At 52.9% G+C, this 57,671-nt stretch carries 49 protein-coding genes, 8 tRNA genes and 3 rRNA genes (1 of these 60 running past the window's edge); 22 read left to right on the top strand and 38 right to left on the bottom strand.

What is annotated here, in order from left to right:
- Nucleotides 1-107: 107 nt before the first annotated feature.
- The 16 genes from ACRQU7_RS02825 to ACRQU7_RS02750 all read right to left on the bottom strand — a co-directional run bounded on the left by ACRQU7_RS02825 (nt 108) and on the right by ACRQU7_RS02750 (nt 16,323).
- Nucleotides 108-183, bottom strand: a tRNA-Asn gene (locus tag ACRQU7_RS02825).
- A 7-nt stretch (nt 184-190) separates the two neighbouring features.
- Nucleotides 191-307 (bottom strand): 5S ribosomal RNA (gene rrf / locus ACRQU7_RS02820).
- Nucleotides 308-526: 219 nt separating this feature from the next.
- A tRNA-Glu gene (locus ACRQU7_RS02815) sits at nt 527-601 on the bottom strand.
- Nucleotides 602-662: 61 nt separating this feature from the next.
- Nucleotides 663-738: transfer RNA gene (locus ACRQU7_RS02810), tRNA-Lys, on the bottom strand.
- 132 nt (nt 739-870) lie between these two features.
- Nucleotides 871-3,702, bottom strand: a 23S ribosomal RNA gene (locus tag ACRQU7_RS02805).
- Between the two features lie 333 nt (nt 3,703-4,035).
- Nucleotides 4,036-4,112: transfer RNA gene (locus ACRQU7_RS02800), tRNA-Ile, on the bottom strand.
- 128 nt (nt 4,113-4,240) lie between these two features.
- Nucleotides 4,241-4,316: transfer RNA gene (locus ACRQU7_RS02795), tRNA-Ala, on the bottom strand.
- Nucleotides 4,317-4,568: 252 nt separating this feature from the next.
- Nucleotides 4,569-6,130 (bottom strand): 16S ribosomal RNA (locus ACRQU7_RS02790).
- The 16S, 23S and 5S rRNA genes sit together here with 5 tRNA genes alongside, the layout of an rRNA operon.
- Nucleotides 6,131-6,304: 174 nt before the next feature.
- Nucleotides 6,305-6,487 carry a hypothetical protein gene (locus ACRQU7_RS02785; RefSeq protein WP_444643515.1) on the bottom strand — a complete coding sequence of 61 codons (183 nt, stop codon included), beginning with the start codon at nt 6,485-6,487 and terminating at the stop codon, nt 6,305-6,307.
- A gap of 23 nt (nt 6,488-6,510) precedes the next feature.
- Nucleotides 6,511-7,326: a dihydropteroate synthase gene (gene folP / locus ACRQU7_RS02780; RefSeq protein ID WP_444643513.1), complete on the bottom strand. Its 816-nt coding sequence runs from the start codon at nt 7,324-7,326 to the stop codon at nt 6,511-6,513.
- 70 nt (nt 7,327-7,396) lie between these two features.
- Nucleotides 7,397-8,773 carry a transglutaminase domain-containing protein gene (locus ACRQU7_RS02775; RefSeq protein ID WP_444643511.1) on the bottom strand — a complete coding sequence of 459 codons (1,377 nt, stop codon included), beginning with the start codon at nt 8,771-8,773 and terminating at the stop codon, nt 7,397-7,399.
- A 120-nt stretch (nt 8,774-8,893) separates the two neighbouring features.
- Nucleotides 8,894-10,423, bottom strand: coding sequence for a transglutaminase domain-containing protein (locus tag ACRQU7_RS02770; RefSeq protein ID WP_444643509.1), 1,530 nt, complete (start codon nt 10,421-10,423; stop codon nt 8,894-8,896).
- 99 nt (nt 10,424-10,522) lie between these two features.
- A complete protein-coding gene (locus tag ACRQU7_RS02765; protein ID WP_444643507.1) occupies nt 10,523-12,640 on the bottom strand; it encodes a hypothetical protein in 2,118 nt (705 codons plus the stop codon).
- A 35-nt stretch (nt 12,641-12,675) separates the two neighbouring features.
- Nucleotides 12,676-14,826, bottom strand: coding sequence for an efflux RND transporter permease subunit (locus tag ACRQU7_RS02760; RefSeq protein ID WP_444643506.1), 2,151 nt, complete (start codon nt 14,824-14,826; stop codon nt 12,676-12,678).
- A 71-nt stretch (nt 14,827-14,897) separates the two neighbouring features.
- Entirely contained in the window at nt 14,898-15,491 is a 594-nt protein-coding gene (locus tag ACRQU7_RS02755; protein WP_444643504.1) for a TetR/AcrR family transcriptional regulator, read from the bottom strand.
- 229 nt (nt 15,492-15,720) lie between these two features.
- The gene (locus tag ACRQU7_RS02750; RefSeq protein WP_444643502.1) at nt 15,721-16,323 is read right to left on the bottom strand and encodes a hypothetical protein; all 603 of its coding nucleotides are present in this window, start codon (nt 16,321-16,323) and stop codon (nt 15,721-15,723) included.
- Nucleotides 16,324-16,465: 142 nt separating this feature from the next.
- Between ACRQU7_RS02750 and ACRQU7_RS02745 the strand changes: the two genes are divergently transcribed.
- Nucleotides 16,466-17,362, top strand: a complete 897-nt coding sequence (locus ACRQU7_RS02745; RefSeq protein ID WP_444643500.1) for a helix-turn-helix domain-containing protein — start codon at nt 16,466-16,468, stop codon at nt 17,360-17,362.
- Nucleotides 17,363-17,440: 78 nt separating this feature from the next.
- Nucleotides 17,441-18,313 carry a WD40/YVTN/BNR-like repeat-containing protein gene (locus ACRQU7_RS02740; RefSeq protein WP_444643498.1) on the top strand — a complete coding sequence of 291 codons (873 nt, stop codon included), beginning with the start codon at nt 17,441-17,443 and terminating at the stop codon, nt 18,311-18,313.
- A gap of 289 nt (nt 18,314-18,602) precedes the next feature.
- Here ACRQU7_RS02740 and ACRQU7_RS02735 read toward each other — a convergent pair.
- The 4 genes from ACRQU7_RS02735 to ACRQU7_RS02720 all read right to left on the bottom strand — a co-directional run bounded on the left by ACRQU7_RS02735 (nt 18,603) and on the right by ACRQU7_RS02720 (nt 19,998).
- Nucleotides 18,603-18,688 (bottom strand) — tRNA-Tyr (locus tag ACRQU7_RS02735).
- A 34-nt stretch (nt 18,689-18,722) separates the two neighbouring features.
- A tRNA-Thr gene (locus tag ACRQU7_RS02730) sits at nt 18,723-18,798 on the bottom strand.
- A gap of 154 nt (nt 18,799-18,952) precedes the next feature.
- Nucleotides 18,953-19,029 (bottom strand) — tRNA-Pro (locus ACRQU7_RS02725).
- Between the two features lie 252 nt (nt 19,030-19,281).
- The gene (locus ACRQU7_RS02720; protein ID WP_444643496.1) at nt 19,282-19,998 is read right to left on the bottom strand and encodes a GntR family transcriptional regulator; all 717 of its coding nucleotides are present in this window, start codon (nt 19,996-19,998) and stop codon (nt 19,282-19,284) included.
- Between the two features lie 231 nt (nt 19,999-20,229).
- Between ACRQU7_RS02720 and agaB the strand changes: the two genes are divergently transcribed.
- The 7 genes from agaB to ACRQU7_RS02685 all read left to right on the top strand — a co-directional run bounded on the left by agaB (nt 20,230) and on the right by ACRQU7_RS02685 (nt 26,063).
- A complete protein-coding gene (agaB, locus tag ACRQU7_RS02715) occupies nt 20,230-20,709 on the top strand; it encodes a PTS galactosamine transporter subunit IIB (RefSeq protein WP_038321955.1) in 480 nt (159 codons plus the stop codon).
- Between the two features lie 95 nt (nt 20,710-20,804).
- Nucleotides 20,805-21,608, top strand: coding sequence for a PTS galactosamine transporter subunit IIC (gene agaC / locus ACRQU7_RS02710; RefSeq protein WP_038321956.1), 804 nt, complete (start codon nt 20,805-20,807; stop codon nt 21,606-21,608).
- On the top strand, nt 21,595-22,413 hold the full coding sequence (agaD, locus tag ACRQU7_RS02705) for a PTS galactosamine transporter subunit IID (protein ID WP_038321957.1): 819 nt from the start codon (nt 21,595-21,597) through the stop codon (nt 22,411-22,413). The genes agaC and agaD overlap by 14 nt, the downstream gene beginning before the upstream one ends.
- 131 nt (nt 22,414-22,544) lie before the next feature.
- Nucleotides 22,545-23,330: a glucosamine-6-phosphate deaminase gene (locus tag ACRQU7_RS02700; protein WP_444643493.1), complete on the top strand. Its 786-nt coding sequence runs from the start codon at nt 22,545-22,547 to the stop codon at nt 23,328-23,330.
- Between the two features lie 134 nt (nt 23,331-23,464).
- Nucleotides 23,465-23,890: a PTS fructose transporter subunit IIA gene (locus ACRQU7_RS02695; protein ID WP_444643491.1), complete on the top strand. Its 426-nt coding sequence runs from the start codon at nt 23,465-23,467 to the stop codon at nt 23,888-23,890.
- Between the two features lie 39 nt (nt 23,891-23,929).
- The gene (gene ptsP, locus ACRQU7_RS02690) at nt 23,930-25,654 is read left to right on the top strand and encodes a phosphoenolpyruvate--protein phosphotransferase (protein ID WP_444643489.1); all 1,725 of its coding nucleotides are present in this window, start codon (nt 23,930-23,932) and stop codon (nt 25,652-25,654) included.
- A gap of 139 nt (nt 25,655-25,793) precedes the next feature.
- Nucleotides 25,794-26,063: an HPr family phosphocarrier protein gene (locus ACRQU7_RS02685; RefSeq protein ID WP_038321960.1), complete on the top strand. Its 270-nt coding sequence runs from the start codon at nt 25,794-25,796 to the stop codon at nt 26,061-26,063.
- Between the two features lie 6 nt (nt 26,064-26,069).
- Here ACRQU7_RS02685 and pfkB read toward each other — a convergent pair whose 3' ends face one another.
- Together pfkB and ACRQU7_RS02675 are read right to left on the bottom strand one after the other, a co-directional pair.
- A complete protein-coding gene (pfkB, locus tag ACRQU7_RS02680) occupies nt 26,070-26,999 on the bottom strand; it encodes a 1-phosphofructokinase (protein ID WP_444643487.1) in 930 nt (309 codons plus the stop codon).
- 19 nt (nt 27,000-27,018) lie between these two features.
- Nucleotides 27,019-27,735, bottom strand: coding sequence for a GntR family transcriptional regulator (locus ACRQU7_RS02675; RefSeq protein ID WP_444643485.1), 717 nt, complete (start codon nt 27,733-27,735; stop codon nt 27,019-27,021).
- Between the two features lie 99 nt (nt 27,736-27,834).
- Between ACRQU7_RS02675 and ACRQU7_RS02670 the strand changes: the two genes are divergently transcribed.
- From ACRQU7_RS02670 to ACRQU7_RS02650, 5 genes are all read left to right on the top strand, one after another.
- Complete coding sequence (locus ACRQU7_RS02670) at nt 27,835-28,797, top strand: N-acetylglucosamine kinase (protein ID WP_444643483.1); 963 nt, start codon at nt 27,835-27,837, stop codon at nt 28,795-28,797.
- A gap of 10 nt (nt 28,798-28,807) precedes the next feature.
- A complete protein-coding gene (locus tag ACRQU7_RS02665) occupies nt 28,808-29,848 on the top strand; it encodes an SIS domain-containing protein (protein WP_444643481.1) in 1,041 nt (346 codons plus the stop codon).
- Between the two features lie 17 nt (nt 29,849-29,865).
- Entirely contained in the window at nt 29,866-30,711 is an 846-nt protein-coding gene (locus ACRQU7_RS02660; RefSeq protein ID WP_444643478.1) for a class II fructose-bisphosphate aldolase, read from the top strand.
- A 300-nt stretch (nt 30,712-31,011) separates the two neighbouring features.
- Nucleotides 31,012-32,118, top strand: coding sequence for a PfkB family carbohydrate kinase (locus tag ACRQU7_RS02655; protein ID WP_444643476.1), 1,107 nt, complete (start codon nt 31,012-31,014; stop codon nt 32,116-32,118).
- Entirely contained in the window at nt 32,099-33,016 is a 918-nt protein-coding gene (locus tag ACRQU7_RS02650) for a pseudouridine-5'-phosphate glycosidase (RefSeq protein ID WP_444643474.1), read from the top strand. Before ACRQU7_RS02655 ends, ACRQU7_RS02650 begins: the two co-directional genes overlap by 20 nt.
- Nucleotides 33,017-33,206: 190 nt before the next feature.
- On the opposite strand, the gene ACRQU7_RS02645 is transcribed toward ACRQU7_RS02650, so the two are convergent.
- The 4 genes from ACRQU7_RS02645 to ACRQU7_RS02630 all read right to left on the bottom strand — a co-directional run bounded on the left by ACRQU7_RS02645 (nt 33,207) and on the right by ACRQU7_RS02630 (nt 37,202).
- Entirely contained in the window at nt 33,207-34,688 is a 1,482-nt protein-coding gene (locus tag ACRQU7_RS02645; protein ID WP_444643472.1) for a rhamnulokinase, read from the bottom strand.
- Between the two features lie 20 nt (nt 34,689-34,708).
- A complete protein-coding gene (locus ACRQU7_RS02640; protein ID WP_444643470.1) occupies nt 34,709-35,488 on the bottom strand; it encodes a DeoR/GlpR family DNA-binding transcription regulator in 780 nt (259 codons plus the stop codon).
- Between the two features lie 162 nt (nt 35,489-35,650).
- Nucleotides 35,651-36,256 carry a class II aldolase/adducin family protein gene (locus tag ACRQU7_RS02635; protein ID WP_141827039.1) on the bottom strand — a complete coding sequence of 202 codons (606 nt, stop codon included), beginning with the start codon at nt 36,254-36,256 and terminating at the stop codon, nt 35,651-35,653.
- Nucleotides 36,257-36,269: 13 nt separating this feature from the next.
- A complete protein-coding gene (locus ACRQU7_RS02630) occupies nt 36,270-37,202 on the bottom strand; it encodes a 1-phosphofructokinase family hexose kinase (protein ID WP_444643468.1) in 933 nt (310 codons plus the stop codon).
- Between the two features lie 410 nt (nt 37,203-37,612).
- Between ACRQU7_RS02630 and ACRQU7_RS02625 the strand changes: the two genes are divergently transcribed.
- From ACRQU7_RS02625 to ACRQU7_RS02590, 8 genes are all read left to right on the top strand, one after another.
- Complete coding sequence (locus ACRQU7_RS02625) at nt 37,613-39,118, top strand: sugar ABC transporter ATP-binding protein (RefSeq protein ID WP_444643466.1); 1,506 nt, start codon at nt 37,613-37,615, stop codon at nt 39,116-39,118.
- A gap of 16 nt (nt 39,119-39,134) precedes the next feature.
- The gene (locus ACRQU7_RS02620) at nt 39,135-40,073 is read left to right on the top strand and encodes an ABC transporter permease (RefSeq protein WP_081928129.1); all 939 of its coding nucleotides are present in this window, start codon (nt 39,135-39,137) and stop codon (nt 40,071-40,073) included.
- A 63-nt stretch (nt 40,074-40,136) separates the two neighbouring features.
- Entirely contained in the window at nt 40,137-41,123 is a 987-nt protein-coding gene (locus ACRQU7_RS02615; RefSeq protein ID WP_444643464.1) for a substrate-binding domain-containing protein, read from the top strand.
- Nucleotides 41,124-41,197: 74 nt separating this feature from the next.
- Nucleotides 41,198-42,031, top strand: coding sequence for a PHP domain-containing protein (locus tag ACRQU7_RS02610; protein WP_444643462.1), 834 nt, complete (start codon nt 41,198-41,200; stop codon nt 42,029-42,031).
- A gap of 24 nt (nt 42,032-42,055) precedes the next feature.
- Nucleotides 42,056-42,706 carry a ribulose-phosphate 3-epimerase gene (rpe, locus tag ACRQU7_RS02605; protein WP_444643460.1) on the top strand — a complete coding sequence of 217 codons (651 nt, stop codon included), beginning with the start codon at nt 42,056-42,058 and terminating at the stop codon, nt 42,704-42,706.
- A 211-nt stretch (nt 42,707-42,917) separates the two neighbouring features.
- Nucleotides 42,918-43,649: a flavodoxin family protein gene (locus ACRQU7_RS02600; RefSeq protein ID WP_444643458.1), complete on the top strand. Its 732-nt coding sequence runs from the start codon at nt 42,918-42,920 to the stop codon at nt 43,647-43,649.
- 54 nt (nt 43,650-43,703) lie between these two features.
- Entirely contained in the window at nt 43,704-44,141 is a 438-nt protein-coding gene (locus ACRQU7_RS02595) for a GtrA family protein (protein WP_444645489.1), read from the top strand.
- Between the two features lie 41 nt (nt 44,142-44,182).
- Entirely contained in the window at nt 44,183-45,556 is a 1,374-nt protein-coding gene (locus ACRQU7_RS02590; protein ID WP_444643456.1) for a glycine--tRNA ligase, read from the top strand.
- A 123-nt stretch (nt 45,557-45,679) separates the two neighbouring features.
- Here ACRQU7_RS02590 and rpiB read toward each other — a convergent pair whose 3' ends face one another.
- From rpiB to ACRQU7_RS02530, 12 genes are all read right to left on the bottom strand, one after another.
- A complete protein-coding gene (gene rpiB / locus ACRQU7_RS02585) occupies nt 45,680-46,147 on the bottom strand; it encodes a ribose 5-phosphate isomerase B (RefSeq protein ID WP_444643454.1) in 468 nt (155 codons plus the stop codon).
- Between the two features lie 115 nt (nt 46,148-46,262).
- A complete protein-coding gene (gene alsK, locus ACRQU7_RS02580) occupies nt 46,263-47,195 on the bottom strand; it encodes an allose kinase (RefSeq protein ID WP_444643452.1) in 933 nt (310 codons plus the stop codon).
- A gap of 15 nt (nt 47,196-47,210) precedes the next feature.
- Nucleotides 47,211-47,894, bottom strand: coding sequence for a D-allulose 6-phosphate 3-epimerase (gene alsE, locus ACRQU7_RS02575; protein WP_444643450.1), 684 nt, complete (start codon nt 47,892-47,894; stop codon nt 47,211-47,213).
- Nucleotides 47,895-47,940: 46 nt separating this feature from the next.
- The gene (gene alsC, locus ACRQU7_RS02570; RefSeq protein WP_096832451.1) at nt 47,941-48,915 is read right to left on the bottom strand and encodes a D-allose ABC transporter permease; all 975 of its coding nucleotides are present in this window, start codon (nt 48,913-48,915) and stop codon (nt 47,941-47,943) included.
- Nucleotides 48,916-48,932: 17 nt separating this feature from the next.
- Nucleotides 48,933-50,459, bottom strand: a complete 1,527-nt coding sequence (locus ACRQU7_RS02565; protein ID WP_444643447.1) for a sugar ABC transporter ATP-binding protein — start codon at nt 50,457-50,459, stop codon at nt 48,933-48,935.
- Nucleotides 50,460-50,622: 163 nt separating this feature from the next.
- Entirely contained in the window at nt 50,623-51,654 is a 1,032-nt protein-coding gene (gene alsB, locus ACRQU7_RS02560; protein WP_444643445.1) for a D-allose transporter substrate-binding protein, read from the bottom strand.
- Nucleotides 51,655-52,169: 515 nt separating this feature from the next.
- Nucleotides 52,170-53,255: a LacI family DNA-binding transcriptional regulator gene (locus tag ACRQU7_RS02555; RefSeq protein ID WP_444643443.1), complete on the bottom strand. Its 1,086-nt coding sequence runs from the start codon at nt 53,253-53,255 to the stop codon at nt 52,170-52,172.
- Nucleotides 53,256-53,543: 288 nt separating this feature from the next.
- Nucleotides 53,544-54,557, bottom strand: coding sequence for a DUF4349 domain-containing protein (locus ACRQU7_RS02550; RefSeq protein WP_444643441.1), 1,014 nt, complete (start codon nt 54,555-54,557; stop codon nt 53,544-53,546).
- Between the two features lie 133 nt (nt 54,558-54,690).
- A complete protein-coding gene (locus ACRQU7_RS02545; RefSeq protein WP_444643439.1) occupies nt 54,691-56,166 on the bottom strand; it encodes a PdaC/SigV domain-containing protein in 1,476 nt (491 codons plus the stop codon).
- Nucleotides 56,167-56,326: 160 nt separating this feature from the next.
- Entirely contained in the window at nt 56,327-57,049 is a 723-nt protein-coding gene (gene ymfI / locus ACRQU7_RS02540) for an elongation factor P 5-aminopentanone reductase (RefSeq protein WP_141827026.1), read from the bottom strand.
- On the bottom strand, nt 57,046-57,420 hold the full coding sequence (locus ACRQU7_RS02535; protein WP_444643437.1) for an MmcQ/YjbR family DNA-binding protein: 375 nt from the start codon (nt 57,418-57,420) through the stop codon (nt 57,046-57,048). The genes ymfI and ACRQU7_RS02535 overlap by 4 nt, the downstream gene beginning before the upstream one ends.
- Nucleotides 57,421-57,449: 29 nt before the next feature.
- Nucleotides 57,450-57,671 carry the 3' end of a 16S rRNA (uracil(1498)-N(3))-methyltransferase gene (locus ACRQU7_RS02530; RefSeq protein ID WP_444643435.1) on the bottom strand. The gene runs 501 nt beyond the window's last position, so 222 of the gene's 723 nt are visible here — the last part of the coding sequence; its start codon lies off the right edge, out of view; it ends in the stop codon at nt 57,450-57,452.

Below are 57,671 nucleotides of genomic sequence, written 5' to 3'. Positions count from 1 at the left end.
CAAGGTCCAAAACAATCCGGCCTGCATTTTCCGACGCCCTGATTGAATCTTTCAGGATATACGGGTAAAACACAAAGACCACCAATCCTGCGACTGATGGTCTTCTCTGGCTCCCCAAGTTGGACTCGAACCAACGACCCTGCGGTTAACAGCCGCATGCTCTACCGGCTGAGCTATTGAGGAATATTTGTGTTGGCACCTTCCTATTGTCCCGGGCCGTTACCAGCCAAGTATCTTCGGCACCAGTGAGCTTAACTTCCGTGTTCGGGATGGGAACGGGTGGACCCTCACCGTCATCAGTACCAACTAAACTTATTGAATTGTAATTCTCCGACTCGGCGGAAACAAAAACGAATTGCTGCAGAACAGAAAATGGTGACCCGTGGGAGGACTTTGCAGTCGGCATATGCCTGCGACGATTACCTCAGACAGCCACTTCGAATCTCTGTCTTTGCTTTCCTGTGGAAGACCGGAGTTCGATTCTCCGACTCGGCGGAAACAAAACTGAATGCCATAGAACAGAAAATGGTGACCCGTGGGAGAATCGAACTCCCGTTATCGGCGTGAGAGGCCGGTGTCTTAACCGCTTGACCAACGGGCCATATCTTTCATACAGTCAGATGCAGAGGCCAGAGGCTCCAGCCCCCGTTCCGACTTCTTAATGGTGCACCATCAGGGACTCGAACCCGGGACACCCTGATTAAGAGTCAGGTGCTCTACCAACTGAGCTAATGGTGCATATGGCAGGTTGAGCCTGCACGCTCCGGATTTTCATCCGCTGCTCTTTGCATTTCACAGGTACATTTGTACACTGAAAACTGAATAAAGGGAAGGAAGCAGAAGTGAGAAATGAGGGTTGCCAAGAAAAATATGGTCAAGCCCTCGGCCTATTAGTACTGCCAAGCTGAATACGTTACCGTACTTACACACGCAGCCTATCAACCTTGTAGTCTTCAAGGGGCCTTACTAGCTTACGCTATGGGATATCTAATCTTGGAGTCGGCTTCACGCTTAGATGCTTTCAGCGTTTATCCGATCCGCACATAGTTGCCCAGCTGTGCCATTGGCATGACAACTGGTGCGCCAGCGGTGCGTCCATCCCGGTCCTCTCGTACTAAGGACAGCTCTCCTCAAATATCCTGCGCCCACGACAGATAGGGACCGAACTGTCTCACGACGTTCTGAACCCAGCTCGCGTACCACTTTAATCGGCGAACAGCCGAACCCTTGGGACCGAATACAGCCCCAGGATGTGATGAGCCGACATCGAGGTGCCAAACCTCCCCGTCGATGTGGACTCTTGGGGGAGATCAGCCTGTTATCCCCAGGGTAGCTTTTATCCGTTGAGCGACGGCAATTCCACTCTCATACCGCCGGATCACTAACTCCAACTTTCGTTACTGCTCGGGCCGTCACCCTCGCAGTTAGGCCAGCTTACGCGTTTACACTCAAAGGCACGGTTTCCGTCCGTGCTGAGCTGACCTTTGAGCGCCTCCGTTACTCTTTTGGAGGCGACCGCCCCAGTCAAACTGCCCGTCTAACAATGTCCCCCGGCCGGATTCACGGCCGCAGGTTAGAATTTCAGCAACTTAAGAGTGGTATCCCAACAGCGACTCCACAAAGGCTGGCGCCCTTGCTTCGCAGTCTCCCACCTATCCTGTACATAAATTACCGAAACCCAATATTAAACTGCAGTAAAGCTCCATGGGGTCTTTCCGTCTTGTCGCGGGTAACCGGCATCTTCACCGGTACTACAATTTCGCCGGGCGGGTAATTGAGACAGTGCCCAGATCGTTACACCATTCGTGCGGGTCGGAACTTACCCGACAAGGAATTTCGCTACCTTAGGACCGTTATAGTTACGGCCGCCGTTTACTGGGGCTTCAATTCAATGCTTGCACATCTCCTCTTAACCTTCCAGCACCGGGCAGGTGTCAGCCCCTATACTTCATCTTGCGATTTGGCAGAGACCTGTGTTTTTGCTAAACAGTCGCCTGGGCCTATTCTCTGCGGCCACATTGCTGTGGCACCCCTTTTCCCTAAGTTACGGGGTCAATTTGCCGAGTTCCTTAACTACCCTTCTCCCGTTGGCCTTGGAATTCTCTTCCTATCTACCTGTGTCGGTTTGCGGTACGGGCGCCGAAGATATACATAAGACTTTTCTCGCCCTGCGCTAAGCATACTTCCCTACTCTAATTTCGGTCCCTTACGCCCGGGTCAACCATCGCCCGGGTTATGCCCTTTGCAGGTGTCCTCTTACTTAAATCTTTTGGCGGCTACGGAATTTCCACCGTATGTGCATCGGCTACGCCTCTCGGCCTCACCTTAGCTCCCGGCTTACTTGGAGCGGACGAACCTTCCTCCAAAAACCTTAGACTTTCGGCCAATATGATTCTCACACATTTCTCGCTACTCATTCCGGCATTCTCACTTGAATAAAGTCCACCAGCGCTTCCGCTCTGACTTCACCCCTTATTCAACGCTCTCCTACCATTCCTTACGGAATCCCAAGCTTCGGTATATGATTTAGCCCCGTTAAATTTTCGGCGCAGGGTCACTCGACCAGTGAGCTATTACGCACTCTTTTAATGAGTGGCTGCTTCTAAGCCAACATCCTGGTTGTCTGTGCAACCCCACATCCTTTTCCACTTAACCATATTTTGGGACCTTAGCTGTGGGTCTGGGCTGTTTCCCTTTTGACAACGAAACTTATCTCACGCTGTCTGACTCCCGTACATCAATTATCCGGCATTCTGAGTTTGATAGGTTTCAGTAGCCTTTCGGCCCCTAGACCATTCAGTGCTTTACCTCCGGTAATCTAATACGAGGCTAGCCCTAAAGCTATTTCGGAGAGAACCAGCTATCTCCGGGTTCGATTGGAATTTCTCCGCTACCCACACCTCATCCGCTACTATTTCAACAGGAGTCGGTTCGGTCCTCCATGGGGTTTTACCCCCACTTCAACCTGGACATGGGTAGGTCACCCGGTTTCGGGTCGAATACAACTGACTTCATACGCCCTGTTCAGACTCGGTTTCCCTGCGGCTCCATCCCTTAAGGACTTAACCTTGCCAGTTACATTCACTCGCCGGACCATTCTACAAAAGGTACCCGATCACCCTTTGACGGGCTCTCGGTGCTTGTAAGCACAAGGTTTCAGGTTCTTTTTCACTCCCCTTCCGGGGTCCTTTTCACCTTTCCTTCACAGTACTGTTCACTATCGGTCACTGGGTAGTATTTAGGCTTGGAGGGTGGTCCCCCCATATTCCCACCGGGTTTCACGTGTCCGGCGGTACTCTGGATACAGCTAGGCGCTTTCCTTTTTCGCATACGTGACTCTCACACTGTTTCGTTGGCCTTCCCATGCCATTCTGCTAAATTCCTGCGTCCACATTGCTGTCCGAACCCCGGGAGTATTGCTACCCCCGGTTTGGCCTCTTCCGCGTTCGCTCGCCACTACTAGCGGAATCTCATTTGATGTCTTTTCCTCGCCCTACTTAGATGTTTCAGTTCAGGCGGTTCCCCTCATACACCTATGAATTCAGTGTATGATAACTGGACATGACTCCAGTTGGATTGCTCCATTCGGATATCTATGGATCAATGCCCACTTACGGCTCCCCATAGCTTTTCGCAGTTAGTCGCGTCCTTCATCGGCTCCCAGTGCCAAGGCATTCCCCTTGCGCTCTTTGTAGCTTGACCATGTGTTTTTTCTTGGTTCTTCTTTAAAAATTTGAAATTGTAGATTTTAAATCTAAAAATAACAAGTTATTTCTCGCTTAATATCTGCTTCTTCTTTATTCAGTTTTCAATGTACACGGCCGCAGGCCGTTTCATCGCGGGACAGCTCCCAGATCAAAAGACCCGTTCTGTCGCGGATTCTACCTTCTGCCGACCTTTTCCACACGATACCCTTTCCTCCACAGAAGTGAATTCAAACTACCGTATGTATTTTTGAGGACTTCCTCCGTTACGCGGGCACTCCGCTTCCTCTTTCAAGTTTGCTTTGTGCGCGGCAAAAACGGACTGTGTCCGTGGTGGGCTTAAGTGGACTCGAACCACCGACCTCACGCTTATCAGGCGTGCGCTCTAACCGGCTGAGCTATAAGCCCATATTCCGGCGTTCAGGTTGTCACCCTTAGCCACATTTTGTTTTGGCTCGTCTTCGCTTCTTTCCGCGTGCACTCATTTCACGTTTCCGTCAAATCTTACCCGCGAATTGTCTGCGGCGACTCGCCGCTGGTGGAGATTAACGGGATCGAACCGTTGACCTCCTGCTTGCAAAGCAGGCGCTCTCCCAGCTGAGCTAAACCCCCATATAAAGGTAGCTTCACTCAGGTGTTCTACCCTTGTTTCCACTTCTCTGAAAGCTCTCTTGCAGTTCTGTGCCGGGAGCCGGTTGTTACCGTCCCGCCACACCGGGGCAATTTCCTGCTGCATTCCTGCGGCGGGCCATTGTCACCGGGCACTGCCCGGGGCCTTCAAAATTAAACAACGATTCGAATTTCGTCTTCCGTAACCGACCTAGGATGTTAGACCAGCCTATTCAGCTGCTCATGTCTCCATAGAAAGGAGGTGATCCAGCCGCACCTTCCGATACGGCTACCTTGTTACGACTTCACCCCAGTCGCCAATCCTACCTTCGGCAGCGCCTCCCTTGCGGTTAGGCTACTGACTTCGGGTATTACCGGCTCCCATGGTGTGACGGGCGGTGTGTACAAGGCCCGGGAACGTATTCACCGCGGCATGATGATCCGCGATTACTAGCAATTCCAACTTCACGCAGGCGGGTTGCAGCCTGCGATCCGAACTGAGACTGTTTTTTAGGTTTTGCTCCACCTCGCGGTCTTGCTTCCCTTTGTTAACAGCCATTGTAGTACGTGTGTAGCCCAGGTCATAAAGGGCATGATGATTTGACGTCGTCCCCACCTTCCTCCGTTTTGTCAACGGCAGTCTGATTAGAGTGCTCTTGCGTAGCAACTAATCACAGGGGTTGCGCTCGTTGCGGGACTTAACCCAACATCTCACGACACGAGCTGACGACAACCATGCACCACCTGTCTCAACTTTCCCCGAAGGGCACCTGATGCATCTCTGCTTCGTTAGTTGGATGTCAAGACCTGGTAAGGTTCTTCGCGTTGCTTCGAATTAAACCACATACTCCACTGCTTGTGCGGGCCCCCGTCAATTCCTTTGAGTTTCAACCTTGCGGCCGTACTCCCCAGGTGGATTACTTATTGTGTTAACTCCGGCACGGAAGGGGTCAGACCCCCCACACCTAGTAATCATCGTTTACGGCATGGACTACCAGGGTATCTAATCCTGTTTGCTACCCATGCTTTCGTGCCTCAGCGTCAGTTAAAGCCCAGTAAGCCGCCTTCGCCACTGGTGTTCCTCCCGATCTCTACGCATTTCACCGCTACACCGGGAATTCCGCCTACCTCTACTTCACTCAAGCTCCACAGTTTCAAACGCAGTCTATGGGTTAAGCCCATATATTTCACGCCTGACTTGCAGAGCCGCCTACGCACCCTTTACACCCAGTAAATCCGGACAACGCTTGCTCCCTACGTATTACCGCGGCTGCTGGCACGTAGTTAGCCGGAGCTTCCTCCTTGGCTACCGTCATTTGTTTCGTCACCAAGGACAGAGGTTTACAATCCGAAAACCGTCTTCCCTCACGCGGCGTTGCTGCATCAGAGTTTCCTCCATTGTGCAATATCCCCCACTGCTGCCTCCCGTAGGAGTCTGGGCCGTGTCTCAGTCCCAATGTGGCCGTTCAACCTCTCAGTCCGGCTACCGATCGTCGCCTTGGTGGGCCTTTATCTCACCAACTAGCTAATCGGACGCGAGTCCATCTTTCAGCGGATTGCTCCTTTGATATTCAGACCATGCAGCCCAAATATGTCATGCGGTATTAGCGTCCGTTTCCAGACGTTATCCCCCTCTGAAAGGCAGGTTACTCACGCGTTACTCACCCGTCCGCCACTAAATTAAGCTCAACACCCACCACTCGGTAAGGCGTCTCCACCAAACTAAGTGTTCGGTGTTAAACTTAATTCCGTTCGACTTGCATGTGTTAGGCACGCCGCCAGCGTTCGTCCTGAGCCAGGATCAAACTCTCTAAAATATTGTATATAATCGCCCGAAGGCGTTTATATCGTAATACTCAGAGTTTTTGAAGAGCTCTAAATACGATACACTAACGTGTATTTTCGTTGTCTTTTAAAGTGACAACCAACTTCGTCCGAAAGTACATTCTATACTCTCAAGTTCATTACGGGTTCCTTAATTCTATCGTTGTTTAATTTTCAAGGTCCTGGTCGAAAACTCCGCTTCCGCTCTGTGTTTGTGCCGCTTCAGTTTCGTTTTCGTTTTTTGCGTCTTTCGTAAGGCGCTTGACTATAATACCAAATACATCCCTGTAAGTCAACCCTTTTTCTGAAGTTTTTTTAACTTTTTTTAAAAAGGGTTCTCCCCAGCCCATTTTGCCTTATAATCCGACGCCTTTCAGCCGCGGGCCCGCCGAATCGCAAACGCGATTTTCGCGGCCTGCACCGCCTGTGCGACATCGTGGGCGCGAACCATATCCGCACCGTCCGCCACGGCGATACCGTGGGCGGCCAGCGTTCCGGCAAGGCGCTGCTCGTAGGGCGGGCTGCCGCACTCGGCGCCGATCACCCGCTTGCGCGAAGCCGCGATCAGCAGAGCGCAGCCGTCCACATGAAGCCGGCCCGCGTTTCCCAGCAGACGCAGATCCTGCTCCTGAGTCTTTCCAAAGCCGATACCGGGATCAAAGCAGACGCGCTCTTTGCAAATACCCGCATTTGTTAGGATATCCAATTTTTCCATAAAATATTGATTGACATCCTGAATAATCTCTTCTTTTGTTTCGCGGTGATGCATGACAATACAGCCGCAGTCGGAACGCGCCGCCGCCGCGACCATTTCCGCGTTATCGAAGCCGTTCAGATCCCTGAGAACGGACACCCCGTATTTCAGTACCTCCGCCGCCACCTGCGGATAGAACGTATCCACGGAAAGAGGCACGGCAAGACGGCCGTTCAGCTGCATCAGCACCGGCAGAAGCCTTTCCAGCTCTTCCGCCGGAGAAAGCACCGTGCTGCCCGCGCGTGCGGACTGCGCCCCGATATCAATGATATCGGCGCCCTGCTCCTGCATTTCCAGCGCCCGGCCCGCCGCTTTTTCGGGTGTGAGGAAGCGGCTCCGGTCGGACAGGGAATCCGGCGTAACATTCAATATTCCGATTACATAAGCTTTTTCGCCCAGAGAAAAACGATATTTTCCCGCACAAAACAGATTCATCCGCATATGCCTCCTTTTCCCGCATACCGTAATTCACGGTTCCATTTTCCTACGTTTTTCTTTTCCTTAATTAATGATATTCCAGAATGACCGTCAGCCCGCGGCAATTGTCCGCCTGGACATACTGGATTTTATCCTCGTTGATCCGGCTCCCCGCTTTCAGGGAACGGTTTGCCGTTTGAATATAATGAAAAAGCTGATACTTCGGCGCGCCGATCATCTGCGCCACCGTATTCTCATAATTTAATTTCTCATCAATGTAAAATTCGACCGTACGGCTTTTGGATTTTGCCGCTGCGGCGACCGCAGCCGCGGCCTTTTTGTTGTTTTCGGAAGCAAACCCGCTGACAGGGATTCCCCTGGCCCGGAAATAGTTCGCCTTCATGGAGGTGCAGGCGGGCAGGGACAGGTTGTAATCGGCGGAAGAGCCGTCCTCGTTTTTTACTTTTTCCCCTTTTAACAGAAGAATATTCTCGCTGATGCTGTGGTCCGCACGGATGATACTGTCCGATACATTAAAATAATGATAATTCAGAAGGTCGCTGTCGCCCCAGGTGGGATCGAGATGATACCAGTCGCCGTCAATGCTGATGACGTTCCACATGTGCGGCTCGCCGTTCCCCTCTCCGCTGACCGTACGGCAGTCAATCCCGCAGTAAGAGGCCAGCAGCTGCATGACCCGTGCATAACCCTCGCAGACCGCCGTGCCGTCGACCAGCGCGCCGGTCACCTCGTGGGCGGCCAAGCGGGTCTGATCGGTCACCGCGGCGTTGTCGTAAGTACACCTTTTTGCGATCGCCTGAAAAAGATAGAGCTCCCGGTCCAGCTCGCTCAGCCCTTTGGGCATCCCGCCGATGACCGAAGCAACCTCCGCGTTCAGCTTTTTGACCAGTTCGCTGCACTTTGAGGGAGGCAGATACGCGAACAGCTGTACCGAGGTGCTTCCGAACTGATAGGTATAAGAATACTGGTTGGTAAGCCAGAAAATCTGCGGATTGTCACATCGCAGGGCAAGCACCGCCGCACGGATCTGCCTTTCGGAAAGCTCCGCATTTTTCACCGTCGCCTCATCGGCGGGATAATATCCGTCCTCGTTTGCCTCCTGCTCGATGGCATATGCCGATTTCAGAAGTCCCTGATAAAGCGCGCGGCTGCCGCTGTCCGTCAGGCTGTCCAGCCCCGCCGTCTGGTGAAAAATGGGATAATTCGCGGACGCGGGCGCAGCGTCCTGTAAAACGGAAGAAGCCTTTTTATCCGAATTTTCCGTATCCCCGGCGCCCCCATCCGGCTCTCTGGAAGCGGAAGCCTCCAGAGCGTTCTGTAAAAAGCCCGTAAACGGATCGCCCCATGCAAGCCCCAGCCTGTCGTGATACAGGACCAAAAATCCGAACATCCCGATCAAGCCGGTCAAAAGCAGCGTCATGACTGCGGTCAGAAATTTTTTCATGGGCTCCTCCGGACGTTGGTAGAATTAGTATGATTATTATAGCACGCCCAAAAATAAAATCAATTGACAAATAAAGGGCCCGCAAGACAACCTTGCGGACCCTCTGCCCTTTGTGCTTTTTTATTTATATTTCAGGAAAAGGGTAATGCCCCGGTTCACTTTATCGCCGAGATACTGCAAATTATCCGTGTCAATCCGGCTCCCGGCCGCCTGTTTGCTGTTCACCGCATTGACGCACTTCAGAAGCTCATACGGCGAACTGGTCGTCATCCCGGCCATCACGGTTTCAAAGTCAACGCTTTCATCAATATAAAAGGAAACGGACGAACTCTTCGACTGTACGGCAGAAGTCAGCGCGGCTGTCACGGTACTGTCCTCCAAGCTGCTGCTCACCTTCGCGGCCTTCGCCCTGAAATAGTTGGCGGCGGTCGCGGTGCAGACCGGAACAGTCAGGTTGCATTTTGCGGCTTCGCCGCCCACCGTACCGTCGATCTGGTCGTCCGTCAGGGTGGACGCACTCGGGAAAATGGTACGGCTCTGGGCGATCGCAGTATCGTTCAGGTTGAAATAGTTATATACTTCCGTATCGCTGTCGCCCCACGTCGTATCCAGATGATACCAGCTGCCGTCTATTTTGATGACGTTCCACATGTGGTTGACCCCGCTGCTCTGTCCGCTCAGCAGCATGCACTGCAGGCCGGCATAGCTGGAAAGAAGCTGCATAGCTCTGGAATATCCTTCACAGACCGCGGTTCCGTCAATCAGCACGCCGTAGGAGGAAAACGCCTGCCAGATGCTGGAGTCGGAGACGGCGGCATTATTATAGGTACAGTTCTGCGCTATATAATGAAAAAGGTACAATTCACGGTCAAGCTCGCTTAACCCCGCCGGCATTGCGCTGATGACCGCGCTCACTTTCTGGTTCATCTTCTGGATCATCGCGGTGCAGTTGGGTTGTGACACGACGGAATAAAGCTGGATATAGGTGCTGTCATTGGAGTACGCATAGGAATATGCGTTTGCAAGCCAAAAGACCTGGGGATTGTCGTTGAGGAACGCAAGCAGGATCACGCGAAGCTGCGCCTCGGAAAGGCGGCTGCCGGATACGACGATCTTCTGGGTAGGATAGTAGCCCTCGGAAGTGGTTGCGGCCGATATCTTGTAGGCGCTTTCAAAAATCTGTTTATATACGGCGCGGCTGGCGAGGTCGGGCAGGTAATTGTAGCCCTCACGCTGATCCACGTAGGTATAGCCCGATTGGGCTGCAAAGCTTTTGGGTACGCTGAACTGTACGCCGTTGTCCGCCAGCGCGTCGCCGGAAGTCTTTTTGAGCGTCTGTCCGTCCGACGCTGCCTGTGTTTTCGGCGCCGCCGTTGTTGTTTTCTGGCTTTGCTTTGTTTCAGAAGAAGTCTTCGCCCCGGAGGCAGCGGCGGAATCCGTTTTTTTCGCGCTCTGCCCCGAAGTTTCCGCTGAACCCGACGGATTTATCTGGGGAGCGGGATTGTTCGTTACCGCGGAAGATTCCGTGCGTAAGGATGAATCGGGAACGGCGGCTGTTAGTGCACACCCGGCGAGAGGCAACGCCAAAATGACCGCGGCCAGAAACCCAGCGAGGACTGTATGTAAGCGGCTGTGTTTTATAAAATTCATATTTCCAATCCCTTCCAAATAAATCTTTGTGCTTATTATAGCATGTCTTTGTGATATTTTTGTGAAAATATTTAGAAAAAACTGGAAGAATTTTTTTATTTATGAAAATACGGAGGTGATCGCCGACCACAGCTTTGTAAATACGCTGCGGATCCGGTCAAGAACACTCGAACCGTTTTCCTGCTGCTCCAGGTCCTTTTCCCCCTGATTCCCATCATCCTTGCTGATTTCCTCCGTCCGCAGGACGATCTGGATGCTGGACGGGGACGCGTTTTTCAAAGACGTGAACGAAATCGGCTCTGCCTTCGCATCAAGATTCAGAAAATTGTTCTCATCCTCGAACTTGTTGAGCTCCTTGTCGACGGCGCTCTTAATCGTCTGATTCGCGTTTTTGACGGTGGAGGTATCGTCGATCTGGCCTAAAGCCTTCTGCAATACCGAAATCAGTCCGTTCAGGGTCTGGCGGGTACCGTCGTCCAGCTTGTTCCCGCTGGTTTTCGCAACGGTTTCCAGAGAGGTCAGGAACGCCTGCGCGCTGGAAATGGTGCGGGCCAGGCTGCCGACCAGACTTTCCATATCTTTCAGCGCACCGACCGTATCGTCCTTGTACTGGTTCATGGTGCCGTTCAGCGCCGCAATATTGTCGGTGACGCTCTGCGAAATATTGAGGAGATCTTTCAGATTGCCGCCGGCCTGATTCGCGTGGCGCAGCAGGTCGTCCGCCGAGTCCGCCCCGTCGTCGAGCACGTCCAGATAGGAATCCACTACGCCGACGGTTTTCGCCCCGGTATCAAACAGGGAATCCGTCTGCCCGAGCACCGTTTTCAGCGCTGTTTCCAGCGTTGCGGAGGATTTTTGAGTGGCCTGCAGACTGGCTCCCACCGCCTGAAGGCTTTTTATTAATTCCTGAGTGGAAGGATCCGTCGGATGGGCTTGTGCCACCGCCGCCGCGGCAGCTTGAAGCGCCCCCATATCCGTAGCCAGCTGCGCGGAACGGTCGTCTATTTGTGAAAGCAGTGCGGCAAGCTGTTTGGCCGTCGTTTTGGCCGTGCCGAGCTGCGTATTCAGGTCCTTAGCCAGTGCGGCGCGCTGACCGGACGCGTCGTCCGCGTCGTCAAGAACATCCCGCAGGTCGTTCACGTCGCTGCGCACCTTGCTGATGGTAGCGGACAGCGAAGCCATTGTGGAACCGACGATGGTCACGTTCTGCGACATGGTGTTCAGGGTGGTGCTCACGTCCTCCACCAGTTGCTGGCTTTTCTGCAGATGGGGAACCAGCGCCGAGGTCTGGGACGCCGTTTGGGACAAATCCGCAAGCGCTTTGTCCGCGTTGCTGTACACGCCGCCCTTCGAAGAGCTGACGGTCTGTCGCGCGCCGTCCAGCGCGGCAAGGCCGGACTGGGTCTGCTTGAGTCCGCCGGACATGCTTTCCAGCGTGCCCAGAATTTCATTCGCACTGTCGCTGATGGCGTCCATGGAGCCCTTGATGGTATCCTTATCTTCTTTCAGGTCCTTGATATCCTGCATCTGCTCCAGCGTACCGGGCACCATCATCATGACAACCCCGATCGATTCAAAGCTGTTTGTGCCGATGCGGATAACGTCCGTCGTCTCTTCCCCCGGCAGTCCGGCAAACAGGATCGCCTTATAATCGCCCAGAGACTGGACCTGCGCCCCGGGGGCCTCCACACTCAGCGTGTCCTTCATCTTTACGACCGTCCCGACCTGCAGCAGAAGGTTGTTGCGGTAATACTCCGGCGCGCTTTTGTCGGGCGTCGTTTTGATATCGATCTCCACCAGCCCGGAAGCCCCGGCCAGTTTGTCCGCCGCTGTGGGAACGCCGTTCAGCTTGTAGGAAACGTCAAAATTCCACGGAAGCGTGACCGTCCCATTTTTCGGCGTACATTCATAATAGAAACGGCCCGTGCTCTGGGGAAGCTTCCAGCTGACCGAATCCCCGGAGACGGTGGGCTGTGCCTCATTGGTCATATTGGTGACCTTTTCGTAAGAGCCGTAGTCCGTAAACTGGCCGACGCCGTTCAGGTCGCAGCCCTTGACAATGTTGACCTTCTGCGGTTTGCCGTAATAATCCAGATTGACGTAGACCGCCTCGTCCGTGGAGACGGACGGCGCCGCGGCCCGTGCGGTGGTGGACAGCGACGGGACCAGCACCGCCGCCGCGAGGATTCCGGCCAAAGCCCTCTGTATTTTTTTCATAGGAAGATTCCTCCTTGATTGCATGTTCTTGCCTGTCAGGCAGCGGGGTTCGCGCGGCCCCTGTGAAGCGCGGGCAGCCTTTTCCGCGCCTTTTCGCGCAGGTCCCGCATCCGCTGGGTATGGCGTGTAATGGGTTTGTCAAAAAAGTACAGCAGCGCCGGCAGCGCGAAAATCACCATCGAAAGGCTGAGCAGAGCGCCCCTGCCGATCAAATGCCCCATATCCGCTATGGCGCTGATAGAGGAAGTGAAGTACAGGATGTAACCGACGCCCGCCAGAATGGTGGCGGAGGTGAGGAGCGGCGGGGTCGTCATGGCGACCGCCTCGATCGTCGCGGCCTTGCTGTCCAGATGCTCCCGGCTTTCCAGATAATTGTTCGTCATCAGGATGGCGTAATCCACCGTGGCGCCCAGCTGGATACAGCTTACAATAATATAGCCCATGAAAATCAGCTGGTTTCCCACCAGATATGGGAAAAGCATATTGATAAAAATGGCGACTTCGATCGGGATCAGGATCAGGATAGGAATCAACAGGGACCGGAAGGTGATCATGACGACCAGAGCTACGCTGAGCAGCGACAGCATATCGACAAAGTCGTAATCGCTGGTGATCGTCGTCTTGATATCCTGCGTGAACGGAGTGGTTCCGACCACATAGGAGCTTTCCGGATAATATTTTTTCACAATGGACTGGATTTCGTCCGAGCACTGGAAGGCGAGCTTGCTTTCATCCTTCGTTTTTATGTAGATCAGAATGCGCGAATATTTGTCCGTGTGAAGCTTTCCCGTCACGCTCTGGGGAAGGATGCTTTCCGGGATGCCCTCGGGCAGAGTGTTCGCAAGGGAGGTCACGCTCTTGGTGTAGCTCAGGTCCTCCAGCTTCTGCGAAAGTTTCCGTTCCTTTGCCACGCTGGTGTTGGGAACAATGGCGAGCAGCATATTGCTGCGGCCGAACTTCGCGTCGATCGCCTGTTCATCCTCGTACACCTTCGTCCCCTCACCGGCGCCGACGGCCTGACTGCCGTACACAAAATCCGTCATTCCTTTTCCTATATAAGCCGGGGCGGCGACAATCAGCACCACGGCCAAAACCGCGTACCGGCTTTTAAACACCCCGCGGGCGAATTTTTCAAAAGAGGGCAGGAACGGCCGGTGGGCGGTTTTTTCGATCAGACCGGCCCAGCGGATGATCAGGGACGGCATCAAAAACAGCACGGTCAGCACGCTGATGAGAATTCCCTTTGCCAGAACGATTCCCATGTCGAACCCGATGGAAAACTTCATTAAAGCCAGCGCGATAAAGCCGAAGAAGGTCGCGACGCCGCAGGCCAGAATGGATTTGGCGGAGTGCCGGATCGCGTTGGCGATGGCGGTCGTCAGGTCCAGCCCCTTTTCCCGTTCCGCCGTAAACGAATGGATCAGGAAGATGGAATAGTCCATGGCCACCGCCAGCTGCAGGACGGAGGAGACGCTGGAGGTCAGGAACGAGACCTCGCCCAAGAAAATATTCGTCCCCTGATTGATGATGATCGCGATTCCCATAATCAGAAGAAACAGCACGGGTTCAAACCATGACGTGGTGGTCAGGCAGAGAAACAGGATAATCATGGCGACGCAGATGACCGTCGCCCTTGCCATTTCCTTTTTCAGGTTCTCGCTCAAAGACTTATTCTGAACGGCCGCCCCGACAAAATGTCCCTTATCGCCCGTGATTTCCTGAATGCGGTCGATGGCCTGCGAGGTGCGCGTGCTGGTATCGCTTTCGTCAAAGGTAATGTCCATCACGGAATAGCCGTCTTTATAATAGTCCTCAATATCCTTGTATCTGATAAACTGGTCGGCCTGATAAACGTCGGTCCCCGTGTCCGTCCACATCACCATGTCGACGCCGTCCACGGCCTCGATTTTATCCTTGTACGCCTTGGCCTGATACAGCGAGACATCGTCGATCATCACCCGCGCCGTGCCGGGGTAGCCGAATTCCTTTTTCATGACGCTGATTCCCTGCTTGGCGGGAGTGGTCTCCGGCAGATACTTCGTCAGGTCGTAATTGATGTCGACAAACGAGTTAAAGAAAACACTGGCCACAACCAGGACGATAAAGACGATTTCGATTTGTTTTCTGCGATTGATAATCAGGTCTACTACAGAATGTGAGCCCTCCCGGGTTCCTGGCAATTTCATTCCCGATGCTCCCTTATTTGTTGTATTTTTATTAAAAGCGCTTTCAATGGGTTTGTTTCGCCTACGGGCGTTCAGGCCAGTATTTCCCGGATCGACCGGTACAGTTCGCCTTTCACGCTGTCGATCGGATAGGGCATTTCCAGAACAATGGAGTTGTAGCAGACGGCCCCGACCATGGAAACAACAATGTACAGGCGCTGCCTGGCGATCTCGCTGTCGCCCCCCGCGGTAATGAAGTGCTGAATAAAGATCCGCTTCGCCCCTTCCATTTCGTCATAGGTCAAAGCCTTTTCATACAAATCCCAGGACAGATTTTTATAGATGAGGGACAGCAGCTTTTTGTTTTTCTTGAAAAACTCAACTAAATAATCCACGAAAAAGATCACGCTCGGAAGAAAATCCATTTCTCTGACCTTCTGACGCTCCGCAACCGCTTTCATCGCTTCGTCAAATACCGCCGCGCTTTTCTTTAAAATGATTTTATCGACCAGATCATATTTATCCTTGCAGTACAGATAGAACGTTCCTTTTGCAACGCCCGCTTTTTTTACAATATCGTCTATAATCGTGTTATGCACGCCGTTTGAAGTAAACAGCTCGTAAGCGGCGTCATAGAGCTTTGTCATTTTCAGCTTTTTGTTTTCCAGAATCTTTGTCGTCTTCAATTTTCGTCATCCCCTCGCCCTTTTTCTGTTAAATCATGGAAAATGACTATTAGTCAATATCCGTATTATAATCTTGCCCCTCCCGTCTGTCAAGAAAGGAAGTATACAAATACGGTATAGATTCCTCTGATGAAATTGTGTAAATTTTGCCTGCCCGAGGACAAAAAAACACCCAGACAATCCGCCCGGGTGTTTTAACCGCTTAACCGCAGTAACATTTATAATACTGTTATAATACTGTAAACCCGAACTGTTCGCTGAAAACCTTTTTCAGCTGCCGGGCAAAGTCCCCTTTTCCCATCACACCGGTCTCCTGATAGCCCTGATTCCGGAATTTCCGCGTCAGCTGCTCCGGATGTTCCGTATACAGGGGCCGGTTCAGTGTCCGCTTTGACGCCGCGCAATCGCCGCCGCTGTAAAAAAGCCGTTCCACACTGCAGAAAACCCGTCCTTCCTGCATTTTACAGACAATCAGCGTTATCGGGAACAAATCGCCGCTTTCCGGACCGCCGCATTCCTGCAGCCGTTCAAAAATCAGATCGACCGGTACGCTGTAGGAAGAGCTTCCGTTGGCGGCGGAAAGAAAATTCTTCATCATGCCGTTCAAATGCTGCGCGTCACACGGGAAATTTCCCCGCATGCGCTCTCTGGCCTTTAGGATTCGGTACTCCGGATTGAAAACGCGCAGTGCCGCAAGCTCCGGAACAAGATCGGCGGAAACGTCTCCGTCGTAGGTGCAGTCCGTAAACAGCCTGCACAGCGAGCGCCCCCTCGCCGCACGTCTGCTGTAGTCTCCGCAATAGGAATCACAGGCGAATTCTGCCGTGCTCATCGTTTCCCTCCCCTTTCCTTCCACAACTGTCAGAAAATTCTTGAACCTTCTTCTGATAACCAGTATAATGATAATATCTTCTATTATCTATCGAAATTTTGCCTATTCTTATAACAATATTATAATCATGGAGGACAGCGCCATGAAAAAATTAATCCTTCGTAAAAACCTCTCCGAGGAGTCCCCGCACGGGGATTACGGGTTCCCGTTTTTCCTCAGCCACGAGATTCTCTCCGAATATGAGCACGCGAGCTTTGAGGTCCACTGGCACCCCGATCTGGAATTTACCGTTGTTCTGGAAGGGGCGATGGAATATCAGGCAAACGATACCGTCTACATTCTTACGGAGGGCTGCGGGATGTTTGTCAACGCAAACGTCCTGCACACCGCAAAATCGTACGAAGGGCAGGACTGCTCGTATCTGGTCATTACATTTAACCCCGTGCTGGTCTTCGGGCATGAAAACAGCACGATTGAAAACGCCTATGTGCTGCCGGTCATCCAGTCGCAGAACTGCCCTTCCCTCTACCTGAGTCAGGAGGTTCCCCCGCAGAGGCGGATGATGCAGCTTATCAGGGAAATCAACCGGGCGTACACGGAAAACGGCCTTTGCCGGGAACTGCAGATCAAGGGCAGGCTGTGCGAACTGTGGACTCTGCTTTTCCGGGAGCTGCAGGGCGTGCTTGCTGAAAAGGACAGCGCCGGTTCCAAAGATATCCTTTATTTAAAGCAGGCGTTAAACTATATTCACAGCCATTACTCTGAAAGGCTTACGCTGGAAGGGCTGGCCGCCTCCTGCAACATCAGCAAAAGCGGATACTGCCGTTTTTTCAAAAAGACCATGCGCCAGACCCCTTTTGAATACCTTTTGAAATACCGGATTGAAAAAAGCATTCCGCTCCTTTTGAGCGGGGAGTATAACGTCACCGAAATCTCCGAAAAGGTCGGCTTCTCCGGCGCGAGCTACTATTCGGAAAATTTCAGAAAATACATGAACTGTTCCCCGACGGAATACCGGAAAATGCACGCATCTTCATAAAAGCCACGCATTGGCAGCCCATTCACAATTTGATATCAGCGGACGCGAATATCCAAAATAAGAAGGAAGGAAAATTTAATGGGCATGGTTAAAAAGCCGCAGGGTCTTAGCGGCCTTGTCACTGTGTTTATCATCATCGGCATTGCGGGGGTATTTCTTACCTACAGGGCGGGAGGTCAAAACACGCAGCAGACAATCGACAACATTGCCCTTTTGCATGCAAACAGCTCCTATATGCTGAAAGACGGAAAATTCGTCATTAGGGACGGTAAGGGGGTGACCTGCACCGTACCGCTTGAATCCGGCACGGGCGATTCGGCTTCCTACTTCAGCGATAAGGCGGTCTACATATCCGACGAAGTGACCGCCGTTGCGTATGGTGGAACCGAAGCGGACAGCAGTGTAAAGGTCCTTGTCAGCGACGACAAGGGAAAGACCTGGAGCAGCTCCCGGGTGGCGGAAGCCGGGGCGGATCATGCCGGAACCAAATTTCTCGGATTTCTTTCAAAAAAAGACGGATGGCTGGTCACTACTGGAGATGTCGCGTCGGGATCCCAGAAAAACCGCGTTTTTCTGACGGCGGACGGAGGAAAAAGCTGGTCTGAAATCGGCAATACAAGCGAAGCTTACCCGCATGTTGTGACCGGAGCGGGCTTTGCAAGTCCAACGACGGGCTTTCTGTCCTTCCGCTATGACAGCGATGCGGACCCGGTCGTGTACCGAACGCAGGACAAGGGGAAAACCTGGGTGAAATGCGCCGTCGGGCTGCCGCCGGAGCTGAAAAACGTCAATTCCTATCCTACGGCTCTGTCCCCTGTTTTTCACGGCGCGTCCGGCGTTTTGCCCGTTGCCATGACGGACAATGATACCGGAGCGCAAACGCAGATTCGTTATGTTACGGATGATTCCGGCAAAACATGGATGTTTGACAAAAAGAGTCTCCCTCAATAAATATGAGCGCCTCAACATAAAAAACGGCCTCACTCCGTTTGAAATCCGAAGTAAGGCCGCTAAAGCCGTGTTATTCTACGACAGGGTTTTTATTTCTTTCTCTGTTCAACGAGGCACAGTCCAAAACTTTTGTTTTGCGGCGGTCCCTTCTTTGCAGACCAAAGCTTGGGTCGCGACACCGGCCTGTTTCTATCATCAATCGACAATCGAAAGCGTCCCGCAGATAAAAGCGGGCTTTACAGCTCCAGACAGTAAAAAACAGGCAAGCCTTAAAGGCTTGCCTGTTTTTTGGTGGGAGAGGATGGATTCGGACCATCGAAGCTATAAAGCAACAGATTTACAGTCTGCCCCCTTTGGCCACTCGGGAACTCTCCCATATTCTATTGATAAGTTTGCACTTATTTGCAAATGGAGCTGGCAGACGGACTTGAACCCCCGACCTGCTGATTACAAATCAGCTGCTCTACCAACTGAGCTACGCCAGCATTTTCAGCACTCGATTAATATATCATTTTACGGTTTATTTGTCAAGCAATTCGATGAAATTTCTGTCTCTCCCGGCTGTATCGCCAGATTCCGCCAATGAACCACTTACGACGAAAAAATGGCGCCCAACTCCACGAGCTGGGTCCCATTTTTTGGTCGAGGTGACAGGGTTCGAACCTGCGGCATCTTGGTCCCAAACCAAGCACTCTACCAAGCTGAGTTACACCTCGTCGCTGACGATATGCACGGTGAAATTCCCTGCACCGTGCGGCTAAAAGCTTTCACTATCAATGGCAGTCAACCTGCGCCCGCGTCATCGGGCAGCCCTATTATTATATGTAATATGAGGGTCATTGTCAAGTGAATTTATAAAATTAGCAGTTTTCTGGCAGACTATAACCGGATGACTTTCCATTTAAATTTCCGCCTGTCCGCCGGCTTCACGCGCAGCAAAGCCGGCCGCGACCGCCGAAAAACGAAAGTCACTTCCGGTTATTCAGTTCAATTTTAAAAACGTATTTGTCCCCCCGCACCACGGAGGAAGTATATTCCACCAGACCGTCTCCCTCGTAGCTGAAGCGCTCCAGCAGGATACAGGGGATTCTGGGGGATATCTTCAGCAGCTCGCACTGTTCGGAGTCCGGAAGAATGGGAATAAAGGTTTCGGTCGCCCGGTCCACCTTCAGCCCATACTTGGCGCTGAGGTAATCATAAAGCGACCGGCTTTCCACCGCATCCACGTCGATGTGCACGAACCGGTTTTTCGGCAGATAGGTGGTTTCAATGACCAGCGGATAGTCGCGGGCCGAGCAAAGCCGCACCAGCCTGTGGTAAGCTTCCCTTCTCTCCGCCCTGAGCTTCAGGGCAAGGCTTCGGCTGAGGGTGATCGTTTCATAGCTTAAAACATGGCTGTGAAAGGAGATATTCTTGTTTTTCAGGTCATCGGTAAAGGTATAAAACTGGGAGAGGTTTTGCTCAAATACCTTCGGCTTTACAAAAGTACCGATGCCATGGATGGTATAGACCATTTGCTCCTCTTCCAGTAAAGCCAGCGCCTGCCTTACGGTCGACCGGCTGACTTTATACATCTGGCACATGTCGCGCTCCGATGGAAGCAGGCCGTTTTCGGGGTATTCGTGGCTGTTGATGTACTGCAGGATATGGTCGTGCAGTTCCTGATACAATGGCAGATTCGGCATTGCATATACTCCTTTCCCGTCTTTTCGACAGCAAATAAACTATCGTCAATTTAAACAAAAACCATGCTATTATTCTATCATAAAAAAACCTATTGTACTAGTGGTATCGATCGAAATTCGGAACCTGTTTTTGAACTGGTTGAAAAAAAGTCATAATTATTGTATTTCTGTTCATGATATGTTAAAACTTATCTAACAAATCTGAAACAATTGAACGAGGGGTGATTTTAAGTGGGAAATCCAAACATACTCTTGACGAGAATCGACAACCGCCTGGTCCACGGCCAAGTGGGGGTCACCTGGACGGCGACGCTGGGTGCAAATCTGCTTTTAGTCGCGGATGACGACGTGGCTCACGATGAAATACAGCAGCAGCTTATGGCAATGACTGCTGAATCTTCCAGTGCAGGAATCCGTTTCTTCACTTTGCAAAAGACCATCGACATCATCGGCAAAGCAGCTCCAAGCCAGAAAATCTTCATTATCTGCAGGACTCCGGCGGCTGTGCGTACTCTGCTGGAAGGCGGCGTGCCTATTAAGGAAGTCAACGTGGGAAACATGCATTTTACCAGCGGCAAGCGTCAGCTGAGCAAAAAAGTCTATGTCAATGACAAGGACATGGAGGATTTGCAGGCGATTCAGGCGATGAATGTAGATCTCTATATTCAGGATGTCCCGGGGGACATCAAAGAGCACATACCCAAGAAATAATCCATTGGAGAGGAAGGGGGGAACATCACCGGCATTATCGGCAGCTTTTACCGTATGGCGAAACTTCTGGAACAAAAATAAAGGGGGAAAAACTAATGGCAATTACTTTAGCTCAAGGCATTGCGCTCGCTATTATGGCAATTATAGTCGGCGTTGACTTCTGGCTTGAGGCTTTGTTTATTTTCCGGCCAATCATCGTCTGTACTCTGACGGGTATCATTTTAGGCAACGTTCCGCTGGGCCTTATGGCGGGCGGACTGACGGAGCTGGCCTTCGCGGGTCTTACGCCCGCCGGCGGCACACAGCCGCCGAACCCTGTTCTGGCCGGCGTTATGACCACGGTCATCGCCTACACCACGGGAAAGGATCCTGCAACGGCAATCGGCCTTGCCCTTCCGTTCAGCTTCCTGATGCAGTATATCATTCTGTTCTACTACTCCAGCTTCTCTCTGTTTATGAAAAGAGCCGACAAATACGCGGAAGAAGCGGACGGCAAGAGCCTTGCCCGCCTGAACATTCTCACAACGGGAATCGTAGCCGTTACCTACGGCATTGTCGTCTTCCTCTGCGCCTATGTCGCACAGGACGCGATGCAGGCTCTGGTAAAGGCGATGCCCGAATGGCTGACCCACGGCTTTGAGATCGCTGGCGGCATCCTTCCGGCAGTCGGCTTTGGCATGCTTCTGAAGGTCATGCTGAAGGGCGAATTCGTTCCATACCTTATTTTAGGCTTTGTCATCGCAAGCTTTATTCCTTTTTCCAATCTGCTGCCGGTCGCCGTCGTCGGCATGGCCATGGCGCTGATTGTGTTTAACAATGAAAGAAACAACAGAAAAACCGCGGTTGCAACCGGTGTTGCATCTGAAGGAGAAGGAGATGACGGCAATGAAGGAATCTGAGAAGAACACGGCTCCTGAGAAAGTATTGACCAGAAAAGACATCACCAGACTCGGCTGGCGCTCTTCCCTGCTGCAGGCCAGCTTCAACTATGAAAGAATGCAGAGCGGCGGCTTTTTGCTGGCGCAGATGGAATGTCTGAAGAAAATCTACAAGAACGACAAGCAGGGCCTGTCCGAAGCAATGACGGATAACCTTGAGTTCATCAACACACATCCGAACCTTGTCGGCTTCCTGATGGGCCTGTTGATCTCCCTGGAAGAAGCGAAGGAAAACAGAGGCACCATCAAAGGCTTGAAGGTCGCTCTGTTCGCACCGCTTGCCGGTATCGGCGACGCGATCTTCTGGTTCACCCTTCTGCCCATCATCGCCGGTATTACCGCTTCCATGGCAATGAGCGGAAGCATCGTCGGCCCGCTGCTGTTTTTCGCGGTTTACCTGACCATCTTTATTCTCCGTCTTGCGTGGACCCATGCAGGCTACAATCTCGGTCTGAAAGCGGTGGATACGCTACGGGAATACTCGGGAATTATTTCAAAGGCTGCCACAATTCTTGGCGTAACAGTAATCGGCGGACTGATTGCATCCTATGTGCATATTTCTCTGCTGCCGGAAATTGTGGTAAACGCGTCAAAAACCGTTTCAATTCAGAAAGATTTTCTTGATAAGATCTTCCCAAACATACTGCCCTTCGCCTATACCCTGCTGATGTTTTTCTTCCTGAGGAAGAAGAAAATGAGCCCGGTCGTGCTGATTGCGGTTACTTTCGGTCTTGCGATTCTTCTTTCCTTCCTGGGTATCCTTTAATTTCTAAAAGTGTCGGGGGTACAGTTCTCTGTACCCCATTTCACTATCATGGTTTGTCGAAGCTGTTACCGGAGCCGCCCGATCCCCGCTCACGGACAGAGCTTAATGACTTCCTATTGGAGGATTCAGCAATGAATTTACAGGAAAACAGGGAAGGGATCCCTTCCCTTCATAATGAAAATACGGGAACCCCTCCAAAAACAATCATTTGTGATGACTTTGAGGCAATGTCGCAGCGCTGCGCGGACTTTCTTTGTGAGGCCGTGAGAGCGAAACCGGATTTACTGCTGTGCCTGGCCGCGGGAAACACCGCGATCCGCACCTATCAGATTCTGAAGGAGCGCGCGGGTTCCGGTGAAGCGGACTTCAGCAAGGCGGAGTTTGTGGAGCTGGACGAGTGGCTGGATTTGGAGGACGAATCGGAAAACTGCACTTCATTTATGTTCCGGAATTTTTACGGGCCGCTTCATATTGAAAAGTCGAAGATTCGTTTATTTGATATTCACGCGAAAGACATGGAAGAAGAATGTAAAAAAATCGATCGGTTTATTTTTGAACGCAGCAGAATTGATTTTATGCTTTTGGGATTGGGAATGAACGGCCATCTGGCCCTGAACGAGCCCGGGTCTTCCTTTGAGAGCTGCGCCAAAGTCGTCACCCTCGACCCTGTCACCCAAAAGGTAGGACAAAAATATTTTTCAAAGCCTGTTCCGCTGTCCAGAGGGGTCACTCTGGGAATCCGCCACATTCTGGACGCAAAGCAGGTCGTTCTGCAGGCGGGCGGAAAAGCCAAGGCGGAGATCGTAAAAAAGGTTTGCCTGACCAAACCCACGCCCATGCTGCCGGGCACGGTCCTGCAGCTTACGAAAAACGGGGTCGTGGTTCTGGACCGGGACGCCGCTTCGGAAATCCTGTAGGCGGACTTTCCTTACATTAGAAGAAACCAGGCAGTTTTCAGGAATCCCATAGCAGCCCCGTTCCAATCGGGAACGCCGCGCCGTACAAAGCTGCCTGCAGTATAGATTGCTTATAAAAGGAGTAATATAGAACGATGATCGGAGTATTGATAACCGGACACGGCAGCTTTGCCACCGGAATGATGAGCGCGTCCAGGCTGATTGTTGGACCGAGGGAAAAATATCTGGGCGTGGATTTTGTGGAATCGGACAATGTCGACACGCTCTCCGATAAGCTCAGACAGGCGATGAAAGCGCTCGGCGATCAGATTCTGGTTCTGGTGGACCTGGCCGGCGGATCTCCCTTCAAAACCGCCGTTACCCTCAAAAGCGAATTCCCGGACAAAGAAATTGAAGTCATTTCCGGTCTGAATATGCCCATGCTGACTTCCGTCCTGCTGGAAGAGAAAGAAACGATGGAAGAATACGTTCAGGGCGCAATGGAAATGGGTGCAGTCGGCATCAGGCAGTTCAAAAAGAAACCAAAGCTGCAGCAAATCCCTGCGGAAGACGGGATATAGCCGAACCTTTCCGGCATGTTTTAAGGAGGCACAAACCATATGATTTATCACGGCAATCCCGTTTCAAGAGGAATTGCGGCAGGTCCCGTTTTTCTTTACCAGCCCTTTACCGCCGCCGTCAACGAAGCGCCGCTCGAAGAAGGCGCGGCTGCAGAGGCGTTAAACAAATATGAGTCCGCGCGGAAAAATGCGGAAACGGAGCTCAAAGCCATCCGTACCCGCCTGCAGACCGCCGACCCCGAAAAAGCGAAAATTTTTACCGCACATATCGATATCCTGTTTGACGAGGCCATGGACGGCGATATCCGCGAGCTGATCCAAAACGACCGTTACTCGCCGGACAGGGCGATTGACGAAGTCTTTGAAAAATACGCGCGGATCCTCGGAAAATCGCCCGACCCGCTCATCAAGGAGCGCGCGTCGGACATCCGGGATGTAAAAACGCGTCTGATCCGCGTCTGGAACAGCGTACCGGAGAAAAACCTGTCCTCTCTCCCCGCTCCCGCGGTCATCGTCGTTCACGATCTGCTCCCTTCCGATACGGCTACCCTGGACCGAAAAAACGTGCTGGCCATTGTTACGGAGATCGGCGGAAGCACGTCCCATTCGGCCATTATTGCCAGAAGCTACGGAATCCCCGCCATTCTGGGCGTGGAGAACGCGACGGAGCACTTTTCCCAGGGGGAGACTGTGATCGCCGACGCGCTGACCGGTCAGGTCATCAGCGAACCAACGGCGGAGCAGCTTTCCGACTGCGCCGAAAAACGCCGCCGCTTTCTTTCACAGCAGGCACAGATCAATGCGTATATGGATAAAGAAGCCGTCACTCCGGACGGGGTGCGGGTGGATATTGAACTGAATCTGGCCTCCGTCAGCGGGCAGTCGCTGGAAGGGGCAAAATGCACCGACGGCGTCGGCCTGTTCCGCACGGAATTCCTGTACCTGGGCAGGGACAGCCTGCCCACCGAAGAAGAGCAGTTTGCAGTTTACCGCGAGGTTCTCACCAGCTTCGGCGACCGTCCCGTAACGCTGCGCACACTGGATGTCGGCGGCGACAAAAAGCTCGACTGTCTCAACCTTCCGCATGAGGAAAACCCGTTTCTGGGCAACCGCGCCCTGCGGCTCTGCTTTGACAGACCCGATATTTTCCGCACGCAGCTGCGCGCCGCCTTCCGCGCTTCCGTTTACGGAAACCTGTGGATCATGTTCCCCATGGTCGCCAGCATGGACGACATCCGCCGCGCCAAGCAGGCCGTTTCCGAAGTAAAAGAGGAACTGACCGGCGAAGGAATCGCGTTTTCCCCCGACGTAAAGCTGGGGATTATGATTGAAATCCCCTCTATTGCGCTTCTGGCGGATTTTGCCGCGAAGGAAGTCGACTTCGCCAGCGTCGGAACCAACGACCTGTGCCAGTACACCATGGCCGTCGACCGGTTGAACCCCGCCGTCAGCCAGTATTATCAGAGCTATAATCCGGCTCTTTTCCGCCTGATTCACACCGCCGCGAAAAGCTTCCTTGAAAACGGCAAGCCCATCTGCGTCTGCGGCGAGCTGGGAGGCGATCGCCTCGGCGCCGCGGTCCTGATGGGGCTGGGCGTCCGCAAGCTGAGCATGAGTATTTCCTCCGTTGCGCAGACCAGAAAGCTGGTCAACGAGCTGCCGATGAAAAAGGCTCAGAAAATCGCGGCAAAAGTGCTGGCTCTTTCCACCGCAAAAGAAGTGGAACAGTACCTGAACGACGCTTTGAAGGACATCCTTTCCTAGGCCTTGTCTGTAAAATCAAGAGCCTTATCTTATTGATGAAAATCCGTCGGTTTTTCATTTACAAGCAAGGCCTGACACTGTTCCCTGCTGTCACTGAAACAAAATATCAATTTTCGTTAGTAACAAGGAGGCATCCGCCATGTATTCCAAAAAAACAGCCATTAACAATCGGACCGGCCTGCACGCCCGTCCCGCTTCCGACTTTGTGAAGTGCGCTTCCCAATTCAAATCGAAGATCACGATCAAAAATCTGGAGGACGGTGAATCCGCAAGCGCGAAATCCATTATCCTGATTCTGGCGCTCAGCCTGAGCCAGGGTATGAAGGTCGAAATTACCGCGGAAGGCGAAGACGAGGTGAAGGCCGTCGATACCCTGGTCGCGCTGATCGATTCCAAATTCGGCGAATAATTCAGATTAAAGCCGGTTTACTACCGTGCCGGACAGAAGCCGTTTCAGGTCGTCCTCACGGAAGCAGCCGGTTTTTTCATGCAGCGCATTGGCCGAGGCGACGGACAGCGCAAAGCGGATGGTCTCATCGAGCGGAATATTCCGCACCATTCCGACGGCAAAACCTGCGACCATGCTGTCGCCGCAGCCTACGGTGTTGACCACCTCGATTTTGGGGCAAATCCCCTGAAAAACACCCTCGTCCGACACGACCAGCGCCCCGTCCCCGCCCAGGGAGATCACAACCAGCTCGATTCCTCCGTCATGGAGCTTTCTCGCCGCTTCAATCAGCTCTCCGCGCGAGGCGGCGGCGAGCCCCGTCAGCTGACGGATTTCGTCCGCGTTGGGCTTGATCATCGTCGGTTTTGCCGCAATGCTTTCCCGGAGCGCGGCCCCGCTGGTGTCCAGAATCACGCGTTTCCCCGCGCTTTTCGCGGCCGCGATCAGTTTGCCGTAGTAACCGGCGGGGGTCCCGACCGGAACACTGCCGGAAATCGTGATCACCTCGCTTGTTTCCACGCATTGCAAATAGGTCCGGTAAAAATCTTCCAGCGCGCTTTCCGTAAGCTGCGCTCCGGGCTCCAGAAATTCCGTATGCTCGCCCGTGGATTCGTCCCTGACATTGATGCAGCAGCGGGTTTCGGCCCCGGAATCGGTAAAACAGCCCTCGATTCCGTCCTGCGCGAGCAGGGACTTGAAATAAGCGCCGTGAAAGCCGCCGACAATGCCCGCGGCCACCACCTTTTCCCCCGCGAGGGAAGCGACTCTCGCCACATTGACGCCCTTGCCCCCGGCTGTTTTGATGCAGCTTTTTACCCGGTTGACGCTTCCGGTACGGCAGGAATCCATTTTGTATAACTGATCGATCGCTGTGTTCAGTGTAACGGTAGTAATCATGCTATTCTCTCCTATTGCTTTATCGCAGAACGATATTGTATTTCAGCCGGTCGCCGCGGACGATGCTGTCGCAGTACTCCACAAGGATGCCGCCCGCGCTGGTAACACGTTCCAGATGAAGCGCGGGCTGATTCGCGGCCGTTTTCAGCGCTTCCGCCTGGCTTTTGTTCACCAGCACCGCTTCAAAGGACTCTTTTGCGGTATTCGGCGTAATCCCCGCCAAAAGATGCAGCGAATTGTACAAGCCCTTTTCAATGACAATGCCGCCGGTAAGATCTGGACAGATCTTGCAGGGGATGTACGATTTCTCCAAGGCAAACGGCATATTGTCCGCACAGCGGAGCCGCTGTATGCAGAAAAGCTCTTCCTTTTCCGGAAGGCGGAGCGCTTCCGCCGCGACGGCATAGGCAAGCCTTTCAAAAGAAATCAGCTGATTGGTAATGGTATGACCGTGATCGGGCATATTATTGCCGAAGCTGTAAAAGGACGACAGCTCCTGCTCCACCTTTGGCTGAAGGATATAGGAGCCCTTTCCCTGCTTGCGGTAAATTAGCCCCTGCGTTTTCAGCCCTTCCAGCGCCAGCCTGACCGTCATGCGGCTGACCCCGTACTGCCGGCAAAGCTCGGACTCGGTGGGAAGCTTTTCCTCCGCCGGCCACACGCCGCTTTCAATATTGTTCTGAAAAATATTCTGAAGCTGGCGGTAAAGAGGAATCGCACTGCTTTCATCCAACATGTTCTCACATTCCTTTATTTATCTATTTTGTATCTTGACAATCCCCTTCGATAATCTTATTATAATGTTATAACAAGTTTTTGTAAAGAGGGTGCATTCATGAAATATTATATCGGCGTCGACGGCGGCGGAACCAAAACCGCGTTTTCCCTCTGCAGCGGGAACGGAGAACCGGTTGCGGAGCATCTTACCGCCGGCTCCTCCTACCTGATGTATGGAATTGACCTCGTTGTGGAAAGGATAAAGACAGGCGTGGAACAATGCCTTCAGAAGGCAAACGTTTCGCTCGGCGACGTGGCGGCCATCAGCATGGGGCTGCCGTGCGTAGGGGAAAACGCCGTGATGGACCCGCAGCTGAAGGAAAGAATTTATGCGTGCTTCCCCGGCGTGCAGATCTATGTGACAAACGATGTGGAAGTCGGCTGGGCCGGTTCGCTCGCGTGCGAAGAGGGAATCAACGTCGTGGCGGGAACGGGCTCCATCGCGTTCGGCGAGGACGGCAGCGGAAAAACCGCGCGTTCCGGCGGATGGGCGGAGTTTTTCTCCGACGAGGGCTCCTGCTACTGGACCGGAAGAAAGACGCTGGAGCTTTTCTCCAAGGAAGCTGACCACCGGCTGCCCAGAGGGCCGCTGTACGACATTATCCGCGAAGAATTCCGCCTTTCCGACGATTTCGAGCTGATCGACCTGATGGTAAAAGAGTATTTTCCGTACCGGGAAAAGGTGGCCAGTCTGCAGATTCTTCTGGAGAAAGCGGCCGCCAAAGGCGACCCGCAGGCAATCGAAGCCTACCGCGCCGCCGCAGCGGAGCTGGGCCTGATTGTCAAAGGCGTGCTGAACCAGTTACATTTTGAGCCCGGGTTCCCCGTTTCCTATTCCGGCGGGCTGTTCAAGGCCGGAGACCTGATCTTAAAGCCCTTCGGGGAGCAGATTCACGCGCTCGGCGGCCGATTGGTCAAACCGCAGCTTTCCCCGGTCATGGGAGCGGTGCTCCTGTGCTTCTTCAAGTTCAACCCGGCGGATTTTCCGTCGGTTGCCCAAAAAATAAAAAACAGACAGTGAGGTAAAAAAGATGTATTTAACAGAACAGGAAATCATGGCGACCAAGGACGCTCTTGATAAAACCTATGCGCAGGTACTCAAACAGGAAGACGAAATCCGGAATTTCTTCCGTGAAAACACACGGCGCAAATTCGTATTTCTCGGCTGCGGCTCCAGCTACATGCTGTCCAAGAGCAACGAGCGCCTGTTTGTGACCCGTCCGGACACCTCCGCCGTCGCGCTTGCGGGCGGCGATTACCTGGTCAATCCCGACACCTACCTTCACACCGTTGAAAACAGCATCGTACTGGTTCTGTCCCGTTCCGGCACGACCACGGAGATCGTCCGTGCGGTCGAGCACATGAAAAAGGCAGCCAATGTCAAAATCGTATCGATCACCATGAAGGAAAAGAGCGCCCTTGAGGACCTTTCCGACTTGACCGTCGTGCTTCCGTGGTCTTACGACAACAGCGTCTGCCAGACCCGTTCCGTCACCAACCTGTACGCCGCCAGCCTGCTGATCGACGCGATCTGCTACGGTGACGAGGAACTGAAAGCCGCCGTTAAGACCGCGATCGACCAGAACAGGGACCACATGGAAAAATACCGCGCCGAGCTGGAAACCATCGGAAAGAAGGATTTCACCGACGTCATCGTCCTTGCCGACGGCGTGCTGTGCGGCCTTGCGGAGGAAGGCGCGCTCGCCTTTACCGAAATCTCGCTCATCAGCGGCAAATACTTCAATATGCTCGACTATCGCCACGGTCCCAAGGTGCTCAACGGCCCCAAAACGCTCACCATTTTTGCCGTACAGCCCAACGAAAGCGCCTATCAGCGCGACATGATCGACGACGTGAAAAAGCACAACGGCACCGTGGTCACCTTCGGTTCCGAACAGGACAATGTTTACGGCTCCGACCTTCATATCTCCATCAGCGGCATCAGCCGCTTTGAAGCATACGGCATTCCGTTCATCTACACCATGCAGATGATCGCCCTGACCAAGGCCCTTGCCGCCGGAGGAAACCCCGACGCACCGACCGGTCTGAACGCTTATATCACACTGAAATAACAGGAGGCAAGCGAATTATGCTGGTAACTACCAAAAAAATGCTCAACGACGCCAGAGACGGCGGATACGCGGTGGGCGCTTTCAACGCCGAAAACGCCGAAATGGTCTGGGCCATTGTCAACGCCGCGGAAGAACTGAAATCCCCCGTCATCATTCAGACGACATCCTCGACCTTAAAATATTTTCCGCCCGCCTATTTCGCACAGCTGGCGAAGGCGGCCGCAGAGTCCGTCAGCGTGCCGGTGGCCATTCATCTTGACCACGGCGCGAGCTTCGAGCTGGCGAAGGAATGCATTGACAGCGGCTACACCTCCATCATGATCGACGGCTCCGCTCTTCCCTACGAGGAAAATGTCCGCGTCACACAGAAAGTACGCGATTACGCGGATAATTTCGGCATTCCGGTCGAATCCGAGCTGGGAAAAATCGGCGGAAAGGAAGACGACACCGAGAGTGACGAGGACCAGTACACCGACCCCGACCAGGCTGCGGACTTCGTGAACCGCACCGGAATTTCCTCTCTGGCCGTCGCCATCGGAACCGCTCACGGCATTTACGCCAAAAAACCGGTGCTCGACTTTAACCGCGCCACCCTGATCCGGAAAGTGGTCTCCATCCCGCTGGTCATGCACGGCGCTTCCGGCCTTTCCGACGACGCGCTGCGCGAAGGCGTGGAAAAGGGCATGTCCAAGATCAACTTCGCCACCGAGCTGCGCATTGCGTTTACCGACGCTATTAAAGCGCACATGACGGAACACCCGAACGACTTTGATCCGAAAAAATACATGGGTCCCGCCCGCATTGCCGTAAAGGAACTGGTAAAAGCGAAAATCCGGGTTTGCGGCAGCGCAGGAAAAGCATAATTCCCTGCTCCCTCGCAGAGGGAGCCAAGTCCTTCCGCGAAATTGCGGGGCAGGTTTTTTGACACTTCCTAATCATAATTTCCCGTCGCAGTGAAAAGCTGCGATGGGAAATTTTTTTGTTGCAAACAAAAGAGAAACATGATATTATAATCATGTGCTTATTATATAAACAATTGATTATAATATTTTACAGTACCCTTACAGCAATTCCATTTCAGTTTACGGAACACAACCTTATTGCAAAATCAACTGGAAACGCTATCGCCTGTGAAAAGGCGGCTGTAAAAAGGAGGGGGCCTTTTGACAAACAGGGAACAGGAAATTATTGAACTGATCCGGAAAAATCCGATGATTACACAGAACGAGCTGTCGGAACAGCTTTCCATTACACGTTCCTCCGTCGCGGTACACATTACCAACCTGATGAAAAAGGGCGTGATTAAAGGGAAATGCTATCTTCTGGACGACGAGCCGTATGTCTGTGTGGTCGGCGGGGCAAATATCGACATTCAAGGTTTTCCCGGCGAACAGCTGGTCATGAACGACTCCAACCCCGGCAACGTAAAGATTTCGCACGGGGGCGTCGGCAGGAATATCGCTGAAAACATCAGCAGGCTGGGCGTCGCCACCCGGCTGATCACCGCGGTCGGCAACGACGACTACGGCCGGGGGCTGCTGGAAGCCGCCGGGAAATGCGGAATGGATATGAAGCATTCGCTGGTGTCGGACGAATACCCCACTTCCATTTACCTTTCCATTCTCGACGAAGAGGGCGACATGAAGGTCGCGATTGCCCAGATGCATGTGCTGGAAAAGATCACCCCGGAATTTATTGAAAACCGCAGGCAGCTGATCAAACGCGCGCAGCTTTGCGTCATTGACACGAACCTGCCGGAAAAGACTCTCGTTTTCCTGACGCAGGAGTTCCCGGAAATGGACTTTTACCTCGACACGGTTTCCACCGCAAAGGCGGTCAAGGTGAAAAACATTCTGGGCCGCCTGCACACGATCAAGCCGAACCGGCTGGAGTCCGAAAAGCTGACCGGAATTCAGATCACGGACGAGGACAGCCTGCGCCGGTCGGGAGAATTCTTCCTGAGGCAGGGCGTCAAACGCGCGGTGATTTCGCTCGGCGGCAGGGGGACCTATTACCGCGACGAAAAAAATGAATTTATTCTGGAAACGGAAAAGGCGAAGGTGGTAAACGCCACCGGCGCGGGGGACGCGTTTATGGCCGGGCTGGTTTACGGCAGCCTGAACAAAATGAGCCCGGAGGAAGCCATCCGCTTCTCGGCGGCGGCTTCCAAGCTTGCGCTCCGCCACGAAAACACGATCAACCCGGATATGTCCGTCAAAAATATTCAAAAGCTTATGGAGGAAACGTACCATGTTAAAAGACTATCTTGAAATCAATCCCGGCGTACAGAAGGCTCTGGATGCCGGAAAGCCCGTCGTTGCTCTGGAATCCACCATCATTTCCCACGGCATGCCCTACCCGCAGAATGTGGAAACGGCGCGCAATGTGGAAAAAATCGTTCGGGAGCACGGCGCAGAGCCCGCTACCATCGCGATCATCGGCGGAAAGATCAAAATCGGCCTGACCGACGACGAGCTGGAGCATCTGGGCACGGCGAAAAACGTTATCAAGACCAGCAGAAGGGATATCCCCTTCATCATCGCCAAAAAGGCGGACGGCGCCGCCACGGTGGCGACCACCATGATTCTGGCGGCGCTGGCAGGCATCAGGGTCTTTGTCACCGGCGGCATCGGCGGCGTACACCGCGGCGCACAGGAAACCTTCGACATTTCCGCCGACCTTGAGGAGCTTGCAAGGACCAACGTCGCGGTCGTCTGCGCGGGCGCAAAGTCCATTCTTGACCTGAAGCTGACACTGGAATATCTGGAAACCCGCGGCGTGCCCGTCATCGGTTTCGGCACGGACGAACTGCCCGCTTTCTACACCAGAAAGAGCGGGTTTCATGTAGACTACCGCGTCGACTCCGAAAAAGAGCTGGCACAGGCGGTCAAGGTCAAATGGGAAATGGGCATCAACGGCGGTCTGGTGATCGCGAACCCGATTCCCGAACAGTACCAGATGGACAAAGCGGTCATCGACAAGGCCATCGACGAAGCTTTGGAGGACGCTGCGCGCGAAGGCGTCAAGGGCAAGGAAACCACTCCTTACCTGCTCGCCAAGATCAAGGAGATCACCGGCGGCGACAGTCTGGATTCCAACATCCAGCTGGTTTACAACAACGCCGTGGTCGGCACAAACCTTGCGGTGGAGCTCGCGAAGCTGCAGTAATTTATCTCTTATACAGCCGCAAAACGGCGTCACACAGATTGTGTGACGCCGTTTTGTTATACTATCTACAGCATTTCCAATTGATTCTGCAACAAGATCACGTTCCTCCCCCCGCCTTCGGCAGGGGAGGAACGTGTTTTGTCTCGCAAACTGAAATGAAATTGCTGTAATTGCTGCATTGCGTATCGTTTCAGGGAAGCTGATACCGCGCTTTGAAATCCTCATATACCTCGTCCCAGACTTCGGGGCGGCACGGGGTGTACTCCCGGATATCCGACGAAAGGCGGACCAGCTCGCGGCCCTCTTCAATTCCGGACAGCTCTCCGTGCGCGATCAGCTGAACCATCATGTTCCCGAACGCGGTCGCGTCCGCGGGTCCGGCCACCACCGGCTTATTGGAAGCGTCGGCGGTCAGCTGGCACAGGAACCGGTCCTGCGACCCGCCGCCGACAATATGGATAACGGGCAGCTTTTTCCCCGCCACATGCTCCAGACGTTCGACGGCCCACCGGTATTTCAGCGCGAGGCTTTCCAGCACGCAGCGGACGATCTCCCCCGTGCTTTCCGGCGTGGCGCCGTATTTCTCCCTGCATTTCTCCTGAATTTTCTGCGGCATGTTGCCGGGCCGGAAAAAGGCGATGTCGTCGGGGTCGATCAAAAACGCAAACGGTTTGGCACCCCTGGCCAGCTCCCCAAGCTCGTCAAAAGAAAGGCTGTGATTCTGTGATGCCAGACAGGACTGAATCTCCTGTAAAATCCACAGTCCCATGATACTCTTGACCATGCGGTGATGGGCGCCGTGATAGCCGCCCTCGTTCGCGATATTGTACAGATAGGTGTATTCATTGATAATGGGCGACGCTACCTCGGTCCCGACCAGCGACCAGGTTCCGCTACTGATGATCGCGCAGTCGCCGGCGCACGGCGCGGACAGATAGGCGGAGGCCGTATCATGCTCGCACACGGACACGACCGGGAACGACGGGATGTGAAGGCTGTCGCAGAGCCCTTTCTTCATTCCGCCCACAAAGGTCCCGGGATGCACGATCGGGGCCAGCAGGGTTTCCGGTATCTGATAGGCGGAAAGAATTTCCCGGTTCCAGCCCTTTTTCCGGAAATCGTACATCTCACTTACGGAGGAGATCGTATATTCCGACACCGCCTGTCCGGTGATGAACTGGATCAGCAGGTCGGGCACCAAAAGCATTTTGTGTGCATTTTGGAGCAGAAAGGCCTGTCCCGACTGCGCCATGGCGGCTAGATGCATCAGCGTGTTGCTGGGAGCCACCTGGTTGCCGGACAGTCGGTGCCGCAGCGGCGGCGGCATGATCCCGTCAATCTGCGCTTGATAGCGGGTACTCCTTCCGTCCCTGTAGCAGTGAACCGGGGAAAGCAGACTGCCAAAGGTGTCGATGAACCCGAAGTCGTTGGAAAACGAATCCAGACCGGCGGAGGAAATGCGGCCGCCGGATTGGACGGACGCTTTCTGAATCCCCTCCAGCAGATTGGAGTATATGGAAATAATGTCCCAGAACAGGGAGTCGTTAATGGCGGTGCTGTTATTTTTAAAGCTGTGCACTTTTTGGACGGAAAGGCGGCTGCCGGAGTAGCTGCCCAGAAAAACTTTGCCGCTGCTTCCGCCCAGGTCAAAGGCAAGGGTATTGATAGTCATATGATCTCGACCTCATCAGGCTATTTTTTCGCGATATCCAGCTTCACGTTGTATCTTTCCAGATATTTCAGCTGATTGATATCCGCTTTCTCGTCGGTGATAATGGTGTTGACCGAAGCAAAATCGGACAGGCCGACCGTGCCGACCTCGGAAAATTTCGTATAGTCGGCGAGAATGTAAACCTCTTTGGAAAGGTTCAGCATTTCCCGCTTTGTGTCCACTTCATAGACGCTGCTGTCGGTAAGCATTGTATTCGGATTGATTCCTTTACAGGAAACAAACGCCTTGTCCGGATAAAAGGACTTTGCATTGGCCTGCGAAATACTCCCGTACATTGAAAAGTTGGTGCTGCGGAAAATTCCGCCCAGACAGATCATGAGCAAATTATTATTTTTCAGCGAAGCAGACTCAATCAAAAGCTGAATGGAATTGGTTACAATAGTAATCCGGAGGGATTTGTCAATGTACTTCAATAGATTGGAGGTGGTGGAACTGTTGTCAATAAAAATGGTGTCCCCGTCACAGATATATTGTGCGGCCTGCTTGCAGATAATATTCTTTTCTTCATACCGCTGCACGCCGCGCACCAGCAGAGGATATTCCTGAACCCCCTTGCTGCTTTCCGTAAACACGGCGCCGCCGTGCGTCCTTTTTACAAAACCGTCGGCTTCCAGTTCCCTCAGATCCCGTCTGATCGTCTCTTTTGAAGCCCCGAACATTTCCGCTAAAGCATTTACATCTACCTTGTTGTTCTTTTCCAGCAAACTGATGATTTCGGCTTTCCGCTCTATCGTGTACATTGAACTCACTCCAAACAAGTATTCTAAAATACAATTATTATATCATATTTCAGATATACTCTCCATGTATTTTGTAAAGTTGCCGAATCAAACCTTGTCTGTCAATCAGGATTGACACTTTTCAGCCGAAACAGACAAGACTGTTGATTTTGCGGGCCGGTCCTAAATCAGATTCTTAAAGATGTTGCACATCGCGTCGGTCTCGATTCTTTCCAGCATGCTGTAGGCCATATGGATATCCGGGCCGGACACGACGACGCCGTGCAGGGGAAGGATGCAGCCGATCGGCTGCCGGCTGGCCAGCTCGCGCCGGTCCTCCCAGTATTTATAGACCTCCTCGGAAAGCTCCGGGGTATACGCCTTGGTATAGGGGATGCACTCCACCGGTCCACGCTTCATGGTTGCTTCCGTAATGTTGGGAATACTCTTGGTCTGGGACGCGTACACCATGCAGTACTGCGGATGTGCGTGGATGGTACAGCCGATATAATCGAAATTTTTCAGAATCAGCATATGCATGTGGCCTTCCCTGGAAAGCTTTCCGCTCCCCTCCAGAATATTCATATCGTAATCGATCAGAAGAAAATCATCCTCGTTCAGCTCGCAGAAGCGCCGTTCCGACATCAGGGACGGGGTAATCAGGATCCGGTTGTCCGCAACCTTGACGGCAAAATTGCCGCCGGCGGAATTCGTCAGCCTTCTGTCCCACATATAATGCGCGACCTTTACCATTTCTCTTCTTTCTTCAATATAGGATAAATTGCTCATAGTAGACCTTCCTTTATTTTAATTTGATAATCTGCACTTTTTCCAGAAGGGCTTTTGCCCGTTCCGGGTCGAACCCGACCGAGAGCTCCGATTCGGCGGTCGCCGCTGAAACCGCGGTCGCGATCCGGATCGTTTCCTCAATGGGTTTGCTTTGCTGAAAGCCGTAGACCAGGCCGGACAAATAGCAGTCCCCGCAGCCGATGGTGTTTTTCACATTTACCCGCGGCGGCGTAACCTTATAAATCTGCGTTCCGTATTTCACAAGGGAGCCCCTGCCCCCCAGCGAAACGGCAATCACGGGAATATTGTATTTGTCCAGACTGAACAGCGCCTCCACAATCTCTTCGTCGCTTTTCAATTCCCGCCTGCACAGGGACGAAAGCTCGTCCAGATTCGGCTTGATCAGAAAAGGGGACGTTTTCACGCATTTCTCAAGGCTGTCGCCGCTCGTGTCCAGAAACACCTTCAGCTGTTTGCCGGAAAGCGCGTCCAGAATATCGTTGTAGATCATCGGGTTGCTGCAGTTCGACGCGTCCCCGGAAAGCACCAGATACTCCCCCTGCCGGATTTGCTGCCGCATCTGCTCAATCAGGCTGCTCAGGTGCCCCGACGAAAGAGTGACCCCCTTGTCCGCTACGATGGTACAGTCGTTGGTATCTTCTATTAACAGGTAGTTCGTACGGCTTTCATTTCCTCCCTCCCAAAGGAAGGATTCCTCCACCCTGCTTTTCCTGAGAACTTCCATGATTTCTTTTCCCGTGTTCCCAAAGCAGATTCCAAACGCCCTGTTCTCCGCGCCGAGGATGCCAAGGTTGATGGATACGTGGGTCCCTTTGCCGCCGATTACGGATTGTGTTTTTTGAATTCGGTTTGTACAGTTCTTTTTTAAATCTGTCAGAAAAATAAGTCGGTCAATTGCTGGATTCAACGTCAGCGTATTAATCACTATGTAATACTCCTTTCGCTCAAACGTCTATATTCAAACATCCGTTTATGTGTCTATGGTCAAATTATAGCACCTGTATTTCCGATTTGCAACCCGATAATCAAATTTGCGGTGTATTTGGTTTTTATATCTACATTCAAGCATTTAAAATAGTATATATTGACCATTTTATTCTAGTTTCCGTAATTTTCCTCGTTTTTTCATTATTGATTTTTTACATAAAATCATCTTATTATTTGTCCTATTTGCATGATTCAACATATTTTCGAAAGCTTTCTATTGCAAATCGAATAGGTAGATGTTATAATCCAAATGTAATCAAACGTTTGAATGTGTGTGTTTTGAGGAATCGAGATTTTGAGCGCCAAAGAGATTCCCACCATCTATCACATGTAAAGGGGGAGCCCAAAATGGAAGAATACAGGCTGGAGATCAAACACCTGCATAAAAGATTCACGGGCGTCTATGCCATAAAAGATGTGAGTTTCCAGGTGAAGCCCGGGGAAGTTCACGCCATTGTTGGAGAAAACGGAGCGGGGAAATCCACTCTGATGAAAATGATTAACGGGGAGCTGACCCCAAACGAGGGCGAGATCCTGCACAACGGGCAGCTGAGCACCCCGCACAGCGTAGCGGAGGCCAAAAAGCTGGGGATTGCCATGATTCATCAGGAGCTGTCCTCCCTTTCCAATATGACCATTGCGGAAAACCTGTTTCTGGGTCATGAAGAATGCTTCGGCAAGTCTTCCTTTGTAAAGAAAAAGCAAATGAACGAAAAGTCCCGCCAGATTCTGAAAGAGTACGACATGTCTCTGGACCCCAATACCCTGGTGGAAAGCCTGAGTGTGGCGCAGACACAGATGATCGAAATCATCAAAGCGGTCCGCGCGAACGCCGACATCGTCATCATGGACGAGCCGACCTCCTCGCTTTCCAGCAAGGAAGCGGAAAAGCTTTTCCAGATCATCCGGGATCTCAGCAGCAAAAACGTCTCCATTATTTATATATCACACCGTCTGGAGGAAATCCTAGACATTGCCGATTCCATCACCGTGCTGCGGGACGGCCAGTATATTGAAACGGTGGACGCCAGCACGGTTTCACAGGAAAGGCTTGTGGAGCTGATGGTCGGCAGAACGCTGGACAACATCTATCCGAAGGAAGACGCCCCCATTGCGGACGTCGCGCTGGAAGTCAGGAACCTGAGCCGGAAAGGCGTGTTCGACGATGTGTCCTTTCAGGTTCACAAAGGAGAAATCCTTGGAATATCGGGCCTGATGGGCGCGGGCCGCAGTGAAATAGCCCGTGCGATTTTCGGCATTGACAAGCTGGACGGCGGTTCCGTCCTGATCGGCGGAAAAGAGATCAGAATCAAGTCCCCGATCGATGCGATCAAAAACAAGCTGGCCATGGTCAGCGAGGACAGAAAGCTGTACGGTCTTGTACTCTGCCGTTCCATTAAGGAAAACATTTCGCTCCCGAACCTGTGGAAACTGTTCAAGGGACTGTTCATCCGCTCGGGTAAAGAGGTGCAGGAAGTCGAAGATCTGAAAAAAGTGCTGGGAATCAAATGCTTCAGCATCAACGTAAACACCGAAACGCTCAGCGGCGGCAACCAGCAGAAGGTCGTCCTTGCAAAATGGCTGCTTTCCAAACCCGAAATCCTGATTTTGGACGAGCCGACACGAGGGATCGACGTGGGGTCCAAATTTGAAATTTACAAGCTGATGTCGCGGCTTGCAAAAGAAGGAATGGCGATTGTCATGATTTCGTCGGAGCTTCCTGAAATTATAGGAATGAGTGACAGGGTGCTGGTGGTCTCTCACGGGAAAATCTCCGGGGAATTCCTTCGCAACGACATTACAAGCGGCAATGTAACGCAAAAAGAATTGCTGCAAAGCGCTTTGAAAATATAAATTTGGAGGTAATAACATGGAGTCCCGAAAAATTGACACGATGGGTTTGGTAAAAAAATACGGCATCTTTATCGTATTAGTGACATTGTGGGTTGTTTTCAGTCTTTCCTCTTCGACTTTCAGAACTGCGGACAACTTCTCCAATATTCTCAGACAGGTTTCCACCAACGGCATTATCGCGGTCGGTATGACCTTCATCATTATGGTGGGCGGAATCGATCTTTCCGTCGGTTCTCTGGTCGCCGTCGCCGGCGTCATCGGCGGCAGCATTCTGGTGGCCAATCCGGCCAACACCGTGCTTGCTGTGATTGCTTCCGTTGCCGTTTGCTGCCTGTTCGGCGTGATGAACGGATTTTTTGTCGCCAAAGGAAAAGTCCCCGCGTTTATCGTGACCCTGGCCACGATGACGATGGCCAGAGGGTTTGCGTACGTATATTCCAACGGAAAGCCCTACACCCTGAAATCCCCTGATTTTAATCTGATCGGCAAGGGAAACACCCCGATCATTATCTTTATCGTCATTGTCATTCTCGCTCATATCCTGCTTTCCCAGACAAAATTCGGCAGATATGTCTACGCAACCGGCGGCAATGAAGATGCGGCGTCCGCCTCGGGCGTCAATGTAAAATCCATCCTGATGCGCGTCTACATTTTATCCGGCGTACTCACAGGGATCGCCGGCGTCATCCTCGCCGCTAGAACCAATTCCGGTCAGCCCGCTGTGGGTCAGGGCTACGAGCTGGACGCGATCGCGGCCGTCGTCATCGGCGGAACCAGCATGACGGGCGGAAGCGGAACCATACTGGGTACGCTGGTGGGCGTCCTGATTATAGGGACTCTGAACAACGGCCTGAACCTGATGGACGTTTCCTCCTATTATCAGATGATCGTGAAGGGCATTATCATCCTCGGCGCTGTCTTCTTTGATTTGAAATCAAAAAAAGCGGCAAAATAACCACAGGGTTTCTTGTCAGATACAGCAGTCATCTGCTGTAGTAAATAAAAAGGAGTTATTGAAATGAAAAGAATCAGAAAAATTTTAGCAGCATTACTGGCACTTTCCATCTGCGTTGCTGTAACCGCATGTTCCTCGCAGACAGCTACATCCAGTGCTACTGCATCTACAGCGGCAGAAAGCACCACCAGCAAATCCGGCACATATAAAATCGGCGTATTGATGAAAACCATGTCCGACACTTATTCCAATAAGCTGGGCGAAGCAATTAAAGCTTATGCCGCAAAGACCTATCCCGACGTCGAGCTCTACCTGGTAGACGCCCAGGCCGACATCAACAAGCAGATCGCACAGGCCGAAGACCTGATCGCGAAAAAGGTGAATGTCATCGTTCTGAACGCTCAGGACGCCGACGGCTCCGCTCAGGTGCTCACGCTTGCAAAAGACGCGAATATCCCCGTAGTAGAAGTCAACACCCGCACGACCTCCGAGGACTTCACCGCTTATGTCGGTTCCAACGATGAGGAAGCCGGCCAGATCATGGGCAAATTCGTTTTGGAAAAACTCGGCAATAAGGGCGACGTCGCTCTTCTGGAAGGCAACATGGGCCAGAGCGCTCAGATTCTGAGACGCAAAGGACTGGACAGCACCATTCTGGCAAACAAAGACATCAAACTGGTTGCGGAGCTTTCCGCCGACTGGGCAAGAGACAAGGCCATGTCCACAACGGAAGACTGGCTCGGAAAATACAAGGACCTGAAAGCAATCCTCTGTGAAAACGACGACATGGCAATGGGCGCTCTGGAAGCCGCTGAAGCCGCAGGACGCAAAGACCTCGTTATTGTCGGCGTCGACGCCATCCCCGATGCCCTTCAGGCCGTTTCCGACGGCAGGCTGACCGGAACTGTTCTGCAGGATGCTGCGGGCCAGGCGAGCAAATCCATGGATGTCGCTTACAAAGTAGCCAAGGGCGAAACCGTTGAAAAAGAAAACATCGTCCCCTTCCAGCTGATTACAAAAGACAATGTAGCGAATTATCTCGGCAAATAAGGAAATCCATTCGAAAAGAAGGGCATGGTTCAATACCGTGCCCTTCTCCATTTTACAGGAAGAAGGAGGCTGCAATGGTCGGAGACCTACATACCCACAGCAGAAAATCGGACGGCTCCATGTACGCTGCGGACATCGTCGCTTACGCGAAGCGGGTCCATCTGGATTATCTGGCGCTGACCGACCACGACACCATGGCCGGCGTGCCGCTCGCGGAAGAAGCGGGAAAAGAGCTCGGCGTCTGCATCATCCCCGGTGTGGAAATATCCACAAAGGACTATCAGCGCGGCCTGCCGGTGCATATGCTCTGCTATTTTCCGAAGGACACGGAAACCCTGCAGAAGGAGCTGGATAAAACACTCCTGAGCCGGGCCGAAACCAAAAAACAGATGATCGAAAAAATCAGGAAAATCTATCCGGTCACCTGGGAATATATTGAGCGCTTCAGCCGGGAAAGCGAATCGATCTACGAGTCTCACATCATGCAGGCGCTTGCCGACCACGGCTACACCAACACGGTCATCGGCAGCCTGAAGGACGATCTCATCTCCAAAGGCGGCTCCTGCTATGTTCCGAACGCCTATCCAGACACCCGCGAGGTACTCCGGCTGATTCACGACGTGGGCGGGCTCGCGGTGGTGGCGCACCCGGGGCAGTTCCATTCGATTCCCCTGTGTGCGGAGCTTGCGGAGAAAAAGCAGATTGTGGGAATCGAATACGCTCACCCGCGCAATACGGAAGAGGTAAGGGCATCCATTCAAAGCATCTGCACAAAATACGGTTTAATCATGACCGGCGGATCGGATTTTCACGGTCAGTTCGCAAAATCACCCCATCCCCTGGGTTCCTTTGTCACGCAGGAGCCCGCCATTCAAAAGCTGATCGGGCTTTCCAAAAAGCCCACGTAAGTCATCTTCTCAGGAGGAGCTGTAATGAAGAAATTAATTTGTCCGTCCATGATGTGCGCCGAGTACGACTCTCTGGGGCAGGAAACCCGAAATCTGGACGCAGCGGGGGCGGATATTTTCCATATTGATATCATGGACGGCAGCTTTGTACCGAATTTCGGCATGGGCATACAGGATATGGCCTGCATCCGGAAAAACACGGAAAAGCCTCTCGACGTCCACCTCATGATCGATGCCCCCGGCAATTACCTGGGTTTGTTTGTAAATCTGGGCGCCGATATCATCCATATTCATCCCGAAGCGGACCGGCACCCCGCCAGAACGCTGGCCAAAATCAGGGTTCTTGGCAAAGCCGCCGGTATCGCCGTCAATCCGGGGACCTCTATCGAGACCGTACAGGAGCTTTTTCCCCTCGTGGACTATGTGACGGTCATGACCGTGAATCCGGGCTTTTCCGGCCAGAAGTACCTGGATTTTGTCGACGACAAAATCAGAAGGCTCACCGGCTTCCAGTCAAAATACGCCTTCGGGATTCTGGTGGACGGAGCCGTCTCCCCGCAAAAAATAGCAAAGCTGAGCAAGGCGGGCGTGGAAGGATTCGTTCTGGGCACCTCCGCATTGTTCGGCAAACAGGAAGAATACCGGACGATCATCAGCAGGCTGAAAGATTGCTGACCCTGTTATACAAGCAGACCCCCTGCGGAAGCCTGTTCCGCAGGGGGTCTTTCTGCCTGTTTTTTCCATGGATAATCTTTCTGCTCCGGCAGGGATTTGTTTACGCAATTTGCCTTGACAGCCCGCCTTCCGCCCTTTATAGTGGATATCAAAGAGATTACTGAAACATCCGGTATCGTCGGCCCGAAAGCCGCAAAAGGAGAGATTTTTTATGAAAATCACGGTCATACACGGCAGTCCCAGAAAAGGTAACAGCTACACGGCTACGCAGAAATTTTTACAGGCGATGAAAGAGCATGGAGAAATCGACGTACGGGAATTTTTTCTGCCAAAGGATCTGCCCGACTTCTGCAAGGGCTGCTACAACTGCTTTCTGAGGGATGAACTGGCCTGTCCGCACGCCGGGTATGTACAGCCGATTCTTCAGGCGATGCTGGAAGCCGACGGCCTTGTTTTCAATTCGCCCGTCTATGTGCTCTCTCTGAGCGGCCCCATGAAGTCCTTTCTCGACCATTTCGGCTTTATCTTCCTGCCGCACCGTCCCCGTCCGGAAATGTTCCACAAGAAGGCGTTTATTTTATCCACGACCGCGGGCGCCGGAACGCGTTCCGCCATGGGCGTGATCGCGAAGAGCCTGAAAGACTGGGGCGTTAACCGGGTATATCAAAGGGGCTTTTCCATGTACAGCCTGAGCTGGGACGAAATGCCGGCGAAAAGGCGGCAAAAATTTGAAAACCGGCTGCGCGCGGACGCGGACAGGTTCTACAAGGCCGTCGCCGGAAAAAAGGACAGACCGCCCTATCTGCAGACCCGGTTTCTGTATTTTATCAGCAAACAGCTGCAGAAAGGCCGCGAGGGTAACCAGCTGGACAAACGCTACTGGAAGGAACACGGATGGCTGGACGGCGCTTCTCCGTTTCATTTCGATAAACCGGCCGATTAGTACTTGAAAGCCGGGCCGTTCAATGGTAAACTATAGAAATACTCAGTAATGGCGGTGATACCTTTGGATAAGCTGAAAAAGCTGTGGCGCTTTCTGACGACGCCCGAAATGATCTCCTACATTATTTTCGGCGTTCTCACCACGGCCGTCAATGTAGTGAGCTACGGTCTTCTGCGCCCGGTCATCCACTGGAACGCACAGTGGGACGTGCTGACGGCAAACACGATCGCCTGGATTCTTTCCGTGGCCTTTGCGTTTATCACCAACAAGCTCTTTGTATTCCGCAGCAAAAGCTTCGCGGCAAAGCTGTTCTGGAGGGAGCTTTCCACCTTCGTAGGCGCCCGCCTTCTGTCGCTCGGCGTGGATTCGCTGGGGATGCTGCTCATGGTGAACGTGCTGGCCTGGAACGACTGGCTGGCAAAGATCATTATGAACGTCATTGTGGTAATTATGAATTATGTACTGAGCAAGATGATTATCTTTAAAAAATAATGGAGCGCAGCCAGCGCCCCTGATTATGGAGGAAGTTAAACATGTTGGCAACTGAAAAAACAATGGACAAAATTGTCGCTCTGTGCAAAAACCGCGGGTTTGTTTACTCCGGCAGCGAAATCTACGGCGGCCTGTCGAACACCTGGGATTACGGTCCGCTGGGCGTTGAATTCAAGAACAACGTCAAACGCGCGTGGCTGAAAAAATTCGTGCAGGAAAGCCGGTACAACGTAGGGCTGGACACCGCGATCCTGATGAATCCGCAGGTCTGGGTGGCCTCCGGCCATGTGGGCGGCTTTTCCGACCCGCTGATGGACTGCCGCGACTGCAAAACCCGCCACCGCGCGGACAAGCTGATCGAGGACGCCGGCGGCGACCCCAACGGCATGACCTTTGACCAGATGAGCGACTACATCAAAAACAACGACATCAAATGCCCGGAATGCGGCTCTTCCAACTTCACCGACATCCGCAAGTTCAACCTGATGTTCAAAACCTTTCAGGGGGTAACGGAGGACGCCAAAAACGAAATCTTCCTCCGGCCGGAAACCGCGCAGGGCATTTTTGTCAACTTTGCCAACATTCAGCGCACCACCCGCCGCAAGGTCCCCTTCGGCGTCGCACAGATCGGCAAAAGCTTCCGCAACGAAATCACGCCGGGCAACTTTACGTTCCGTACGCGTGAATTCGAGCAGATGGAGCTTGAATTCTTCTGCAAGCCGGACACCGACCTCGACTGGTTCTACTACTGGAAAGATTACTGCAAAAAGTGGCTGCTCAATCTGGGCATGACGGAAGAAAACATGCGGCTGCGCGACCACGAGCAGGAGGAGCTGTCCTTCTACTCCAAGGCGACCACCGACATTGAATACCTGTTCCCGTTCGGCTGGGGCGAGCTCTGGGGCATTGCCGACCGCACCAATTACGACCTGACGCAGCACCAGAACCATTCCGGCAAGAGCCTTGAGTACTTTGACCCGGAGACAAACGAGCGGTATGTCCCGTACGTTGTCGAGCCTTCCCTCGGCGCCGACCGCGTTGCACTCGCCTTCCTGTGCGACGCCTACGACGAGGAAAAGCTGGATGAAAAGGACACCAGAGTCGTCATGCGGCTGCATCCCGCGCTGGCTCCCTATAAGGCCGCCATTCTTCCGCTTTCCAAGAAGCTGAACGAAAAGGCTCAGGAAATCAGCATAACCCTTTCCAAACACTTCATGGTGGACTACGACGACTCCGGTTCTATCGGCAAGCGTTACCGCCGCCAGGACGAAATCGGCACCCCGTTCTGCATCACCTACGATTTCGACAGCGAAACGGACGGCTGCGTGACCGTGCGCGACCGCGACACCATGCAGCAGGAGCGCATCGCCATTTCCGAACTGGTCAACTATATCAGCAAAAAAATCGAATTCTAAATAGCGGGCATCCATAATATTAAAAAATCAGCGACAGAGGACCGTCCCTTCCGAATGGAAAAACGGTTTTCTGTCGCTGTTTGTTTCTATGGACCGTTCCGTAGCCCGCGTTTAGATTATCGCCTATTTTTCCTTCGCGGCCGCTAAAGAACCGGTATTTTCAATTTCTGATATCATGTCAATGCGAAGCTGATGACGGCCGCCCTCATATTTCGCGGCGAGCCATTCGTCCACAATCATTTTCGCCGTTTCAATACCGATCACACGGGCGCCGAATGCGATGATATTGGAATTGTTGTGCTGCTTGGAAAGCCTTGCCGTATAAGGCTCGCTGCAGACGCAGGCGCGGATTCCCTTCACCTTATTCGCTGCAAGCGAAATACCGACACCGGTACCGCAGATCAGGACACCGCCATCCACTTCACCGGACGCCACCAGTTTTCCCACTTTATACCCGCTGATCGGATAATGGAAACGATCGGTACTGTCTGTTCCGACATCGATCACTTCCATTCCCTTTTGCTCCAGATAAGCTTTGATCTCTTTCTTCATTTCCACAGCTACATGGTCGTTACCAATTGCCAATTTCATATAGATTCTTTCCTTTCCACCACTACAGTTTAGTTCCCACAAAAAGAAAACCTGTATTTCCCAGCGCGGCCTGCCAAACGAACCCCTGTTCCTGAAAGGGCACACTGCCGACCGCTTACAGGTAAGTGGATTCCGCCAGCCGCCTGCGCGCATAAATTGCAGCACCCACCGTCCCGTTCTCCTGGTTAGGGCGGGAATAGCGCAGGTCAAGCGTCCGTTCGGGATACGGCTTACGGGTATAGCGGTGTACTGCCTGAAAGAGAGCCTTCTCTGGGAAACCGTCCATCTGAAGAAGTCCTCCCCCCAGAATCATGCAGTCCGGGTCAAAAAGATTCACTTCCGCAGCCACCGTTTGCCCCATACCTTCCACGAATGTGCGTAGTTCGGGGGTATCTGCGTGCCGCTGAAACAAGAACGGAATCGGCGTCCGGGGAAAACTTTCAGATTGAATCCGTTCCAGCGCAATACCGGAAACCACCGTTTCCAGACAGCTTATGTTGCCGCACATGCACTGGCGGGTATTGCCGTATACGGGCATATGCCCAAGCTCGGCGGCGACCCCATTGTGGCCCAGCAGAATTTTTCCATCCACCATGAGCGCATTTCCGATACCGGTTCCAAAATAAATTGCCGCTACGCATTCCCGTGCCTCCACACCGAGATCTTCCAAATCAAACAGCAGCAGATTGTTGACATCGCGGTTGATAAAAACCGGAATCCCAAGCTCTTTTTCGAGCTCTCCTACAACGTGGAAATTATCCGGGATACAGGGAATATTCGGTGTCTGCACCACAACGGTGCGTGCGCGGTTTATGGTGGAAGGAAACCCGATCGACACAGCCTGCGGCATTTTTCCGCCGGCATTTCTCTCACAGTAACCGCGGATGAACCGCCCCAGCCTCTCCGCGGGATCGCATCCGTCCGGAAATGCGTCCCGCGTGCTGATCCGCGTGAATCCCTCCATTCTGTTTTCCGGATCCACAAGGCCAAAGCGCATGTTTGTTCCGCCAATATCAATGCCTAAAATATAACTTTTGTCTACATTCACTCTCAGCTCCCCCGTTCACAGCCGGACGCCGGTTTCTTCCTCAAATTGCGCCTTCATCTTGGAAAAGGCAGTCTGCAGGTCATCGTCCAGACTGAACAGCCCGGACGACCCCAGGATAAACACATCGGTACCCGCCCGATAAAGGCGCCCAAAGGTCTTTCGGTTGCAGGACCCGTCGACCATAATTTTATAACTCCATCCGTTCTCTTCGCGCAGGCGTCTGGCTTCTTCGATCTTGGCGATCATCTCGGCAATAAAAGGCTGGCCGGCAAACCCCACGTCCACCGTCATCAGTGTCAGTACATCCACCCGGTCGAGATAATGCTTGCAGTACTGGAGCGGCGTTGCCGGATTCAGGGTAATCCCCACCTTGCACCCAACGTCGCAAATATGATTCAGGGTGCGGAAGCAGTCGGTGTTGATCGTCTCCGCATGGGGGCTGATCAGTGCAGCCCCCGCCTCGGCGCAGACATCAATCCAGTCATTGGGGTCCGTGGTCATCAGGTGTACATCCATCGGTTTCTTTGCCACCTGCCCGCAGACCCGAATAAAATCCGGGCTGAGCGTTATGTTTTTGCAGTAATGACCGTCCATAATGTCGATGTGATAGCCATCCGTAAACTGATCGAGGATCTCGATCTGGTGACGAATATCCAAAAGATCCATGCACATCAGACTGACAGAAAATTCAGGTTTCATAAGTATTCCTCCGGCATAATGAAATAAGATGCGGACATTTTCCGGGTCAGCTCTTGCGGCTGGCACCGAAGAAACGGTCCAGTGTAACCGCTATAATCAGCAGGCACCCCATGGCAAGCTGCTGGTAGTAGCTTGAAACACCAACCATGTTCAGGCCGTTGTTGATAACGCCGATAATCAAACCGCCGACCACCACCTTGGGGATCTCTCCGACACCCCCAAAAAACGATGCGCCGCCGATGATGACCGCTTCAATCGCATAGGTCTCATACCCGGTCCCGGCATTGGGTTCCGCCGCAGCCAGACGCGCAATGTTCACCATGCCGGCGAGCGATGCGCACAGCCCTGAAATTGCAAACGCAATAATCGTATGCTTTTTGACGGTGATACCGGCGTACCAGGCGGATTGCGGATTCCCGCCCAGCGCATAAAGATTGCGGCCGCACTGGGTTTTTCTTGTGAAGATCGCCAGAATAACCGCAGTGACCAGCGCATCGATAATCGGCACAGGAACCATGCCGAACAACTTCCCGCCCGCTATTCTTGAGAAAGAAGCCGGCAGCCCGGAAACGGCGCGGGCATCGGTCACGATGTACACCAGGCTGCGCAGAATCGCCTGGGTGCCGAGCGTGATGATAAACGGAGGCAGTCCGGTCGCAGTGACCAGCACGCCGTTGGCGATGCCCATCGCCAGGCCAAACACCACAACACCCAGCAGGACCGCCACAACCGGCTGCATACCGGCGTTCACCATCAGCTGCGCGGTCAGCGCGCCGGAAAGAGCCATAATCGAGCTGACACTCAGGTCAATACCGCCCAGCAGGATGGCAAAGAACTCGCCGAGACCAAGCAGGATGGTGATAGAACTCTGCTCCATAATTTTGACGAGGTTGCCGCCCGTAAGGAAACTGGCCGGCTGCAAAGCGCCGAAGACGAAAATCATCGCCGCAAGGATCGTGACTGTGCTGTATTTATCCCAATAGTCCCCGAAGGTAAACTTTTTCTTTTCGATCTCTTTCATCTGGTTTTCCTCCACAATCATGCAATTTCGCCGGTGGCGGCTTTGGCAAGCTTTTCTTCTGTCGCGGACGTAACATCGTACTCCGCGGTAATCCTTCCCTCCGCCATAACGATGATCCGGTCACATAATCCCAGCAGCTCCGGCATTTCACTGGAAACCACAATGACCCCGACGCCCTGATCCGCCAGGCCCCGCATCAGCTTGTAAATCTCACTTTTGGTTCCGACGTCGATGCCCTTGGTCGGCTCGTCAAAGATAAGCAGCTTTACCCCGGCCGCCATCCATTTCCCGAGAATCACCTTCTGCTGGTTTCCTCCCGAAAGCTGAGAGGTCAGCTGCTGAAGCGACGCACACTTGATCTGAATGTCGGCACGCTGCCGTTCGGCAATCTTTTTCTCTCCGGCTTCATTTGTTAATCCCCATATTCCGTCTAGCAGTGAATGCTTCAGCTGATATGCGATTGCTATGTTGCGCTGGTTGCTGAAATTGGGAAAAAAGCCCGTTTCACGGCGGTTTTCCGTCAGCATTCCGATCCCGTGCCGCAGTGCCTCATAGGGGTTCCTGATCCGCAGACGCTTGCCTTCCATAAGGATCTCGCCGGAAGCTTTTGGAGCCGCTCCATAGATAGCGCACATTGTTTCGCTGCGCCCCGCGCCCACAAGGCCCGAAAACCCCAAAATTTCTCCACGGCGCAGCTGAAATGTGACATCCTTGGCGCGGTTATCTTTCCGTGTCAGATGCCTGCACTCAAACAGGACATCACCGAACTGATGATGCTCCTCGGGGGTATGCTGATAGGTACCCTTGATCTCGCGTCCCACCATCATCCGGATCATATCGTCGGTGGTAAGCTCTGCAACCTGAAAGGTCCCCATCTGGCTGCCGTCCTTCATGATGGTAATTCGGTCTCCGATTTCCGCGATCTCGGACAGCTTATGGGAAATAAAGACCACGCCGCGTCCTTCGGATTTCAACTGACGGATAATAACGAACAGCTTTTTAACTTCATCCTCGGTCAATGAGGAAGTCGGTTCGTCCATAACGATAATCTTTGCATCAAAAGCGATTGCTTTCGCGATTTCCACCATCTGCTTTTCGCTGATGCTCAGGTCACCCACGCTGGTGGTCGGTTTTCGCCCTCCAAGGTTCACCCGCTCAAGCAGTTCCGCGGTGCGGGTGTTAATCTGTGCGTAATCCACCACGGAAATGTTTGCCGCTTTTTTAGACGGCAGGCGTCCCATGAAAATATTTTCACGGATGTCCAGCCAGTTCACGGCGCTGAGTTCCTGATAGATGATGCTGATGCCGTATTCGGCAGACAGACGTGGCGTGAGTTTCTTATACTCCTGATCGCCAATCACGATGGTGCCTTCATCCGGGGTATAGGCACCGCTGAGGACTTTCATCAGCGTAGACTTGCCGGCTCCATTCTCACCGAGCAGCACATGCACTTCGCCGGGCTGAACATCAAAATTGATATTGTTCAGGGCCACGACGCCCGGAAAACGTTTGGTAATGTTTTTCATCTGGATAATCGGTTCCATCGCGTTCTCCCCTTTTGTTTTTCAGATTTCCATCCAGACATTGTCAGCCGGGCAGACACCCCGCTGTACCCGCGGCGCAGTGTCTGCCGCTCGCAATGTCTGAAAACGCCGCCGTCCGTCGCAGCTGCGTGCGCGGGCGGCGGCAGTCGAATATTCTTGTGGCTTACTTTGAAAGATGCTGGGACGCGTTGTCCTTGGTGATCAGGATCGCATCGATGCCAAAGGTTGGCACATCGGCGCCCGGTTTAAGCTCAGCGTTCTTCTGTACGGCTTCCATCATCAGGTCAAGGCCTTTCGCACCGATCGCGGCGGAGTCCTGCGCCACGGTTGCCGTCAGTTTGCCATCCGCGACAGACTGAATGGCGTCGTTGTTGCCGTCCGTACCGCAGACCTTGATATCCTTGCCGGAAGCGGTGACCGCCTCCTGAACGCCCATCGCCATGGTATCATTGCAGCAGTAGATGGCTTTCAGGTCCGGATGTGCGGTAATATAGTTTGTGGCGACATCATAAGCCTTGGTGCGATCCCAGTCCGCCGGCTGGCTTTCGACAATCTTCAGATTCGCGGCTTCAAAAGCTTCTTTGGCTCCATCACGGCGGTTCTCACCGGAAATCGCGCCCGCCTTGCCTTCCACAATGGCGACCTCGCCCTTGCCGCCGATCTGTTTAATTAAGTACTCGGCGCCTATTTTGCCGACGCCCTTGTTATCCGTGGCAACATAGGCGTAGCAGGCACCGCCCAACTGGCTGAGAGCATCCATGTTGATTTTCTCGTCAATATCCACGATTTTGATACCCTTCTTCGTGGCATCCGCAATCGCGTTGTTCAGGTTCACGTCAGAAATCGGTGCCACTCCTATGGCCTTATAGTTTTTGGAAATTGCGTTTTCAAGCAGTGTAACCTGGCCTTCCACGTCGTCCTCGGTGTTCGCAGCGTAAATGTCTACCTTTACGTTCTGCTTTTTTGCCTCGGCTTCAATACCATCGCGCATGGTCTGCCAGAACTGGCTGGAAAGTACCTTCAGCACAACGGCATACTGGTCTGCGCCGCTTGCAGTCGAGCCGACACTGTCTGTCGGCTGGGAAGCCGCACCGTTCGAGCCCGCCGATGAAGAGCCCGCAGACCCACAGGCGGCCATACTCAGGGTCAGTGCAGTGATCAGCAACCCTGCAACAAGAGTTTTCAGCTTTTTCATTACAGTTCCTCCTAAATTCTTTGAAATTTCGGGATACATTTCAGGGAAAGTTGGGTAATCGTTTTCCCTTAAGCATGATCATTGTACTATTTGCCCAATCTATTGTCAATACTGCAGAATTAATTTCATCATAATAATGAGTAAACGATTGCTCAACTTGTGCAAAATTACCTGTTTTTGAAAGACCTTTCCGCTGTTATAGAAATTTACTGCTTGCAACCGACGCGGAAATTATCCTTTCTGCGCCTTAACAAGCAGCGATCCCGTATTCTGCGAAGAGTTCCGCACTTCCACGAAAAACAGGAATGGATTCCGTTTGTACAAGACATTTTATATACAATTACAAAACTGCATGTTGATGTACTTTGGGACAACCATATCCGGATTTTTTCTCCACTGTTCCGGAAAACGACAAAAGAAGCGGCCTCCGGATGAATCGGACGGCTGCTTCTTGTGGAATTTGATTATAAAGCCAAACGGAGCCTGAACGCAATAGTGACTCAAAGATATAAAATTCAGTCAAAGTGTTCGGGTGATTCCGGCCCGGCGGCATCTTTCTGTTCAGGAACGGTTGTATGCAGCGGTGCAGGCGTTGAACCCATCCCCCGGCGGGTGGAATCGCGCACGGTTACAGAAACCGGAAGCCGATAGTAAACGGAACCGGGTCGTTCCCCATGGATCATTTTCAGCAGGAGCTCCGCCGCAAGCCGCGCCATCTCATCAACATTCTGCCGAACGCTGGTCAGCCCGGGGCCGCACACCGCCGCCAGCTGGCAGTCGTCAAAGCCCGTCACCAGCACGTCGTGCGGAACTTGAAGCCCACGTTCCCTTAGAGCAATCACTACGCCCGCTGCCACGGTGTCGGTTGTACACATCACACCGTCAAATACGGACTTCGCGTCGAGCAGCTCGAGAGTGGCCTTGCGCGCAGCCACAATGGAAATCTCTCTGAGGTTCACGCAGAGCGCTTCCTCCTCGCTAATCCCTTTTTCCATCAACGCCTGACAAAAGCCTTCATACCGGGCGGTTTGATTGGTATCATTCGACAGACATTTCAGAATGACAACCTTGCGGCAGCCTGCGTTCAGAAGCTCCCGTGTGGCAAGATACCCCCCCATCACGTTATCGGATTCTATCATCACGCCGCTGTTGCCCCCGCTCCGGGAGGGACGATCCAGATACACCACTGGCAGCGCACCGAGTTCAGCGTAGTTGCGCGTGCTTGAGATCATTACAATACCGCTGACATTCTGAGCGGTAAGCGATTGAACGTGCTTTTTCTCCAGATCCGCATTTTCATTTGTATTGCAGATCAGGCAGGAATACCCTCGGCGAAACAGATTCATTTCCAGTTTGAGTACGATACTCGAAAAATGCGGGTTTGTAATATCCGGCACCATAATGCCGATCACGCGCGTGCGGTTTGTACGCAGGCCTTTAGCAGTCATATTGGGTACATAATCGTTCTGCGCTATAATGCTGCGGACGCGTGCCTCTGTTTCTTGGGAAAAGCGTCCGTTTTGATTAATCACACGGGAAACCGTTGCTGTCGAAACCCCTGCGAGCTCCGCAATTTCCTTAATACTTTTAGCTTTTTTCACTTTATTTCCTCCGAAAAATTCGCGCATACCCCTCTGCAGCCTCAGCAATTTTCTGGAGCGGCGCCACACAATCCTATTCAAGTATATTGATTTTTGACCAGTTTTGCAAGCCGCAAAGCATATTGCTGGCCAAAATTTCCGAATCCGAAATAATCCGGTTTGATATGCTCCTTGCTCTCTTATGGTTTGTAACGCGCAGTATGGGAAAGCATGGTGAATTTTGTACCATACAAACAAAAACGGGCCGTTTCCCCAAGCTGGGAAACAGCCCGCTTTCGGCTATACGAACTATTTATCTCCGGAACTCTCTTCTTTCTGTTCCTGTGTAAACGCTGCTTCGGCCTTTTTCGACGCCTTCTCAGACCTTCTTCTCCTTTTGCGCAGGACAAACACCACCGCCGCCGCAATCACCGCCAAAAGCAGGATCACGGGCGCGCCGCCGAGCACAAAGACCAGCAGTCCTTCACCGAACCCGCCGAGCGCGCGCAGGGAATCCCTGAACTGCTTTGAAATTTTTTCGCCGAGGGTCACCGGCGTCTTTTCAAGCTCCGTGGGCTTCACGACCTCATTGAGCTGAATGGAAACGGTGCTGTAATTAATAAGGGAATCATACTGGCGCAAAGTGCCGGTATACTGCTCGATCTGGTAATTGACGTCCGCAAGCGCCTTTTCCAGCGCGATGATGTCGGTCAGGGAACCGGATTTCTGCAGCAGGGCCATCAGCCTTTCCTGCTGGGTGCGCAGGCTTTTCAGCCTTGCTTCGGTATCATAATAGCTTTCGCTGATATTTTCGCTGGAGCTGGTCAGATTCAGGATGCTCCCGATGGAGCCCGCGCTGCTTTTGAAACTGCTGAGCTTTTCCTGTGGAATCCGCAGAACAAAATTCGCGGAGCGCAGGTCCTGCTTCTCTATTCCGCTGCCCGTAACGCTGGAATCCTGCACATAGCCGTTCAGCTCCGTGCAGAGGCTCTGGACCTTCTGGACGGAATCGTCGAATTTCAGTGTTTCTATCTGATACGACAGGCGCTCTATGATCTTCTGGGTGGAAGAAGCGGCCGCGATTTCACCCGCGGTCGGAGTGTTGTTCGCCGTATCCGCGGTACCGTTCGCGGTCACCGATTTCTGCTGTCCGCCGTCGATTCCCGCCGCTTCGTTCGCTGCCCGCGCATCCTGCATGGCGACGGATTTCTGTTCCGTCGCAGGCACCGCGGCGGAGCTTCTGCCCTGCGAGGCACAGCCGCCAAGGATGTACGCCGTCATCAGCAATGTGGCGGAAAGTGCCAAAAATCCCCTGTTTTTCATCGTTTTCCCTCCCTGTATCCAATCCTATAGCATTTTCAGTTGATTCTTCAGCAAGTTTGCGTTTCTCCCCCGCCTTCGGTGGGGGAGAAACGTGTTTTGTCTCGCAAGCTGAAATGGAATTGCTTTAATCAAATTACGGCACGTACTGCTCCCGCAGCGCGATGATTTTTCCGTCGCTTACGGTGTATTCATAGGGAAAGCTAAGGGCGCCGTCCTCAGCAAGGCGCTTCCCCAGTCCCGCGGCGTCTGTCTGTACGTCGGATTCCGCCACGTTTTGCGCATTCCACTGAATGAGACTGATTTTCGCGTTTTCAGAAAGCTTTATTTTCTCCGTTTCCACGGTAGGATTGTAAATGTAATAACCGTCCGGAAAATCACCGTCGAGTTTCAGCTCCTGAATCCGGCTCTTATCTTCACTGGTGATCCATTCGATCGGGTCCAGTGTAACGGTTCCGGTTTTTTCATCGTAGCTTTTGATATAGCACATCCTTTTCTTCCACGAAACCTCGGAGGAGGTGCCGCCCGGGGCGCTGTTCAGATAAATTTCGCTTCCGACGCTGTTCAGTCCGGCGCTCCTTGATTCGTCGTCACTCTGCGCGGTCTGCGTGAAAATCCGGAGCGTTTTGCCGTCATAGACGACAAAGCCGGGAATCGGACCGTTTTCCCCCAACGTATTGAAATAGTCGACCGGCATATACGCCGCGCCGTCTATCATAGTCGGTTTCACGCTCTTTCCGTCCACCGTGTAGCCCGCGTCCGTCTTTTTCACAGTGTGAATCAGCGCGCCGGCGGTCTCTTCCAGCGGCAAAAACACGCCGCCGTCGTTCACAACGACCGGGTTCTTAAATTCCATATCCATCCCGTTGTCCCGCACGTTTTGCCGGTCCGGATTGTTGCCCATGCGGAATTTCAGGTCGAGGTCATCCAGCGGAAAGCGGAACTCCGGCATTCCTCCCGCGTAAGGCATCAGCTCATACAGGTCGAAATAGACGACAAGATCCTTCCCATCCAGATAATAAGAATACGCGCCGTGCTTTTCCTCCACCGTTTTTGCCGCTTCGGGAAAATAAAAATCAGGGCGTTTTTTGATATCCGCCAGAATGGTATCCGTGATTTTCTTTGTTCCCGCCTGTGCGTCCTTCAATAAAGCACCCGGCGTTTCATAGAATTCACCCGTCTGAATATTCACATTGAAAGACTTTACCCACCGGTAGCCGTGTGCGCCGCCCGTGTAATTTTCATTCATAATCCACACGGAAAGGACATCATTATCCCAAAAGAGGTCGTAATAGCTCTGGAAGAAAAGATGCCCCTGGGCCGCTGAATTGCCGAGCTCCTTTTCCGCCTGTTTTACCTCGGCAAGTCCGTTATCGGAAATCTCCCTGATTTTTTCGTTCAGCTCTTCCGCCGCGGAAAATCCGGAGAAAACCGGAAGCGCGGTTTGTATCTGTATCCCGCCTTCTACGGCGTTGACCACATTGCTGCCCTGTGAAAAACCGTTTACCCTGCTGGAATTTGTCTGTGCTTCCGCTCTCCCGGCGCAGCCCGCCTGCAAAAGGACGCAAACCGCCAGCAGCAGAAGCGCCGCGCGCTTTGCCCGGTAGATCATCCCGATTCCCCTTTTCATACTTCTCTATTGTCAACGATATGAAATTTCTTATCGCTTTCATTATAGTATCATGGGAAATCATGGAATGTCTATATTTCTGACAGCTTTGTAACGGTTATGAAAAAATTGTATTTGGTGCAATCGGCGGCCCGTATTTCCTTCAGATAATCATCCCGCCGTTGACTCCCAGCACCTGACCGGTGATAAAGCGCGAATTTTCCCCCGCAAGGAAGCTGACGGCGGCGGCAATATCCTCCGCCGCGCCAAGCATGCCGAGCGGGGTCTCCTCTTTCAGCCCGCAAAGGGTGCTTTCGTCAAGCTGCGCGTTCATTTCGGTCGCTATGACGCCCGGCGCCACGCAGTTGACCTGGATTCCCGACGGGCCGACTTCCTTCGCCAGCGCTTTGGTCAGCCCGATCACCGCCGCCTTTGCCGCGGAATAATGCACCTCGCAGGAAGCGCCGACCTGTCCCCACATGGAGGAGATATTGATGATTTTTCCCTGCTTGCGGTGAATCATATACGGAAGCGCGCACTGGCAGCAATGGAAAATCCCCTTGACGTCCACGTCGAACATCCTGTCCCAATCCTGTTCCGTAAGGTCCGTAAAGAGCTTCTGCTGCGCGATGCCCGCGTTGTTGACCAGCACATCCACGCCGCCGGCCAGAGCAAACATTTTTTCCACCTGCGCCCTGTCGGAAACATCGGCCTGTACCGCGGCACAGCCGGGAAATTTCCGCGCGTTCAGCTCGTCCAGAAGGGACTGGGCTTCTCCTTTGGAGGTATGATAATTGACGATGACACGGAAGCCGTCCTCGGCAAGGCGCAGGGCGGCCGCCCTGCCGATTCCGCGGGAAGCCCCGGTAATCAAAGCTGTTTTCATTTTTCCCGATTCCCTTCTTCCAGTTCCCGGCGCACTTTTCCGCTCAGAGAGGCGAATACAATCGCGTACGCGTTGTCCAGCATTTCCCTGACCGTTCCGTCCGGAACAGTTCCCTCCAGATACAGGGAGTTCCAGTGCTCTTTATTCATATAATAACCCGGCACAATGTCGGAATACCGGGAACGCAGCAAAGCGCCCAGCGTGGGTTCCAGCTTGATGGTAATAATGGGGTGGCCTTCCTTATCCCCGCCCTGCATGGCGAACATTTTATCCCCCACGCGGTAGCGCACAGCGTCCCATTCCGGTTTATGGTCCTTCACTACGCCTTTTTTAGAGACGCAGTACCCGTCGATCCAGTCATATCGGCCCAAAATGCATTCTCCTCTCTGATATTGTTCGGCTACATATTCCCCGTAGCAAGCATAATCGCCGAAAGCGCCGCAATAGGCGCGGTCTCCGTGCGGAGAATCCGCGCGCCGAGCGTGCCAACAGCCGCGCCGTTTTCCACCGCGAAGTCGACCTCCGACTGCTCAAAGCCGCCCTCCGGCCCGATAAAAATCGCCAGCTCCCGGGTTTCAACATTTGCCAGCTTTGAGATGCTCTGCCCGCCGCCCTCAAAGAA

The organism is Caproiciproducens puteiluti (assembly GCF_052442865.1).
GTDB lineage: Bacteria > Bacillota > Clostridia > Oscillospirales > Acutalibacteraceae > Caproiciproducens.
Note: the sequence above shows the minus strand (reverse complement) of the source record. Positions and strands in the feature narration are given on the sequence as shown.

Coding starts and splice junctions, on each gene's coding strand:
- ACRQU7_RS02600 (WP_444643458.1), top strand. CDS start 42,918: ATGAAAATCACGGTCATACACGGCAGTCCCAGAAAAGGTAACAGCTAC.
- ACRQU7_RS02700 (WP_444643493.1), top strand. CDS start 22,545: ATGAATTTACAGGAAAACAGGGAAGGGATCCCTTCCCTTCATAATGAA.
- ACRQU7_RS02770 (WP_444643509.1), bottom strand. CDS start 10,423: ATGAATTTTATAAAACACAGCCGCTTACATACAGTCCTCGCTGGGTTT.
- ymfI (WP_141827026.1), bottom strand. CDS start 57,049: ATGAAAACAGCTTTGATTACCGGGGCTTCCCGCGGAATCGGCAGGGCG.
- ACRQU7_RS02775 (WP_444643511.1), bottom strand. CDS start 8,773: ATGAAAAAATTTCTGACCGCAGTCATGACGCTGCTTTTGACCGGCTTG.
- ACRQU7_RS02650 (WP_444643474.1), top strand. CDS start 32,099: ATGTTAAAAGACTATCTTGAAATCAATCCCGGCGTACAGAAGGCTCTG.
- ptsP (WP_444643489.1), top strand. CDS start 23,930: ATGATTTATCACGGCAATCCCGTTTCAAGAGGAATTGCGGCAGGTCCC.
- ACRQU7_RS02550 (WP_444643441.1), bottom strand. CDS start 54,557: ATGAAAAACAGGGGATTTTTGGCACTTTCCGCCACATTGCTGATGACG.
- ACRQU7_RS02640 (WP_444643470.1), bottom strand. CDS start 35,488: ATGTACACGATAGAGCGGAAAGCCGAAATCATCAGTTTGCTGGAAAAG.
- ACRQU7_RS02745 (WP_444643500.1), top strand. CDS start 16,466: ATGAAAAAATTAATCCTTCGTAAAAACCTCTCCGAGGAGTCCCCGCAC.
- rpiB (WP_444643454.1), bottom strand. CDS start 46,147: ATGAAATTGGCAATTGGTAACGACCATGTAGCTGTGGAAATGAAGAAA.
- ACRQU7_RS02740 (WP_444643498.1), top strand. CDS start 17,441: ATGGGCATGGTTAAAAAGCCGCAGGGTCTTAGCGGCCTTGTCACTGTG.
- ACRQU7_RS02615 (WP_444643464.1), top strand. CDS start 40,137: ATGAAAAGAATCAGAAAAATTTTAGCAGCATTACTGGCACTTTCCATC.
- pfkB (WP_444643487.1), bottom strand. CDS start 26,999: ATGATTACTACCGTTACACTGAACACAGCGATCGATCAGTTATACAAA.
- ACRQU7_RS02610 (WP_444643462.1), top strand. CDS start 41,198: ATGGTCGGAGACCTACATACCCACAGCAGAAAATCGGACGGCTCCATG.
- ACRQU7_RS02695 (WP_444643491.1), top strand. CDS start 23,465: ATGATCGGAGTATTGATAACCGGACACGGCAGCTTTGCCACCGGAATG.
- ACRQU7_RS02760 (WP_444643506.1), bottom strand. CDS start 14,826: ATGAAATTGCCAGGAACCCGGGAGGGCTCACATTCTGTAGTAGACCTG.
- ACRQU7_RS02685 (WP_038321960.1), top strand. CDS start 25,794: ATGTATTCCAAAAAAACAGCCATTAACAATCGGACCGGCCTGCACGCC.
- ACRQU7_RS02635 (WP_141827039.1), bottom strand. CDS start 36,256: ATGAGCAATTTATCCTATATTGAAGAAAGAAGAGAAATGGTAAAGGTC.
- ACRQU7_RS02785 (WP_444643515.1), bottom strand. CDS start 6,487: ATGGGCTGGGGAGAACCCTTTTTAAAAAAAGTTAAAAAAACTTCAGAA.
- ACRQU7_RS02590 (WP_444643456.1), top strand. CDS start 44,183: ATGTTGGCAACTGAAAAAACAATGGACAAAATTGTCGCTCTGTGCAAA.
- ACRQU7_RS02720 (WP_444643496.1), bottom strand. CDS start 19,998: ATGCCGAATCTGCCATTGTATCAGGAACTGCACGACCATATCCTGCAG.
- ACRQU7_RS02670 (WP_444643483.1), top strand. CDS start 27,835: ATGAAATATTATATCGGCGTCGACGGCGGCGGAACCAAAACCGCGTTT.
- folP (WP_444643513.1), bottom strand. CDS start 7,326: ATGAATCTGTTTTGTGCGGGAAAATATCGTTTTTCTCTGGGCGAAAAA.
- ACRQU7_RS02565 (WP_444643447.1), bottom strand. CDS start 50,459: ATGGAACCGATTATCCAGATGAAAAACATTACCAAACGTTTTCCGGGC.
- ACRQU7_RS02765 (WP_444643507.1), bottom strand. CDS start 12,640: ATGAAAAAAATACAGAGGGCTTTGGCCGGAATCCTCGCGGCGGCGGTG.
- ACRQU7_RS02625 (WP_444643466.1), top strand. CDS start 37,613: ATGGAAGAATACAGGCTGGAGATCAAACACCTGCATAAAAGATTCACG.
- ACRQU7_RS02675 (WP_444643485.1), bottom strand. CDS start 27,735: ATGTTGGATGAAAGCAGTGCGATTCCTCTTTACCGCCAGCTTCAGAAT.
- alsB (WP_444643445.1), bottom strand. CDS start 51,654: ATGAAAAAGCTGAAAACTCTTGTTGCAGGGTTGCTGATCACTGCACTG.
- rpe (WP_444643460.1), top strand. CDS start 42,056: ATGAAGAAATTAATTTGTCCGTCCATGATGTGCGCCGAGTACGACTCT.
- ACRQU7_RS02545 (WP_444643439.1), bottom strand. CDS start 56,166: ATGATCTACCGGGCAAAGCGCGCGGCGCTTCTGCTGCTGGCGGTTTGC.
- alsE (WP_444643450.1), bottom strand. CDS start 47,894: ATGAAACCTGAATTTTCTGTCAGTCTGATGTGCATGGATCTTTTGGAT.
- agaC (WP_038321956.1), top strand. CDS start 20,805: ATGGCAATTACTTTAGCTCAAGGCATTGCGCTCGCTATTATGGCAATT.
- ACRQU7_RS02645 (WP_444643472.1), bottom strand. CDS start 34,688: ATGACTATCAATACCCTTGCCTTTGACCTGGGCGGAAGCAGCGGCAAA.
- ACRQU7_RS02620 (WP_081928129.1), top strand. CDS start 39,135: ATGGAGTCCCGAAAAATTGACACGATGGGTTTGGTAAAAAAATACGGC.
- ACRQU7_RS02750 (WP_444643502.1), bottom strand. CDS start 16,323: ATGAGCACGGCAGAATTCGCCTGTGATTCCTATTGCGGAGACTACAGC.
- alsC (WP_096832451.1), bottom strand. CDS start 48,915: ATGAAAGAGATCGAAAAGAAAAAGTTTACCTTCGGGGACTATTGGGAT.
- agaD (WP_038321957.1), top strand. CDS start 21,595: ATGAAGGAATCTGAGAAGAACACGGCTCCTGAGAAAGTATTGACCAGA.
- ACRQU7_RS02660 (WP_444643478.1), top strand. CDS start 29,866: ATGCTGGTAACTACCAAAAAAATGCTCAACGACGCCAGAGACGGCGGA.
- ACRQU7_RS02665 (WP_444643481.1), top strand. CDS start 28,808: ATGTATTTAACAGAACAGGAAATCATGGCGACCAAGGACGCTCTTGAT.